The organism is Phycisphaeraceae bacterium (genome assembly GCA_019636655.1).
Classification (GTDB): Bacteria; Planctomycetota; Phycisphaerae; order Phycisphaerales; family UBA1924; genus JAHBXB01.
In genome coordinates, this window is record JAHBXB010000002.1 from 461,374 (window position 1) to 518,207 (window position 56,834).

The window sequence follows — 56,834 nt, forward strand, 5'->3', positions numbered from 1 at the left end:
TAGCCGAGGAGCAAGGCCCCAAGGAAGGCCGGGACCTGAGCAATCACCTCGGCAATCGAGTTGGGGAAGAGTGTTCTGGCCACGATGGTCGCCAGCACCATCGTCCCGCCGACCAGGTACCAGCGTGTGTACCGCTCCAGTTGCACGTTGTGGTGCGAACAGCACGCGGTCCCGGCCGGGTCCGACGGCGTGCCGCCATGCTGGTGCGAGTGGTCGTGAGAGTGCGCCGGGGCGGTGGTCATGCGTTCAAACTCCACCCCCTTGCCGCGGCCGATCGGGCCCAACCCCGAGCCCCGACTCCGGCAGAACGCCGGCTGGAGCCCGCCGCGGTGGAAGGTATGCGTCCGGGAGTCCCGGAGGCGTCGGTATGGTAGCCCCGGGGACGTCTCCGCCGGGCACTGTCGGGTTCGGTACGCTCTGGGGCGGCGACGGGTTCGCCGGCGGAGGCTCCCAATGGCGAAGCAGGGTTCAACGGGTCGGCCGGGAGGAGGAGCGGGCACCGGCGAGGGCGCGGGGGCACGGCCGCGGGTCGCCATTCTCGGGCTGGGACAGATGGGCCTGGTCTGCGCCGGGATCCTGGGGGGGCGATCGGGGGGCGCCGGTCCTGGGCCGGAAGTCGTCATGTGGGGGCACAGCGTCGACGAAGCCGGCGAGCTAACGCAGACCCGCCGCAGCGACAGGCTCCCGGGGTTCAGCCTTCCCGAATCGATCCGCGTGACCGACTCTGAGCGCGCCGCGCTCCGGGGGGCAGATCTGATCGTCGTCGCGATCCCGGTGCAGTTCATCCGGAGCGTCTTCGAACGGATCCGAAAGCACGTTCCCGCGGGCGTGGCGCTGCTGTCAGTGGCCAAGGGGATTGAGAACGAGACCCTGCTGACGCCGACCAGGATCATGCTTGACGCCTTGGGAGAGGCCCCGGGCTCCAGGCCGGTGGGCGTGCTGAGCGGGCCGACCATCGCGGGCGAACTGGCCCGATGCCTGCCGGCAACGATGATCGCCGCGAGCGACGACGCCGCACTCGCGGAACGGGTGCAGGGCCTGTTCTCCACCAGTTACCTGCGCGTCTACACCAGCGAGGACGTGCTAGGGGTGGAGCTGGCGGGCGCGGTGAAGAACGTGATCGCGATCGCCGCGGGCGGGCTGGACGGGCTCCAGGCGGGGTACAACGCCAAGAGCGCGCTCCTCGCGCGGGGGCTGGCGGAGATCACGCGGCTGGGGGTCGCGATGGGGGCCAGCCGCGAGACGTTCTTCGGCCTTGCCGGCGCGGGCGACCTCGCGACGACCTGCTTCTCACCCGAGGGGCGCAACCGCTCCTGCGGAGAGGCCCTCGGGCGCGGCGAGAAGCTCGACGACTACCTCAAGCGGGTAAAGTGGGTTGTCGAGGGCGTCGCCACGGCCAAGAGTGTCATGGGGCTGGCCAGGAAGTTCGACGTGGAGATGCCGATCGCCTCGGCGGTGTACGCCGTGCTCTACAAGGGAATGGACCCCATCGATGGGATCGGGCGGCTGATGAGCCGGGAGCTGAAGGCCGAACGGGTCGGGTGAGGAGGCGAGCCTGTCAACGCCGACGACGCAGCGTCGCAATCCCGGCAAGTCCGAGCAATGCAACCGGAGCCGGGGAAGGAACGGTCGTCCACATCTGGATGTCGTCGACCGCGTCCGGCGAGATTGGATCCGGATCGAAGATGTTGATGCGGCCGATGGGCACGGTCGACCACACGCCGAAGAAGACCTTCGCCGGGTTGGTCGACACCGGGCCGGCGAACGTGTACTGCCCGATGAGGACGTCGCTGACATCGAAGATGCCGACAGTCCATCCCGCATCGCCGAACCCGGCGAAGCGGGAGAGTTCGAAGCCGATTCCGGTCTTGTCGCCCGATCCGAAGATCAGGTCGATGCTGCAGTGCACGCCGGAGAGTATTCCCAGGTCCTCGCCGACCTTGATGCTGTTGGAGCCAAACGCGCCTGGGCCGAGGGCAAAGAGGGCCTGGGGGTTGTTCGATGGAACATCGACCGGGGCCAGGGGGCCCGGGAGCCGGTTGGTCTGGATCGTGAGGTTCGCCGACATCAGACCCTCCGGGAATACCGGCCCGTTGGGCTGTCCGCCGGTCAGGTAGTCGGGGAAGGGCATCTTGCCCTGCTGCTGGACAATGCCGTACTCAAAGTCCTCGATCCCCTTGAGGATCTTGCTGCTGGCCAGCATCTGGTCGTGGAACGGACCCGCCTCCGTGAAGTAGGCGATATCGGCGGAACTTGCCGACGTGGCTGCGAGCGGAGCGCACAGCGCATGCACGAGCATGAATCGGGGAGGCGTTCTCATCTCTCTACTCCTTGCCCGGTCTCCCGGGGCGATGCCGCCGACCGATCGGTCGGCTTGAAGCGGGCAGTGTACTTGCACCGCCCGTCGGCACAAGCAGCCGACCGAACTGTGTCCGCGGCACGCCTGCGGCCCTCACGAGTTCGCCGCCGCGCCGAGCGCCTAGCCTGCAACCCGTGCGGCTTGTCTTCCTCGGGACCGGAACTTCGTCTGGCGTACCCGCCATCGCGTGCTCGTGCGCGGTGTGCACGAGCACAGACCCGCGCGACAACCGCCTGCGCGCGGGAGCCGCGATCTGCTTCACGGATGCCACCGGGCAGGACCGCACGATCCTGATCGACGCGACGCCGGATCTGCGGCTTCAGGCCCTGCGGGCCGGGCTGCAACGGTGCGACGCGGTGGTGTTCACGCACAATCACGTCGACCACACGTTCGGGGTCGACGAGCTGCGCCGGTTCAATGTCGTTCAAAAGAGCGCCATCGACATCTACGCCGAACCCCACACCCTGGAGCATCTGCGGCGCGTCTACCGGCACATCTTCGAGCCCAGGGAGAACATCCAGGACACATTCGTCGCGACGCTGACGCCAAGGACACTCGAGGTCGGCCGGGCCCTGTCGCTCTTCGGCGTGCGATTCGAGCCGCTGCGGCTGATGCACGGCCAGTTGCCGATCGTGGGTTTCCGGATCGAACAGGAGGGAGCCCCGGACAGCGGCGCATTCCCGCTGGCGTATTGCACGGATGTCTCGGCGATCCCCGATGAGACCTGGCCGCGGCTGACGGGGCTTCGCACCCTCGTGCTCAACGCGCTCCGCCACCGGCGTCACTCGACGCACTTCTCGGTGCAGGAGGCGGTGGCCGCCGCGCAGCGCATCGGCGCGGGGCGGACCTACTTCACGCACATCTCCCACGACCTGGCCCACGCGGCGACCAACGCCGAGTTGCCCGCCGGCCTCGCGCTGGCGTACGACGGCCAGATCATCGAATGACCAAGTGAAAACCCCCGCCGGCAAGGCGGGGGCGTAAGGGTCCGGGTTCCGGCCGCAATCGCGCCGCGATCACGCGGCCTTGATCACTCGGCCTTGCCGTGCACCGGCTCGGGGGTGGAAGCGGCTTCCGAATCCGCCGCGGCAGAGGAAGGCGAGAGCGAGATCATGAGCTGCGCCTCGGGCTTGTAGTACTTGCTGAAGACCTGGTGCACCTGGTCCGCGGTCATGGCCTGGAACGCCTCGGGAGCGCTGACAACGTCGTTCAGGTTCGCCGAGCGGTAGTCCATCGCGGCGGTCTCGCCGAGCCAGAACTGTGGCTGCTTCATGCTCTCATCGAAGGTGTTGGCGAACTGCTTCTTGGCCACCACCATCTCCTCCTCGGTCGGCCCGGTCTTGGCGAACTCGTCGAAGACCTCCTTGAGCGCCGCCTCGAGCGCCGGAACCTTCTCCGGCTTGGTCGGGGCAAACGCGAAGAACAGGCCCAGACCGGGAACAACCCGCGCCGGCTGCGACTGGGCACCGATGCTGTAGACCAGCGCCTGCTCCTCGCGGATTTGCTTGATCATCCGCGTCGACAGGATCTTCGCGGCCATGTCCATCGCCCTTGCATCCGGGATGTTGTCGGCGTCGGGGCCGAAGAAGCCCCCGAGCACGACGGCGGCTGGCGTCTTCGTGTCGACCGTACTCGCCTTGACGACAGGGCCCGCCGGGCGGGAGACCTTGCGGAGTTCATCGAGCGTCGAACCGGAGATCCGGGCACGCGCCGGGAGCGCCGCGACGTAGGCCCTAAGAAGCTCCATCGCCTGGTCCTGGGGCATGTCTCCGACGATGGACACCTCGATCGGCGCGGTCGCGATCGTCTTCTTCAGCCACGCCTGCGCAGCCTCTCGCGTCATCGCATTGACCTGCGCCTCGGTCTGGGGCAGGAACCTCGTCTCGCTCGCCGGATAGATGGATTCGATCATCAGCGTCCGGAACGCCCCCTGCGGGTCCTTCTTCCGGGCCTCGATCGCCTGCAACTCTGCGGTCCGCCACTGGTCAAACGCCGCGGCCTCGATCACTGGGTCGGTCAGCAGCAGGTAGGCGAGTTGCATGCCCGTCTCGAGATCCGACGGCGAGCCCGAGACCGACAGCGTCATCGTGTCGGGGCTGCCGCCGCCCCCGCCGCGGACACGCACCTTCTTGCCCGTCATCAGGTCGCGGATGTCGGTCGAGGAGAGCGTGCCTGTTGCCGGCCGCGACCACGCGAGCCCCGCCGCCTCGGCGATGCCGCGATCCTTAGCCGTCTCCTGGATCGCGCCCGCCGCGAGGGTGAAGGTGACCGTGACCTCGTCCTTCTTGAAGTCCATCGACTTCTGGTGCGCCCGCACCCCGTTGGAGAGCCAGCCGGACCACACGCCGGACGCCTCGTGCACGCCCTGCTCGGTGATCTGGCCGGGTGTGGGCTTGGTCGTCATGAGCGCGGCGGCCCGCTCGGACTCGGCCTCCTTCTCGGGGGTGGCGCTGATCGCCGCCTTGCCAAGAGCGACGAGCGCCTCCTTCGTGGGCGTCTCCGCGGAGGAAGGCAGGTTGAGCATGAACATCGCCGAGGTCATGTCGAAGTCCGCCGCGAACTTCTTCGAGACCTCCTCAGCGGTGATCGTGGGGAGCAACTGGTTGACCAGGTCGAGGGTCTGCTGGGCGGACATCACGGGCTCGCCGTCGGCGATCGAGCGGTTGAGCATGTTCAGGATCACCCTCGCATCAAGCGTCGGCTCCCGCTTCACGAACTGCTCGGTGGACGACCTGATCTGGACCTTGACATCGTCGATCTCGCGCGCTGTGAACCCGTGGAGGCGGGCCCGCTGCAGCTCGGCGCCCAGCTCCTCGAGCATCGCTTTCCAGTTCTCCGGCTTGCCGTCCGCGCTGGCGTTCACGTACGTCGCCGTGCGGAAGAGCGAATCCAGCCCGACGGAGGCGTCCAGGAACGCCATGCCGCCCTTGCTGATCTTCGCATCGATGCGGCGGTTGAACGCCGTCACCCCCAGCCGCTCGACCATCTCCCGGCGCGCCAGCTCAACCGTCGTGGTCGGCGGAAGAACCGGCTCCAGGCGCATGATCGACACACTCGCGTCGGTCAGGTCCGGGTCCGTGGCGATGATCGCGTGGAAACCGCTCGTCGGCGAGACCTTCGGGTCCTGGTCCGCGGGCCGCGGGGCCTTGGGACCATCGGCGAACGCCGATTTGATCTGCGCGACGACCACCGCCGGATCCGCGTCCGCGACCACCATCACCGTCATGTTCGACGGCGTGTAGAACTTCGTGTAGTAGTCGACAAAGTCCTGCCGCTGCACCCCGAGGATGGTCTTCTCGGTGCCGATCGGGAGCCGGTCCCCGACGATCGAGCCCGGGGCGATGTTGCTGAGCATGTACTCCTGGATGCGCTGGCCGGCGCTGGAGCGTGCCCGCTTCTCCTCCAGGATCACCTGACGCTCCTTCTCGATCTCCTCCGGCACGAGGTCCAGCCGCATCGCGACATCGGACATGAACAGCAGCGCCTTGGCGATGTGCTCGGGCTGCGCATCGGGGAGCGCGAGCTGATAGGTCGTCTGGTCAAACGAGGTGAACGCGTTCTGGTGGCGGCCGAACGTCAAGCCAAGGCTCTCGAAGAACGGCACGACGCTCCCCGGCGGAAAGTTCTTCGAGCCGTTGAAGGCCATGTGCTCCAGGTAGTGGGCGATACCGCGCTGGATATCCGTCTCGTTCAGCGACCCCGAATCCACGTGCAGCCAGACCGACGCCCGGCCCGGCGGGTTGTCGTGCTTGATCACGATGTAGCTCAGGCCGTTGTCCAGCGTTCCCGTCACCAGACGCGGATCGGTTGGCAGGGGTTGCCCCGCGGCGGTCGCCGCCAAGGCCAGACTCACAAGACACGCCAAGATCGTGGCCGATGCGGCCTGCAAACGCGTCATACAGGGCTCCGTACGGGTCCCCCCCCCACCTCGCCTTTGGAATCCCCCCGAAATCCCGGACACTGGTATACCGGGCCGGGTTCGCGCAGTTTAGGCCGTCGGAGCGTGCTCCCACGGATGCCGCGGACGGCTCAATCCCGACCGTCAACGGCTTTGCCGCCCCGCCCGACCCCTCCCTACACTCCCGCCCCATGGGCAAGACACGCGAGATCAAGAAGCGCATCAAGGCGGTCGGCAACATCCGTCGCATCACCAAGACGATGCAGATGATCGCCACGAGCAAGTTCGCCAGGGCCCAGCAGCGGGCCGTGGCGACCAAGCCCTACACCGAGGGCGTCTTCGATCTGGTCCGCGAACTTGCCGCGACCGCCGGCAACATCTCCCACCCGCTCCTGACCGGCCTGGGTTCGCAGAGCGAGGGGAAGCCTGAGCTGACGCTGATCATTACCTCCGATCGCGGGCTGTGCGGGCCGTACAACGGCTCCATCCTGCGCACCGCGATGGCCCATCTCCGCGAGACCCCCAAGGCCAAGTCGGGTGTCATCGAGCTCGTCGGCAAGAAGGGCGTCAACTTCCTGCGGTTCAACAGCATCCCGGTCGCCACGACACACACCATCGGCGACAAGCCCACCTTCGAGGTCGTCGAGCGACTCGCCCAGGCGTTCATGGACCGCTTCCTCGCGGGAGAAGTCTCCGCCGTCCGCGTGGTCTACATGCGGTACATCAGCGCCGGACGCCAGCGCCCCGAGGTCATCCAGCTCCTGCCGCTGCGACCGCCGGCGCACAAGGGAGATGCCCCCAAGAGCGTCGGTCTCGACTACGAGTTCAGCCCCCCCGCCGATGAACTCCTGAGCGACCTGATTCCCGCCGCGGTCAAGGCCACGCTCTTCCAGGCGTTCAACGATGCCATCGTGAGCGAGCACGTCGCCCGCATGGTCGCGATGAAGGCGGCCACCGACAACGCCGGCAAGATGGGCAAGCGGCTCACGCGCGCCTACAACCGCGCCCGCCAGGCTCAGATCACCACCGAGCTCACCGAGATCATCTCGGGCGCCGCGGCTCTCGAATAGCCCGCGGTCACCTCGCCTTGGACGGCGCCGGCTCCGCGGCGAACACCGCCCGGATGCGGTTCGCGTCCACCGAGACGTACCGGCGCACCACCTCGTGGATATCCCGGGGCGTAAACCCCGCGATCATCGACTCGGCCTGCGCCAGGTCATCCGGCTCGTAGCCCGCATAGGTCGACGACGCCAGCACCTGTGCCCAGTACGACGGCGACGAAACCGTCGCGCCCACGCGCGGCAGGATCAGGGCCCGCGCCGCGTCGAGTTCCTCTTGGGTCGGGGCCTCCGCCGCGAGGGCCGCGATCGCGTCGTCGATCACCCTGATGACTCCCGGCGCCCGGCCCGGCTCGCAACGCGTGCTGATCACCATCATCCCGATCCCAGGGGCACGGAGGCCACCGGGGATGTTCCAGGTCAGGATCCCGTCCTGAGCCCCCACCGCCTCGAGCTTGCCTTCGAGCCGCGACCGAAGGATGGCCGACGCCACCACAAATGCCCGCTGCTCCCGCAGGTTCGGCCGGTCCGGCCCCAGGAACCCGCCAACAACGCGGCAGGCCCCCCCGGTCCCATCATCAGGATCTGTCGCCGTCAGCGCCGCCGCTGGCCGCGGGATCAGCCGCAGCGAGGCGTACGTCTCGGCGCCGATCCTCGGCCGATCGGCCAGCGAACCGACGGTCCCCGCGGCGACCCGCAGGACATCCTCCAGCTCCACATCGCCGACGATGGCCATCTCCACCGGAGCCGCTTCGTCCGCTCGAGGCTTGAGGATCGAATCGAGGAACATCTGGGCCTGATTAAGCGTGTACGAGGAACACGGACTGTTCTCGGCAGGGAGCCGGAACCGCCCATCACCCGGCGGCATGAACAACCCGGTCAGCCGGTCCGAGACCGCGGAGTACGGCTCGGCCCGGAGCGTGCGGACCAGGTCGGTGGATCGCGCCTTCTGCTGACTGAGCGACTCGGGCTCGATGCGCGGCCGGTCAATCAGCGCCGCCGCGAGCCGCAGCGCGGCCTCCAACTGGCCCCGCCGAAGCGCCGGGGTGTCCCGCTCGGTCTCGGGCACGAGGGCTTCGATCGTGAGCATCAGGCAGTCGGTCATCGCCATCGACTCCACCACCAGGCCGTTGGTCTCGATGATGCCTCCCAGTTTCGACGAGTCCAGGTCGCGCGTCGCCGGAGTTGCCCACGCGGCGATCGCGCACAGCGAGAGGTCCCGCGTCGCGGGGGTCTCGAGGATGTCCCCGCCCGGCACCAGCACGCTCACGCACACCCATCCTGGACCGTCGCGATACCCCGTGTGCACCCGCGAGGGCGCTCCCGCTCCTCCCCACCGGGCCTCTTTCGCTGTCCCCGGAGCTGGTGGGGGCGTCAGTTTTCGGTGATGGACCCGGACTCCGTTGCTGAGCCACACTGAGAGCACACCGCTCCGGCGATGGGCGAACATCTCTACCACGCGGCCGGGTGGTCCCGGCATCTCAATCGATGCTCCGGGCTCGGCTGTTGACGTGGTCACCCCGGCGCGCTCGGGCGGCGCCGCACCCGCGCTGAGCGCGAGACACAGGATGGCACACGACAGGAACAGCAATCGGAGTTGCGTCATTCGCAGCGGAGCGTAGCGGCGTGGGACCGCGGAACGTTCGCCGAACTCCTGAAATCGAGCCCTGCGACGCCCACTCTCGTGGAACCGCCGACAGCCCATCAAGTTGCAGCCCCGACGCTATCGGCCCGCCTCATCCGTCGACAGCGGGAATACACGGCACACGCCGTCGCAACTGCGCCTGGGTTCAAAGCGGCCCGCGAGCATGCCGTCGATCGCCCTGTCGACCGACTCCCGCACCGCGTCGAGGTCCAGGTCCGCGATCGCGATCGAGCCCCGTTCGCCCGTCTGCAGAAGCCAGTACTCCGCGCGACCGGCGCCTCCAAAGTCCGGGAAGAGCACCGGCAGGGCCATCGCGTACAGCCCCAACTGAAGGTCATCGGCCTCCGGCTCGCGCCTGGCCCTCGCCGCCGCCCCGGTCTTGTAATCGATGAGAACCAGCCCGCCATCCGCCTCCTGATCGATCCGGTCGATCCGCATCCCGATCGAGTGCAAGTGACCGGCTCGCTCGTACATCACCACGACACGCCTCTCGATCTCCAGAATGTGCACCCCGGGCGTGTGCAGCCGCTCATGCGTCAACCGGAGTTGCGCCAGCACCTGATCCTCCTGCGACGGATCGATGGTGCGCGAGGCCGGCCAGTGGTTCCGGAACGCCATCCGCCCCAGTTCGAGGAGATGATCGACGGTCGGCGCCGGTTCACCCGCGGCGTCCGCCTCGCGGAACCGGCGGTAAAAGCCCTCCAGCGCCTCGTGCGCGGCCTGCCCGATCACCGATTGCGGACCGCCCTCGTCATCCAGTTGCAGCACGTGCTTCAGGTAGAAGCACCGCGGGCACCGGTCGTAGTCGCTGATCTTCGCAAACGACAGCGCGAGCGGCGGCCGCATCGACATGGGTGCCGTTTCGGGCGTCCCCCCGCCGAGTTGCTGGGCCAGCGCCCGCGCAAACTCCCCCGCGCCCAACTGGTCAGCAAGCGCCGTGGCGGGAACCTCGCCGTGCCGTGCCAGACGCGACGAGACCGCCAGGCGGGCCAGGGCCGAGCGCACCTCTCCCTCGATGCGGCCAAGCGATTCGGCGTCGACCCCGTCCATCTCCGCCTCGCTGATCAGCCCCGCGAGCCGGGCTCGGATCGCACGCACGTGCCGGGCGCCCAGGCGCACAGCGGTCGGCAGCCGCGATGCGGCGAGGTCGAACATGTCGGGAGTCGTCCCCGCCCCGGCGAGGATCTCTTTGGAGTCCGTGAAGTTCACAAGCGCCGACCCGTCCTCCTGGCGGGCCGCGGTCTCGCCGAGTTCGATGAAGTAATCCGCCGTGCTCCCCGGTGACTTCTTGAACTTGGCAAGCAGCACGAGCTGTCGATGAGCCCGGGTGCACGCGACAAAGAACAGCCTCCGCTCCTCGTCTGCGTGGGCCGATGGGTCGCCGGACTCGCCTCGCCCGATCACTCTCTCCCACGGCGCCACCAGATCGAGCGGGATCAGCGGCGGCTCGGCGGCCCTGTTCTTCGCCGGATACCCGCCCGGTCGCACCCTGGGCAGGAACACGACCTCAAACTCCAGCCCTTTGGCCTTGTGCGCCGTGAGCAGGCTGACAGCGTCCGACGCCGACTCGTCGTCGTCGCTGTCGCGGTCGATCAGGTCCGCCGCGTTCGGAGCCAACTCCCGCCGATCCCCGTCCGACAGGTCATTCCAGTACTCGTAGAACTCGGCGATGCCCCGGGGCTCCTCCAGCCGCTCTTCCCGGCTCCGCACGAACACGAGCATCGCAACCAGGAACTTCACGCGCCGGAAGTGCTCCCGCTTCGCCCGGTCCGAGCGGTCCTCCGGCGGACGGGCAAGCGCCGCGCGGTTGATGATCTCCAGCACCATCCGTCCGGCGGATTCGGTCGCGGCGAGTTTCGCGAGTTCGGCGTGAACCGCTCGGAGGCGGCCCACCGCCTCGTTCTGCGGCGCCACCTCGGCGAGATAATCGAGCATCGTCGCGTCAAAGCCCGCGAATGCAGCGCTGTTCTTGAAGGCGCTCGCCCACCGCCCGACCATATCCGCCGGCACCGAGAAGGGCGGGCGCATCAGCAGCCGCTGCACCTGGTGGCGGCTGGTGGGCACGGCCAACAACTCGATCCACGCGAGCAGGTCGCTCACCGCCGGGTCGTTGCCGGGATCCCCCTCCGACACCACGCGGAACGGAATCCCGGCCACCTGCATCTCCGACGCGATCACGTCCAGATGGACCTTGTTCCGAGCGATCACCGCGAAGTCCCGCCACGCCCGCGCGGGATCGGCCTCCATCTCCCCGCGGATCATCGAGGCCACCACGGCGCCGTTCTCCTCGTCATCCGCAACGACAATCCCCCTGACCGAACCGGGCACATCCCGCATCGCGCTGTCCCGCGCCGGCACGACCCTCTTGTCGGGATCGAAGCGGGACTCGGCGCGCGACATCACGTCGTTCGCCACGTCAAGGATCGCCCGTCCCGAGCGGTAGTTCCCCGTCAGCGGGAGCCTCGCGTGATCCGGGTACAGCGCCGCGAAGTCCGCGAACGCCCGGTCCGATGCCCCCCGAAACCCGTAGATCGCCTGGTCGTCGTCCCCGACAACGCACACGTCCCTCGCCGGGCCGCCCGCCCCGGTCGGCGGGCTCAGCAGCCGGAGCAACTCGATCTGCGCCGGGTTCATGTCCTGGAACTCGTCCACCACGATGTGCCGGAACTCCTGCCTGATCACCGCGGCGATGCCCGCGTGATCCCTGAGCAGACGGATCGGCAGCGCGATCAGGTGCTCGAACGTCAGGAAGCGGCGCCGCAGGCACTCCTGCTCAACCAACTCGAACAACCTCGCATGCTGCCCGAAGTGCGCCGCCCGAGTGCGCTCGGCCAGAGCCGCCTCGCCGGATCCCCCCGACCGCTCCGCCGCGTCGATCCACCGCGTGGCGTACGCAAGGCAGTCCTTCGGCGTCAACGCGCGGTTGTGCGCCGCCGTAATGAACGCCTCCGCCTGCCCCACCAGCGCCCGCCGCCCCTCCGACGCCCGGTCGCGGAACAGATCGTGCTCCAGCATGAGCGCGACGTACATGCGCGTCCGCTGCGCCGAATCGATCAGGCTTGTCCGCGACATGTCCAGGCCCAGCACGTCGCCGAACCGGTGCAGCAACGTGTTCCCCAATGCGTGGAACGTATGGCTTCGAACCCGCGACGCCATGGCCCCCCCCACCAGCCCCGCCAGCCGGTCCCGCATCTGCGTCGCCGCCCCGACCGTGAACGTCACCGCGAGGATCGACTCCGGTTCGACCGGACCCGAGTACGACCCCGCCTCGACCAGCCGGGCGATCCGGTACATGATCACCCGCGTCTTGCCCGTCCCGGGGCCGGCCAGGACGATCAGCGGCCGCTCCGGCTCGCGCAACCCGAACTCGACTGCGGCCCGCTGTTCATCGCTCAGCGCCCCGGCGAGCTGCCAGGCGCCGGCCGCGGACGACGAGCCGGATGTATCGAACAGCGACATCGGCCCACAATGTACACGTGATCCGCCGCGGCGGCGTGCCGCTCACGCCTCGCGACGGCGCATGTACAGGTGCAGGGCGGTATGGCGGTAGATGTGCGTCTCGGGCCCGACCGCGCCCGGGATCTTCAGATCGACCATGTGCTTGGGCGGTCCGTGCACCGGGGGCGCCCCCTTGTCGGGCTCGCCGGCAGCGCCATCCTCTCCATCCCAGTCATCCTCCAGCACCGGATCCTCGATCTCGGAATCCATTGACAGGTGCTCGGTGTGCCCCGGTCCATGCCGGCGCCCGCCGCGTGCCCGACGCCGGGCCTCTTCCGCGACCTGGATGTGCTGATCCTCATCGGCCAGGTTGTCGAAGTGGCGGAACGGCCATGGTGTGCGGAGCACGCCGAACCCGGTTTCGGCCAGCAGCTCGACGAATCGGCCGAACTGGTCCTTCACCCGGTCCCACCCCCCACCGGGCCGCCCCTGCTCCACCAGGTCGTACGGAGGATCGAAGAAGACCAGGTCCACCGGGCGCGGGCACCTCGACAGCGCCGAGAGCCCGAGCACATCCGCCACCGCGACCTCGCATCGGTCCTCGCACCCAAGCAACTCGACATTGCTCTGCAGCACCTGCGCCACCCGCCGGTCGCGCTCGATCATCACCACGCGTGCGGCCCCGCGGCTGGCCGCCTCCAACCCCACCGAGCCCGTCCCCGCGAAGGCATCGAGCACGGACGCACCCTCAAGGTGCCCCCGCAGCAGCGAGAAGAGCGATTCCCGCACCCGATCCGGCATCGGACGCGTAGTCGAACCCTCGGGAGGAGACTGCAGTTTGCGCGAACGGAACTCGCCGGCGATGATTCGCATAGATGCGAAGGCTAGCCCCGCTCAGGACCGGCTCGCCGGATCACCCACGATGTGCGGGATATGGAACGCCGCGACCCGCGGGCGTCGAACCCCGGTGATCACCTGCCACAGCGGCCGCCCTTGCCCCTCGCGGAGCCAGCCCCGGAACTGTCCCCGTGGATCTTCGGCGTACATGTCCAGCGCGGCCGATCCCACGAAGACGGCGCGGTGAATAACCAGGAGGTCGTCCCCGGTGTACTCCGCCTCCGCCGCGACGCCGGTGATCGCGTCCACAATCGTCCCGAACAGCGCTGCATCGGCCCGCAGGAGTTCGTCGGCGTGATGCCAGAGGTAGAACCGACGTCGGACCGCGGGGAAGGCGCACTCGCTCCACCGGGTCCGCAGAAACGCCACGAGCCCATCCGGCCCGTCAATCGATGGCCGGAGGTCGCCGGCCGGATCCACCCCGCTCATTCCCGACCGCAGCCGCGAGCAGAACACACCCAGATCCGCAACGCCCCGGCCGTCGATCTCGCAGACATCGGTGTCGGGGAACGACCGCAGGTAGTCGCCAAACGACGCGGCAAACAGGGCCTGATCATCGCGCGAGCGCGACCACGCCGCGATGTGCCGCTCCTCCAGCCGACGCGCCAACTCAGCCGGCCACGACAGCGCTGTCAGGTGCAGTTCGGGATGACGTGTCAGGACTTTCACGGCGGATGCTCGGTAGGCGCGAACACCCCCCGCCTGCGGGCCGGGGGCCAGCGATGAGTTAACATTGCCTCAGATCCAGCAGTGTGCCAGCCGAATCGGCTCTCCACGCGCCGAGTTACCGCTGGGACAGCGGCGTTTCACGCGTTCCTTTGAAGGCGTCAAAGGTGACGCCTACAGCGCTGCGGCGCAGCAGCGTGGCGTCAGGGGTCCGTATGCGAACCGGCTCCACAGCCAGGCCAGTCTGGTCGACCTTGATCGGCCGTACCTCGGCCCGACCACGGATCAGCTCAATCGACAGCTCGCTCACGTCGTCCCGCCGCCGCCTCTCGATCCGCAGGCGGGTGAGGCGGTCAATCTGAACGGCGAACAGGCCGTCGATCTCCAGGGTCACTGAACCGTCAAGGCCGGTGCGCACCTCGATCCGCTCCTCCGCTCTCGCTCCGGTGCCCGCGGGCCGCCACGACGCCTCATCACCACCGATGGGTCGCCACTGCACCTGCGGCCGGATCGAGTCCGCACCCTTCGCCGCGAGCACAATGACCCCGATCGGCTCGCCGTTGGCCGCCGGAGGGATCGACTGCTCCTCCAGGCTCGGTTCGGCCCCACGGGCCTGATCAAGTTGGGACGGGGCAGGAGAACTCGAGCCCGCCTGTGGGACGACCAGAGTGGAATCGGAAGGCGAAGCCGGCCTCTCACTGGGTGGCTGGGCCGGGGTGGACCGGCTGGGCCAAGTCGTCACCTCACCCCCCGTCGTCCCCGCCGCGGCGAGCGCCGCCGTTGGCGCCGCGCCCTCTTTGACCACCTCGACCGGCGGGAAGACATCCTCCGGGACGACCTGTCCAGGCCGGTTCTCGAGCGCCATCTTCTCAAGGTCGATCACCGCACGGCGCACCGGCCGCTTGTTCTTGATCGGCGGCAACTGAGCCTCAGCGTTCGACACCGGGACCGCCATGGCGAGGGCGAACGCCGAGAGCAGCGTCGCCTGAGTCAGTCGCCGCGCTGAGCCACGATCGGGAACACTCATCACAAGGCTCCATCACCTGCTTGGGTATCCCCCATCTTCGCACGAGATCCGAGGCCACGACAGCACCGAACGGCGACTACTTCGGGGAATCCGTAGCCTTCGCGTCAGCGGCGACCGCCCTGCGCTTCAGCGGCTTCCCGCCCATCCACTCCCCCACCTGGGGGGTTCCAACGCGAACAGCCGTTGCCGCCGGGGCGGCTGGCTGAGGATGGGGCTGTGGTACGGACACTGCCGCGACGACCGGCGAAACCGCCGCAGCGGTCGACTTCCCCGGCCTGCTCTCGGACGGGAGGATGGGAAGCGGCTCGGTCATCGCCCGCGGAGCCCTGGAATCGATCACGATCGGGGCCGAACGGGAGGGAGCGGGAGCCGCGGCAGCCACGGTCGCGGCAGTCGGGGCGGGCTGGGTAGCCGCGGGCGTACTGATGAAATCGTCGAACTGCTCCCGTTCGGCCGCGGCGGGAGCACGCGCGGTGGAGGCGACCGTTGGCCCCGGCTGACCGGCGGGGTGGGCGAGACGGTCGCCATACTCATCCTGGACGGCGCCGAGGAGGGCAAGAAGCTGAGCCCCGGTCAGGCCGTGGTACATGGAGGCCGTCTCCGGGATTACCCCAGCCTGCTTCAGCTCCGCGACCGCCGCCGCCGGTGAGTCCGCGGATTTCAGGCGGAGCGATCGGGCCACCATGACCGACACCTCGCCAACCGTCACCGCCTCCTGTGGCGGCCGGTCGTAGGAGGCATCGAGCAGGCCACGGGCCTTGGCGACGGTCAGTCGATTCGGGTACGTCGACGCGCTGACGCCGTTGTCCATCAGCAGCACGGCGTGGATGGCATCGTCCTGGCTGGTGATGGGGCGCCGCTCCATTTCGTCGTAGAACTCAAGTTGCTGGGTCGCCCCGCCATCGGGTCCCCACGAGAAAAGGTCCGCGGCGGTCACATCAACGGTGGGCCGATCAGAGATCGCAGCGCTGCCGGATGAAGCGGGTTTCGACGCATTTCCCTGGCACCCTGCCAGTGCGGCCAAGGCAACGAGCGACGGAGCAAGAAACCGGAGCGTGCGGATCATCGTCGAGCCTCCGTGCACAAGTCGTTACGAACGGTCCTCGTCCGAGGGATGCCTCAACCAGGCCAAAATCCCCTGTTTCGGTGGGCAATCTGGCCACGGGCGCAACGGCGCGTGCGTCCCAATTCGTCGGCCGTCAGGCAGGGGTCGATAAGCCGGACACCGAGATTCGATCTCATGTCACGCCGCCCCAGTCACGATCGGGACTGGGTCACTCCCAGTTCCTCTTCCGAGATATCGGCTTCGTCGACATCGCCCGCGGGCGCTCCGGGCGTCGCGGTCCGGCGCTTCTCGCCAGATCCAGCCTGGGCCGATCGTTCGTGCACGGCGGCTCCGCGCCCATCCTTCGTGATGCCGTAGACCATCCCGATGGTGGTCTCCTTCTCGCCATTGATCAGCCTGTTGACGACCTCAACCCCCTGCATCAGGGTGTGGTCGGTATTCGAGACCTCGTACTTCCACATGCCGAAGCGACCCCGCGAGTAGATCGAGTTCGACTCCAGCCAGGGAATGACCCGGGAGAGGATCTCGTCGCGGTCCACGCTCGGGGTGGGGTAGGAGTACTTCGCGTGGTAGCACCAGCGGGAGACGATGTCGGCGGTCTCCTCCCGGGTGAGCAGCCCGGCGTTGATGAGGCCCTCGATCGTTTCGTCGACAATGGTGTCCGGATTCACCGGCTTGTATTCGCTGTAGGAAGTCTCGCACAGCAGCGAGTAGTGGGTCGCGTTGTCGGGCGTCATGTGCGGCGAGTAGTTGCTCAGGTAGGTGACGCGGTAGAAGGGGCAGTTGTCCTCGGGGAAGTACATCCACGACTTCGTGCTCGGGCAGGGGCGCTTGATGCCGATCCCGACCATGTAGCCCCCCGAATGGCGGAGCCGTGAGGCCGCGGCACGGATCTCGTCCGGCACCGAGCCCTGCAGCACGTCGCGGCAGAGCAGGTCCAGGGGCATGGCCGAGATGAGGTGGTCGTAGGTGTCCGTCGAGCCATCTGCAAACCGGACGATCCGCCGGTCAACATCTATCGAGACGACCCGCTTGCCGAGCTCGACATGGCCGTCGAGGATCGGGCCGAACCGGCGGTAGAACTCGCCGGTCCCGCCTCGGAGCGGGAACTTGAAGCGGTTGTTGGGCCCCCAGCCAAAGTCGTCCTGGCCGAGAACAACATTGCGGATCGCTCGATCGGTATCGATCACCGCTACCCGCTCACCAATCCACTGCTTGTTCATCATCTCGGGCTCGTGGGCCCAGACCTTGAAGTTGTACGGCCGCATGAAGTACTTGGCGATCCCCTCGCCGAAGACGGCGTCGATGAACTCGCCGAAGTTGGCCGCGTCGGCCGGGGACTTCACGCCAGCCCGGCCCGCCTGGGCCTTGACCAGCCCCGCGAGGCACTCATAGGTGGCCTGCTTGGGGAGGTAACGCACGTTGTTCTGGAACGGGTACGGCACCCACGTGTCCATCATCCGGACCCAGCTCTCCCGGTTGTTGAGCGTGTAGTCGTCACCCATCAGGTGATCGAAGACGCGGTCGTAGTAGGAGTAGTGGCTGAACATCACGTGCCCGCCGATGTCCCACGTAAAACCGGCGTCGTCTACGAAGGAGTGGGCGAGCCCGCCGATGTACGGGTTGGCGTCGTAGATGGCGAAGTTGGAGTGCCCGAGCTCCTTGAGCCGGTACCCCGCGCCAAGGCCGGTCGGGCCGGCCCCGATGACGACGATCCGCTTCTGGGGCTCCGGGGCGTGCGCCGCGACGGGCAGTTCACGTGAATCGGGCATCGTTTCTCCGCGTTGGGCGCCGTCGGGTTCGGCCATTCTCTCCCGAGCGGGCTCTCCGGGCTGGGGGGAAGGATACCCGTTGGCACCGGGCCGGACCGGCCACCCCCCCTCAGATCGGGGCTCGATGTTGAAGGAAAGGCCGTGCAGAGTCCGAAAGATACCGCGGAGCCAAAGTCCGCGGGATTGCGTGACCGGGTATCGGGGGCAGGCGTGGGCTCGATCGATCGGGAAGGCGGGAAGAGTGCAGGAGACTGAAATGGTCCAGCAAGATAGCGCAACTCCTCGTTGTGTGCGTGCCGGTGTCAGGGCCGCCGAGGCGATCGCGGGCCTGCCCGCGGTGCCGACGCAGGATTGGTCCGACCGCGCCGCCCGGGTGCTGCTGTCGGCCGACCGGGCCTCGGTCGTTCTCCTGATGCTCGGGCGCCTGAACGAGGACGGCTCGCTGGCTCGGATCGAATCCGTCGGCGTGGCCGGTTCGCTCATCGCTGAGGTCGCCACGAACGTCGGTCGCCTGCAGAGCAGCAGCGGGCCGGTCGCGATGGACTCCACCCTCCCAGGGCTCGTCGCACTCCGCACGACCGCGTACACCATGCCCTCGCTCGGCTGGTCGCCGCTCTCGCTCCTCGACGGCCCGAGCCACTCCGCCATGGCCAGCCGGCTGGCCCCGGAAGGTTCGCCCGCGAGCGTCATGCTGACCACCCGCTGGAGCGGGGCCGCGGGCATCGGCGCGGTCGACCTGGTCCTCGGAGCGGTCCGCCTCGGTTCGCCCGCCCACCGCCGCGTGGCGATGGTCGAGATGGCGCTCGCCGCCCAGTCCACGCACACCGCCGCCCACGAGGCGGCGATCGTGATCGATGGGGTTCTCCCCTCGCTGGCCCGCCGCGCCGAGATGGCGTTCGACCCTTCCGGCTCGCTGACCGAGCAGCACCTCACGACCCGCGAAGAGGTCGTGCTCGAACGGCTCCTTCACGGCAAGTCCGTCCGGCAGATCGCCGAGGAGCTCGAGCGCAGCCCGCACACCGTTCACGACCACGTCAAGAGCCTGCACCGCAAGCTCCACGCGGCGACTCGCGGGGCCCTGGTCGCCCGGGCCTTGGGTCACATCGGACCCGATGACATGAACGGAAATGGCAACGGGAACGGCAAGAAGGCCCACGCCGAGAACTCGATGCAGACCAACGGCCGGTAGAGCACGCGGCTCTCCAGCACGCCTCCGGTCACGCGGGCGGCTGGTCGGTCGGTTCCCCTGACAACGCTCGCTCTGGCTCCGGCTCCGGGAGCGGCTCGGACTGGTCTGTGCCGGGCTTCTTCATGTCCTCGTTGATCAGGTACGCCAACCGCTTGGCCAGGTCGCGGTCTTCGCCGATCGGAACCGTGTACGACGGCAGGAGCCCGCGCCGGGCCAGGTCCGGGTCGACGCTGCGCACGTTCAGCTTGGCGCCGTTGAGATCGGGCCGCCAGCCGGGACGCTCAACCCGGAGCAGCACCACGCGGATGCGCATCACCGTCGGGCCGGTGCGGGCAAGGTCCTGGATGTCGCGATCAACGGGGTCGGCATCGGTCGGGGCCGCCCCAGGAGCCGGCTCGAAGGTCACCCGGACGATGCGCCGGTGCCGGTTGAGCAGGTCGTCCACCTCGGCGTCGAAGGTCTGCTGCTCCTCGTCCCATGGCGTCGCGAGCCCTGCGGTGGGCTTGGGCGCGGTAGTGATCACGCCCGCACGGGCATCGACACGGTCCACGTCGAACTGGGTATCGCGGAGCACACGCCGGGTCGAGACGAACGCTGTGTCGTACTGCCCCGGCGCGAGGTCCAGGTCGGCGGTCTTCGCCGTGGGTGTGCAGGCGCCCAGCAGGATCGCCGCGAGGATGATGGCCACCGCCCGGTACAGCATGTGGCGGTAGGTTAGCCGAAACAGGCGCACCCGGCCCGCGCCCACACGACCTAGACCCTCTTCGCCACCTCGCCGAGCAGGTCCCACGCCGCACGGACGTGCGCCTCCCGGGTCTGCACGCCGCCGATGCACATCCGCAGCACGTACCCGACGCCGGGCAGCACCGTGTGCGTGAGGTAGGCCCGGCCCGTCGAGTTGACGGCCTCGAGCAGCGCGCGGTTCCGGGCATCGGCCTGCTCCCCCTCGCCCTTGAGACGGAAACACACGAGGTTGATGGTCCGCGGCGCGGCCACCTCGAACCGCTCATCGGCCCGCACCCACCGCTCGAACTCCGCGGCGAGGCGGACGTGCTCGCGGATGAACGCCCGCAGCCCCTCGACCCCGTAGGAGCGGATGACGAACCAGAGCTTCAGGGCGCGGAATCGGCGGCCGAGCGGCACCTGCCAGTCGCGGAAATCAATCGCGGCGCTCGCTCCGGACTCGGTCGCCTTGTTCCTCAGGTACTCGGGGGTGATGCTGAGGGCCGCGGTGAGGCTGGCGCGGTCGCTGGTCCAGAGCAGGTCGCAATCGAAGTTGGTGAGCATCCACTTGTGCGGGTTGAAGCAGAGCGAGTCCGCCGCGTCGATTCCGGCGAGCATCCAGCGGAACTCGGGGCAGATGCAGGCGGCGCCGGAGTGTGCGGCATCCACGTGGAGCCACAGGCCGTGACGCCGGGAGAGTGCGCCGATCGCCTCGACGCTGTCGATGGCGGTTGACGACGTCGTCCCCACCGTGGCGCACACGTAGAACGGCGTGGCTCCCGCAGCCCGATCGGTCTCGATGGCCGCTTCGAGCCGCCGGGGATCCATGGCGAACGCCCGATCGACCTCGATCAGCCGGACCTGCCGGCGGTCGTCGGGGTGGCCGGCCAGCCCGGCGATCATCGCCGCCTTGACAATCGACGAGTGCGCCTGGGTCGACGTGTACGCGACAAGCGGACCACCGACCGATCCCGAGTTCATCGCACGCCGCCTCGCGGCGAGCATCGACACCAGCGTCCCCTCGCTGGCGGTGCCCTGGATCACGCCGCCGCCAGCCCCGCCGCTGCGGGAGTGGTGGAACGCGGGCGGCAGGTCGAGCATCTGCGCGACCCAGTCGAGCATGCGGATTTCGAGCTCGGTCGCCGCGGGGCTGGTGGCCCAGAGCATCCCGTTCACGCCCAAGCCGGCCGAGAGCAGTTCGCCCAGCACGGCCGGCGGCGAGGCGTTGGCCGGGAAGAACGCGAAGAAACTCGGCGACTGCCAGTGGGTGATTCCCGGCATGACGACCGGGTCGACGTCGGCCACGATCCGTCCCCACGCCTCGGGCGAGTCCGGCGGGCCCTCGGGCAGTTTTGCCAGCACGTCGCCGGGCGCGACCTGCGCCAGAACCGGCCTGTCGGAGAGGCCCTCCCAGTACGACGCGATGAAGTCGATCATCGCGTGACCGGCGCTGCGGAACTCATCCGGGGTCATGTGGAATCCGGGGCTGCTCATGGGCGCAAGCGTAGGGATCCGTCCCGGATCGACCTTGTTGCGCGGGGCTCACCGACAGGCGCAGAAAAAAGCCCCGGGCGATCCGGGGCTTTGGGGCGTGCACGACTGCGATTGTCTACGGCCGCATCAGCCGCTTGAGCAGCTCTTCCTGCTCCTCGAACCACTCCTTGGTCAGGTTCTGGAGGAGCTCAAAGTTCGGGTTGACCTTGATCGCCTGGCGGATCTCGTTGAGGTGCGCGCGGGCGCGGCTCACCTCGGCGCCACGGCGCTGGCGGTCCTGCTGCTGCGCCGCCTGCTCCACGGCCAAGCGATACTTGATCAGCATCTCCTGCATCTTCTTGTTCGTCTCATCGCACTTGCGGAGCGATTCGTCGATCAGGTCGCTCGCCGCCTTGCCGGTGAGCTCCCACTCCGAGATGCCCATCTCCGTCATCAGCTCGGGGAGCGTGGCCGCGACGCCGCGGGCGAACTTGCAGTTGACCGCATCGACCGCATTGAGCGTGAGGATGTGCTTGCCGTCGTTGAGAACGTGGTCGCCGGAGGTGTCCTGGAACCACTTCACCTCGCCCGTCTCCTTGTCGATGCTGTACGACAGCGGGGCATCGGTGATCTGCATCGACCGCATGATCCCCGGGTTCCGCCCCGCGTTCCGCGACGCCTTTTCCATCTGGTAGAGCATCTGCTCCAGCGGCAGGTCCTTCACCGCCGTGAGCTGCCCGAACCAGCCGGTGCACGCGCCGAGGTTGCCCTCGGGGAGGAAGTACATCTCCTCCAGCACGTACGGGCTCATCGCCGCGGCGGAGATGGCGGACTCGATCCACGCCACCGTGCGGAACTTCTTCTTGTAGACGTCCTGGAACAGGTCGTTGAACTTGCCGACCTCCAGGCCCAGCCCGCCGCCCGAGTTCACGCGGACGACCACGACCGACACCCCGTCCTTCTCCAGGAGCGGGACCGCGTCCTTCCACGCCTTGACGGTGATCTCGATGCCGACGGTGTCGTCGACCTTGCCCTGCCATGAGTTGGGCGGGCCGAAGTTGAGCACCGCGACCTTGGTCGCCTTCCCGGCGGCCCCGGCCTCGTTCCCCTTGCGGGGCTTCTCGGCGGTATCTGTCGTCTTGGCGTCGGACGCGACCGGGGCGTCACGCTCGATGCGGTCGACCTGGCTCTTGGTGAAAAACTCTTCGTGCTCGATCTTGCCGACGACCACCATGAAGTAGACGTGGCCGTCGATCTCGCGGACAACCCGGCCATCGAGGACCCGCCCATCCTTAAGATGCAGTTTGTCGGCCATCGCATCCCGCGGCGAGACCGCCAGCACCGCGAGCATCGCGATCGCCAACAGGAACGACTTGAGGGTACCGGTGAGGCGTTTCATCGACTGTGTTCTCCGCTTCGGACTGGGCTGGCACATCTTCTGGTACATCGGGGCCGCGGCGGCGCCGCACTATCGGCGGTCGGACCGCTGCGCGGCCTCCAGCTGGTTGATCGTGAGGTTGATGACACGGATGATCTGCTCCGGCGCCCCTCGCAGGCGGCGCGGGTTCAGAGCCTCCTGGTACCGCTCGATGATGCTGCGGCACTCCTTGAGCAGCCGGATGCGCGTGCCGCGGTACTGGGTCCGCTGGTCGTAGCCGCCGGGCGCCTGGACCTGCAACTCCTGCTGATCGCGGTACTTCCGGAGGAACGTCCGCTCTGCCTCGCTGACCGATCGTCCCCAATCGGTGATGATGCTCTCCGAGCGGCCGTCGATCACCTCGTAGTTCCGTCCGATGCCGAGCTTGAACGCCAGGGCGTCCATCGTGTCCACGGTGCCCTTGGAGACCTGAAGCTTGTACGCCAGGTCCGCCGTGAGGTTGAGGTTGTCGTTGCCCTTGAGCCGGGCGACGTCCTGGATCGTGTCCCGCCGGCCCTCGGCCTCGCTGCCGTCGTCGGTGAGCAGTTCCTCGTCCGGGCCCTCGGGCATCGCCTCGATGAACACCGGCTTGCCGCCCTCGAACTTCACGGAGAGAACAACCTCCGACATGGCCATCGCCCGCAGGATGATCGGGTTGTACCCGCCCTTGTTGGCCAGGCCCTCGGCGCGCCCGAGCCGCAGCGACCGCTGCTTCTGCCGGACGACCTCGTCGCCGACGCCGTCGAACAGGTGGTCGAGCGAGCCGATGCCGCCGTGGTGTGCATCAGGCGCGAAGTAGATCTCGGGGAAGACAAACGGCAGGAACGCCGCGCCGCCGAGCGCCTTGTGCACCCAGCACACCAGTCGCGGCTTGGTCTTCCATTCCGGGTCGTCCCGCACCTCGTCGGTAAAAATGGTCTGCAACTGGCGGGCGGTCTCGAGCTGCTGGTCGAACGCGCCCTCGGCGCCACCCTCGGTGAAGTCCTCGACCTCCTCGCCGTGGAGCCGGAAATCCGTGTCCATCTTGACGAGCAGGACATCGGGCTGGTACTTGCGGGCGTCGTACATCACCTGCCGCAGCGGGGTGGCGGAGACGTCACGCCCGAACTCGCCCTTGAGCTCGATGAGGTAGACCTTCGCCGCGCCGGGCTTGCCCTCGCTCACCGGCTTGCCCGTTACCGCGGGCGCGTCGGTCTTGGCGTCGGCGGGGGCGTCGACCTTCACCACGCCCTTCTCGATCAGGAGGATCTCGGAGCGGTTGTAGGTCGTCTCGACGGTGAGGCCGCCGGGCCCGACGACGCGGATCTTGACCTCGCCATTCTTCTCTTCGAGGATCTTCCCCTCGGCGGTCCGGCCCGACTTGAAGATCAGCCGGTCCAGCGAGCCGTCGTCCTTGGCCTTCTCATCCGCGGCCTTGTTGGCCGCGGGCGGCTCGGCCACCGCCACCGGCACCGGCCACAGCGAGGCCGCCGCGCCGAGCACACCGGCGGTCGCAATCGTCTTGAAGAACTGGCTCGTATTCATTCGTAATCGCTCCGCTTTGACGCGGCCCCGCACGCGCTTGCCCGCGACGGCCGCACACGACACTTCTCAACCCGCTCCGCCCCGGCCTGCCGAACCCCGGCCCCACAAACTATACCTACGCGGCCAACCACGCCGGGGCTCGTCCGGCCCAAACAGAATGCGCAGCCGGAAAGCGAACGCTCACACACCCGCGACTGCGGGCGCCTGGACCCTGTTTAGACGCCCAGCTGTCGTGCCAGTTCCAAGGCCCCCGCCTTGTCGACGATGCTCCGCTCCAACTGGGCGTCGTAGACCGCGTCGAGGATCGCCTTGAATCGCGGGCCTGGCCGCTGACCCATGGCAACCAGATCGTCCCCGGTGACCCACGGCGGCGGGGCAAGCCCACCCGGCTCCCGGGCCAGTTCCTCGACTCGAATCCTGATTCTGTTCGCGTAGTCGGGGTCGGCCGCGGCTACGAGCGATCTGGCATGCTCGAACGCGGCCCGGGATGCGGACCGCTTCTGGGCCGGCGTGGAACGGTCGAGCCAGCCCGGGGCTCCACGGACAAGGTCCGTGGCAACCCCGAGAATGTCCGATAACTGGTCAGTCTCGTCATTGCTGAGGTTCAGCGCGCGCCGCCATGCCGAGGCGATCTGCCGCCCCGCCAAGGCGAAGCCGTGTCGATCGATCGCCCACGCTGCGAGACAGGCTCCCAGGGGGGGCGTGGGGGAGCCCTCCTCCCTCCCCTCCCCGACGCCGCCGAGCAGATCGAGGGTCGAAACGGGAGTCTGCATTGATTCGGACTCGAGGACCGGCGCATCGAGTCCAAGGCGCTGAAGCAACTCCACGGCGGCGCCCCGTGACGGGTGGGCCATCATGCGGCGCAGTTCATCCCCAATCCGCTCGCGGCTGACCCCTCGCAACTCGGCCGCGTGCCGCCGGACGGCGTCCGCGGTCCGTGCGTCGAGGGAGAACCCCAGGCGAGCGGTGAACCGAACCGCGCGCAGGGCCCGCAGGTGATCCTCGGCGAGCCGCTTGTCCGGGTCGCCGACCGCGCGGATGACGCGGGCCTTGAGATCGGCGAGGCCGCCGACGAAGTCAACTACGTGCCCCCCTACCTCACCCGCAACGTCAGAGCGTGCTTCTGGCTCGGCAAGGGGGTCGAGAAACAGGGCGTTGATCGTGAAGTCGCGCCGGAGCGCATCGCTCCTGGGGTCGCTGAAGTGGACGACATCCGGACGACGGGCATCGGAGTACGGCCCGTCCGACCGGAACGTCGCGACCTCGACCGACACCCCGTCGTCATGCACCAGGATCACGCCGAATGCGGCCCCGACCTCGGCGGTGCGAGGGAACAGCTCTCGGACGCGCCCGGGGGCGGCATCGGTGGCGACGTCGTAGTCCGTCGGCTGCAGGCCCAGCAGTTCATCCCGCACGCACCCGCCGGCGAAGTACGCAACAAAGCCCGCATCGCGCAAGCGCCGGACGACGCCCGCCGCGATCCGCCGGGCCTTCACCGGGTCAGACGCCCTCGCCATGCGCTGAGTCTACCACCGAAGGATCGGCGGGCGTCACGCAGAGCCGGTCGCGTCGATCGCGGCGCGGGCCTCGGCGAGAAACTCGACGGCCCGGCGCAGGTGGGGAATCACAATCGAGCCGCCGACGATCAGCGCCACATCGAACGACTCCCACATCTCCTCGTCCGAGCACCCAACCCGGATGCACTGGTCGATGTGGTACGAGACGCAGTCGTCGCACCGCAGCACCATCGAGGCGACCAGGCCCAGCAGTTCCTTGGTCTTTCTGGGCAGGGCCCCGTCCCGGTAGGCCTGATCGTCGAGGGAGAAGAACCGCTTGGTGACCAGCGTACCGCCGCCCTGCTCGGGCTCGGCCAGGATCCGCTGGTTCAGTCGCGCGCGGAACTCTTGAAACTGCTCGTAGCGTCCCATGCCAGGAGCGTACGCGACGCCGCTCCGGGGCCGTCAACTCAGACGAGGCTCTTCCCCGAACTTCGCCGCCAGGGCCCGCAGGTGGCGTTTGAGGTACATCCCGGGGTCCACAATGTACTTCATCATGAACCGCGGGATTGCCTGCGCGATTCGCCCGTGCTCCGTAAGTCGCACCGTGCACCCATCACCCGCCGGCTCGATCAGGAACTCCCACGAACCGCTGAAGAACTTGGCATCGTCGGCGATGGTCGTCTCGAGCAACCGAGGCGGCTCGTTCCGGGTGGTCTCGAGCACGAACGAGTTGCGGCCCATCCACTGGCGCCACCGTTCCTTCCCGTTCTGGTCCGGGAGCCGTTCAACTTTGTTGATGCCGCTCCAGGTGGGCAGCGCCTCCGTGTTGCTAAGGACGTCCCAGACATCCTGGGGCTTCTGGTTGAGCCGGAGGGTCGCCACGGTGGTGTGATCGGTCGGCAGCCGCCGCCCGATCGCCCACATCGCGAGCACCAGGAGAACCAGAACAGCCACCACATTCACGACGATCAGGGCCCAAGTCATGGGAAGTCTCCGAAGCGGTCACCCCCGGCGGCGCGGTCCCAGGCTGAACGCAACGAACCCCCGCGCCCGTCCCCTTAGATCGGTTCTTGCCGCTTTGAATACTCCATAGTCACGGTCATGTATTCCGGGGCCAAGGTGGACCTGTACGGCCTGGCCGGCCCCCCACGGCTCACGCCCTTCGCGGCGTTCGGTCCCAGCCGAAGCGATCGACCGCCGCCTCCACCGCCCGCTGCCAGGTCCTGATTACGGGGGCGTTCCCATCACCCCACGCGGCGAACCAGATCCAGATGCGGTTGTAGCCCGAGCCGCACTCGGTCTCGATACGCCACAGGCCGTTCCCAACCCCGTCCAGCGTCCCGGCAAAGCACTTCGGCGAGCGGGGCACCAGCACCTTCCCGGTGAGTGGCGTCCCATCGGCGGCCTGCAGCCGGTACGACTCCCCCTCGCTGAGCCCGTCGGTCGTACCCCGGGCGCCGAGCCACTCGGTACCCAGCGCCCGCGTCACGGCATCCGCGGGCGAAACCCCGGTAGGGAGCGCCGCGGAGACGAACGCCACCTGGCGCGACGCGCCAAGGTGATGCTCAAGGTAGTGCCGCATCGAGCGAAGCTCGAACGTCCAGCCGCCGCTGTAGGAGTCGTACGTGTCGTCCCATCCGGTCCCGCGCCCGAAACCGGACTGCACCATCCGAAGCACGGTGGTACCGCCGGATTTGGCTTCGATGTGCCAGTCCGTGCAGATCAGCTTCGGTTCCGCACCGGGGGAGCTGGTCCACTCTGACGTGCGCAGGAACCGCGGCGGGTCCCACGCCTCGATCCGCGAATCGAACCCGCCCCCCTCGCCCCAGGCGACCCGGATCGTGCCGCCGGTTCCCGGCTTCACGTTCGCTGAGAGACCGAACCAGCGGGTGAGTTCGGCGGCGTCGGTCAGCGCCGCCCAGACCGCCTCCGGCTGCGCTTGGATCTCCAGTGTGCGCTCGATCGTCCTCGTCCCGGCGGCCGGTACAGCATTCATGCCTGGTTCTCCTCATCTGGCGTTCTTCCCATTGTCGATGGCTCCGGCTCCGCAGCGGCCGGTTCCACGCGGGTGATCGCCGGGTACCCCCCTACGACAAAGTTGTACAGCCGGCCCTGCGGCGCCGACTCGTCGTGGTACTCCGCGGCGAGTCTCGCCACCTCGTTCGCAAGGTCCTCGGCGAACGCGTTGCGGTCCTCGGCATTGGCGAACCGCACGCCGATCTGGATCGTGAGCGTGGCGAGCCCCTTGCCGGCCCGCTCTGAACGGGCCCGGAGTTCCGCAACGTCCGTGATGGTCTTGGCCGCGACAGCGACGAGATACGCCGACGAGAACCGGTCGGTCAGACGGCTCGGGTCAGTCCCGAGCGGCCCGATGACCTCCGGGCTGATGAGGTACGACGCGGCGGTCGCCTGCACGATCCGTTCAACGCAGTTGCCCTTTCGACGCTCATCGACCTGCTTGACGAGCCCGGCCTTCTCGAGCTCGCGCAGGTGGTAGTTCAGCCGCTGGCGGGGAAGCCCGAGCCGGCGGGCGAGTCCGCTGGCGGAGTCGGGAGTCGCCAACTCGCTGAGGAGCCGCTGGCGGGTGGAGTCCAGTACCGCCGCGGCACGGTCCTGGGCCCGAAGAACCTCCATGGTCGGCAGTGCTGACATAGAGTCAGCGTACTCCGACAATATATACTGTCAAGACCACGTTTGTATTCTAGACAAAATTACCTATCGGATTCGCCTTGCGACCAGGACTCCCTCACGAATCGGAACCGCAACCCCCTCAAAATCGGGATCGGCCGCGACGGCCCGGTTGAGGCGGTCAGCCCCATCCCGCTCTTCGTTCGTCCCGGGACGCTCATCGATCCACCAGTTCCCCGAGCCCAGGGCGTTGTCGGCGATGAGCAGACCGCCGGGCCGGATCATCGGCCTGGCGCGTTCGAAGTAGACCGCGTACTCCCGCTTCAACGCGTCCAGGAACACGACATCCGCACCGCCCGGCCCCAGTTCGCGAGCCAGGCTGGGGAGGACGTCGAGGCCGGTGCCGACCCGGATGTCGACGGTCACCGGCAGCGAGGCTCTAGCGAACTCGCACCGGGCGAAGTCGGCGTGCCGGGGCTCGGACTCGATGGTGATCAGCCGCCCCCCGGGCTGCATGCCGCGGGCGAGCCAGATGCCGGAGTACCCCGCGAGCGTACCGACCTCGATGACCGTCTTGGCTCCGGCGAGCGAGGTCAGGATCATGAGCAGGCGCCCGACGTCGGCCGAGACCGCGATATCCGGGAGGCCCGCCGCGACGGCCCGGGGCATCAGCGTCGCCAGTTGTTCATCCTGAGCCCCGAAGACTTCGCGGAGGTAACTGCTTGTGGCGGCCCAACGATTCGGCGTCATGTCCATGACGCCAGCGTACCCAGCCGCCGCAATCGGCGATCCGCGATCAGGGCCCGGTGACCTTCCGCCACAGGAAGATGAAGATCCCCTTGCCGACCCAGCAGAGCAGGACGAAGAACGCGATGGAGATCGCCGCGGCGAGCCACTGCTTGCGGCGCAGTTCACGGCCGGCCTCGAAGGCCGTCACCACAATGAGGAGCAGGATGAGGTAGTCGATGGGTCCCACGGGCCCTCCTGGAGATCTGGTGCACCACGGTACCGCGGATGCCCCGGTGATGCCGGGACTCGACACGTGTACAGGCGTCGGCAGCGGCGGCTGCGATCGATCAGGGAGCGTCAGACCGTGGCGCCGGCCCGTCGGCGGCGGTAGTCCAGGTTGCCCAACTGCCCGCACGCGGCCATCGTGTCCCGACCCTTGGTCCGCCGGCGCTTGGCGTACAGCCGCTGCTCCAGCAGCCAGCCGATGAACTCGTCGACGTCCGTCTCCTTCGGAGCGGGCCAGGGGGAGTTCTCGCGCGGGTTGTAGGGGATCACGTTCACCATCCCCGCCAGTTCGGCCCCGGGATAGCGTGGGATGGGCATGCCGCCCACCGGGTCGGTGTCGGGCCCGTTGTATGCCTCGCCCTGCACGAAAGCGGCGAGCATCCGGGCATGCTCCGGGCGGTCGTTGACGCCGGGGATGAGCACGTACTCGAAGCAGAACTTGAAGCCGCCGTAGATCGGCCAGTGCAGCAGCGCCGCCCGGAGGTCGGCCAGGGGCATCGCCCGGTTGATCGGCATGATCCGCGAGCGGATCTCGTCGGTCGGGGCGTTGAGCGAGATCGCGAGGTTCAGGCGGTGCCAGCCGGGCTCGCGGATCTGCTCGGCCAATCGCCGGATGCCGTCGATCCGGCCGACACTGGAGACCGAGATCTTGTTCATCGGCACGGCGGGTCCGCGGTGGTCGGTGAGGACTCGGATGGCGTGCAGCACGTTCTCGTAGTTGTCCAGGGGCTCGCCCATGCCCATGAAGACCATGTTGCGGACATCGGTCTTGAAGTGGTGCGTCGCCGCGAACCACTGCGCGACGATCTCGGCGGGCGTGAGCGAGCGGACGAGGCCCATCTGCGCCGTCTGGCAGAACGTGCACCCCATCGCGCAGCCGACCTGCGATGAGACGCACAGCGTGTAGGTCAGGTTGCCCTTCCGGCCAACCATCGGGATCAGGACCGACTCGGTCTCGAGCGTCGATGCACGGGCGGGGAACACGCCCAGCCCGGGGGGCGGCGTGCCCGCGGCGCCGGCGACCCGCTGCGTGAACTTGATCGTGACGCCCTCGCCGCACTGAGAAGTCGACGAGCGTACCACCTCGGGCGGTGTCGCCGAGGCGAGCGGGTGCGACGTGATGCCGTCGCGCATCAGGGTGGTGTACCGCTCGTAGGCCCCGACCCGTCCGCCGCGGGCCTGCTGGGCCTCGCATCGGTCGGCGTACTGATCCGCGGTCAGCCCCAGGAGGGCGAACTCCAGATCTGGCACGGGGTGGGGCGAGGGGTGCGACACGGCACGGGATCCTAGGAACCCCGCGATTGACGCCAAGGCGGTTCAGTCCCCGATCGCGAGGTCGAGACGCCCACCGTGACGATCGAGGACCGCCTCGGACTGGTCGCGGGTGAGCCCGAGCCGGTGCATGACAATGGCCGGCTTCACGCACCCGCCCGCCCGGTCCAGCAGCGCGAACGAGTCGTCGCGGCCAAGGCCCGTGAGCGACGAGATGATCCTCGCCGCGCGATCCCGGAGTTTGTGGTTCGTCGCCCGCAGGTCGACCATCAGGTTGCGGTAGACACGCCCGGTGCGCACCATCAGCGTAGTTGAAATCGTGTTGAGCACGAGTTTCGTGGCGGTGCCGGCCTTCATCCGCGTCGAACCCGTGAGCACCTCGGCGCCTGTGGCGACGACGATCAGGTGGTCCACGTGCAGCGGCCGCTCCATCGGCGAGCAGACCAGCAGACCCGTGAGCGGCCGCGACGGCATGCTCGCGGCCAGGTGCAGGCCGCCGAGCACGTACGGCGTTGTTCCACCGGCGGCGATTCCAAGGACCGCGTCATCGGCGCCAAGCCGGAGCGATTCGAACTCGGACGAGATCCCGTGCGGCTCGTCCTCGCGGCCCTCAGAGGACTTGCGCAGCGAGCCATCACCACCCGCGATCAGGCCGATGACGCGCTCGGGCGGCGTCTGGAACGTCGGCGGGCACTCCGAGGCATCGAGCACGCCCAGGCGGCCGGAGGTCCCGGCTCCGAAGTAGACGAGCCGGCCGCCGCGGGAGAACCGCGGGATCACATCCTCGATGAACGCGGCGATCGCATCCCCCGCCGCGGCGACCGCATCGGGAACGGAACGGTCCTCGGCGTTGATCAGGCGGACGACGTCCCTCGTCGAGAGCCGATGGAGGGCCGCGGAGCGCGGGTTGTGCTGCTCGGTGAGCACGTGCGAACGGTCGGGGGGATGTGGTGTGGGGGTGGCCATGTGCAGGGCCCGGGGAGAGGTCGACCGCTCAGGGTACCACCCAGACGCCGGAGATCGGCGCCGGGTCCGGCACGCCCGTCACACCCGGGAGGGTGATCGGAACCCGGTCCTGGCACAGCGCGCCGAGCACCGCGAAGCAGATCGCCTCGCGGTACGAAGCGGCAATACCGAAGTGGTCGGACTCGACGACGGGCGAGGAGCACGCCGCGCGGATCGCGCCGACCAGGGCGACGTTGCGGACCCCGCCGCCGGCGAGAACCACCTGGTCATACCCCGCCACCTGCGTGGCAATGGTCGACCCGATGGCTTCGCACGCGGTGCGGAGCAGGTCGGGTCCGGCGAGGCCGGCGTGCCGGTCGCCCCAGAGGATCGCCTCATCGCCGGTGCCCAGCGAGCGGCCGGCCGCGGACTGGAGGGAAAGAAGGTCCGCGAGTTTCCGTTGCGCTGCAGGGTCGGCGCGGCCGCTCATCGCGGCCTCCCCCCCGGCATCGAACTCGCAGCCGAGTCTGGCGCGAGCGAGGGAATCGAGCACCTGATTACAGGCGCAGACGTCACCGGCCCGGACCTGCGCCGGGCCATCCTCGGCCTTGCCCGACCAAGCGGAGAAGTTCGCGAAACCGCCCAGGTTGACGATCGCGGGCGAGGCGCAGCGATCGCGGAGCAGGATCCAATCTGCGATGGGGGTGATCGGCGCCCCCTGTCCACCCGCCGCGAGGTCGGCGGCGCGCAGGTCGTACACCACCGGCGTGCGAGCCTCGTGAGCCAGAACCGGACCATTGAAGACCTGCCACGAGACCGGCGGGGAATGAAACACGGTCTGGCCGTGAACGCAGATCAGGTCCGCCGACTCGCCGGCGAGCAGATCTCGCACCGCCTCCGCATGCCGGAGGGCGAGGTTCCGCGACAACGCGGCGATCACGCCGGCCGTCATCGGCGCCTGTGATGCGAGGGCCCGCAGATCGGAGCCGATCGGGTCGAGGGACACGGAATGGGCGCGGAGGACACGCGCGGTCATCCCCAGCCCGGAGCCGTCGACCTCGACGAGCGCCGCATCGAGCCCGTCGAGGCTCGTGCCGGTCATGCACCCGACGATGCGTCGCGTGGTCATGCGCGGCCCCCGGGGGTCACTCTCGCCGAATCGCCCGCCGCCGCGAGCCGGGCGATGACCCGCTCGTAGTGCGCACAGGACGCCGCGAGCTCCCCCTCTCGGTTTCGCCCCAGCCAGAGTCGGCGGTGCTCGCGAAGGAGCCGGTGCACCTCCGAAGCGATCTCCGCGGCGTCGGCCGCGATCGGTCCGCCGGGGGCACGGACCGCAACCGCGTGTCGTACCGCAAGGCGGGCGACCTCGAGGGTGTGGCCGAGTTCGTCCGCGACTCGCCGGCCGACGTCCTCCGCGCGTGGGCGACGAGCAGCCAGCGCCTCGATCCGATCGCCGACCTCCCGCCACCGGTCCGCCGTCGCGTCAATGGCCCTGACTCCGCTGGCGCGGATCAGGTCGCAGAACATCGCGGAGGCGTTCCGCAGCGATTGAGCCCGCCGGAGCGGAAGGTCCACATCCCCCAGTTCATCCAGCCACGGCCCGATCGATGATTGCCCCGACTCCCACGCCCGATCGCCGAAGACGTGCAGCGACACCGCCCTCGCATCGAATGCCGCCAGAGCGTCGGGGTTCCACGCGGCTTGCGCGGCGCGGGCGATGCCCGCCAGCGCGATCGGCCACTGCTGATGATGCCCGATATCGCCCCAGTCGGTGACAAGGTAGCCCGTCGCTCCGCCCGCCAGCCCCTGCAGCGCCGCGGCGGCGAGGTTGGCGTTTCGCTCAGTCGTGCGGCCGGTGATCGATCGCCAGGAACTGGTGCCGGGGCACACCCACGCCTCGATGCCTCGCTCCCTCAGTCGTTCGCACCACGTCGCGAAGGGCGCATCGGGCTCGTAGCCCCACGCCAGCCCGATCGCACCGGGCGGGAATATCCCCAGCGACTCGGGATGCTCCAGCGCGATGTCCGCCCAGAGCATCGGCCGACGACCCAGCGACCGGACGATCGCGGCGACCTTGCCGACGAACTCGAAGTACACGGCCGGCCGGCCCCGGGCGCTGACCTCGGCGGCTGATCGTCCGAACCCGACATCGAACGTCTCGTCGCACCCGATGTTCACGAGCCCTGATTGAAAGCAGGGGACAAGCTGGTTCAGCAGGTCGCCGACGAACGCCTCGCTGGCGGGATCGACGGGGCAGAGCGAGAACGGACCGTGGCGATCCCACTCCAGGAACTTCCAGGCGCCGTGCGTCTCGGCGAGGTGGGCGTACGCCGGCAATCGCAGCCACGAGGAGAGGTGCCCGAAACAGTTCTGGTTCGGCGCGAGATCGATGCCGCGGTCCCGGCAATAGGCATCCAGCTCGCGGGCCTCGGCCGGGGTGATCGGGTCGCACCCGGCCCAGGCCTCGTCGTGCCCGGCGTAGGCGAAGGTGTGCTCGGTGTACAACTGGAGGTGGTTGAACCGCAGCATCGCGAGGGCGTCGACCGTCTCTTTCAGGGATGGCAGCGTCGGGATCTTGTTGCGCGATACATCGAGCATCACGCCTCGCGTGGCGAATGCCGGCCAATCAACGATCACCACTGCGGGCACGCGCGCGGGGAATCGGCACAGCACCTGCGACAGGACAACCAGGGCGTGCCGCACTCCCGCGGAATCCGGGGCCGCGACGGAGACCGACCCCGAGCCCGGGCCGATGACAAGGCGAAATCCCCCCGGTCTTCCGCCCGCCGCGCCGGGATCGATGCTGATGCCGATATGCGGGTTCGGGGTCGCGAGCGACCCGTCTGCCGCGATCGGTCCGAGGCACGCCCGCCGAACCGCATCAGCAAGGCCCACCGGCGGGCTCCACGTCCCTTCGCCGCGACGAACCTCGCGGGGAGAGGGAACCAGGATCAGTCCGGCCTCGTCCATGTCGCTGAATGTAGCGGGTTACAGCCCGACGCTCTCGGCATCCACCTCGTGCGCCAGCAGGTCGTCGTACGTCTCGCGACGCCGGACCAGCCTCGCGTGCGCCCCGTCCACGAGCACCTCGGCGGGCAGCGGATGGGAGTTGTAGCGGGAGGCCATCGACATCCCGTATGCCCCCGCGGAAAAGACCGCGAGCAGGTCGCCGCGGGCGACCGGGGGAAGCGGGCGGTCCTTAGCCAGGAAGTCCCCGGTCTCGCACAGCGGACCGACCACGTCGGCCGATTCGAGGCCGGGCAGCCCCGGGTCCGCCGCGCGGGATTCCGGAACGTGCTGGGGCGCTACATCCGCGGGCCAGATGAAGTGGAACGACCCGTACAGGGCGGGCCGCATCAGCGTGTTCATGCCCGCATCGCAGACGATGAACTTCTTCGCGCCGGACTCCTTGACATACAGCACCCGCGTCAGCAGCACACCGGCGTTCGCCGCGATCGTCCGGCCCGGCTCCATGATGATCCGCAGGCCCTGCTCCACCCGGTCCCGCAGCAGCGGCACGATCGCACCCGCGTAGTCCGCCGCGGCGGGCGAGGCGCCGGTGGTGTAGTCCGCGCCGAAGCCGCCGCCCAGGTCGAGCGTATCGACGGTGTACCCCTCGCCCGCGAGTTCGTCGATCAAGCCGAGCACCTTGCTCAGCGCCTCGACGAACGGCTGGACCTCCATCACCGGCGAGCCGATGTGGACGTGCAGCCCGGTGAGCCGCAGGTGCTGGTCCCGCCCGAAGCGGCGGAAGAACGCGCGGGCCCGCTCCAGGTCCACGCCGAACTTCGTCTCCTTCTTCCCCGTCGTGGTGTAGGCGTGCGTCTTGGGATCGACATCCGGATTCACCCGCAGCGCGGCGACGGGCGCCGAGCCGCCGCTGAGCCCCATCGACTTGCTGATCGCCGCGATGGTCTGGAACTCGGGCTCGGACTCGATGTTGAACACTCCGATCGACCGCCGCTCGTGCGGGTGGGCGTTCAGCGAGCCGGTTCCGCCCAGCGCCTCGCGGATCTCGGCGTCGGTCTTGCCGACCCCCGCGTACACGATCCGTTCCGGCGGCACGCCGGCCATCCTCGCCCGCCGCAGCTCGCCCCCCGAGACCACATCCATCCCCGCGCCCAGTTCGCCCAGCAGCCCGAGCACCGCGAGATTGGGGCACGACTTGACGGAGAAGCAGATCATCGGCCGCAGCGCCGCGAACGCCTCGGCGAGCCGGCGGTAGTGCAGCGACAGTGTCGCGCTGGAGTAGACGTACGTCGGCGTGCCCGTCGTCGCGGCGAGCGTGCCCAGGTCGATGTCCTCGCAGGCCAGGCGTCCGTCTCGGTAGTGAAAGTGGTCCATGGATCGGCAGCGTAGGAGGCGCCTGGGGTCAAACGTCGCCCCCCAGAGCCGGTGCTCGGCGCGTCCGCGTACCATCCGCACCGCCAGCGCCGCGGCGTGTGCAGGCGGGGAGGGTGGACCGGAGAGTGCCATGGGCTGGATGAAAGTTGTCGAGGCGCTCAAGGCGCCGGTTGGAGAGACGGTGACGGTCAAGGGGTGGCTGCGCACCCGGCGCGATTCCAAGGCCGAGGGCGGCCTCTCATTCCTCAATATCCACGACGGAACGTGCTTCGATGCGATCCAGGTCGTCGCCAAGGGGGGCGAGGGCGGGTTGCCGAACTACGCCTCCCAGGTCGCCAAGCTCACGACCCACTGCGCCGTCGAGTGCGACGGCACCATCGTGAAGACCCCGAAGGGGGGCAACGAGATCCAGGCGACGGCGGTCCGCATCATCGGGCTGGTGGACGACCCGGACCAGTACCCCATCCAGCCCAAGCCGCACTCGTTCGAGTACCTGCGCGAGGTGGCGCACCTGCGGGTCAGGACCAACACGTTCGGGGCGGTGGCGCGGGTGCGGCACTGCCTCGCGATGGCGGTGCACCAGTTCTTCCACGAGCGGGGCTTCTACTGGGTGCACACGCCGATCATCACCGGGAGCGACTGCGAGGGGGCCGGGCAGATGTTCCGCGTCAGCACGCTGGACCTGGCGAGCCCGCCGCGCATGGCGGCCGGGGGCGCCGCCTCGCCCGCATCGCCGATCGACTTCTCGCAGGACTTCTTCGGGAAGGAGAGCCACCTCACCGTCTCGGGGCAGCTCAACGTCGAGACCTACTGCTCCGCCCTCTCGCGGGTGTACACCTTCGGGCCGACGTTCCGCGCCGAGAACAGCAACACCAGCCGGCACCTGGCCGAGTTCTGGATGATCGAGCCCGAGATCGCCTTCGCGTCGCTGAAGGAGGACGCGGACCTGGCCGAGGAGTTCATCAAGTACCTCATCAACGCCGCGCTGACCCAGCGAGCCGACGACATGAAGTTCTTCGATGAGCGGATCGAGAAGGGCCTGCTCGCGCGGCTGAAGCACGTGCAGGAGACGCCCTTCCGACGCCTGCCGTACACCGAGGCGATCGCGATCCTGACCAAGGCGATCGCGGACGGCAAGAAGTTCGAGTTCCCCGTCAAGTGGGGCTCGGACCTGCAGAGCGAGCACGAGCGATTCCTCACCGAGGAGCACTTCAAGCAGCCGGTCATCCTGATGAACTACCCCAAGCAGATCAAGGCGTTCTACATGCGCCTGAACGACCCGGGCACCGACGGGGCGCCCGGCGACACCGTCGCGGCGATGGACGTGCTGGTCCCCGGGATCGGCGAGATCATCGGCGGCAGCCAGCGCGAGGAACGGCTGGACTACCTCGATCGGCGGATCGAGGAGATGAAACTCCTCGCCAAGGAGTACTGGTGGTACCGCGACCTGCGCCGCTACGGCACGGTCCCGCACGCCGGGTTCGGCCTGGGGTTTGAGCGGCTGATCCTGTTCATCACGGGCATGCAGAACATTCGCGATGTGATCCCCTTCCCGCGGGCGCCAAAGCAGGCGGAGTTCTGAGCGGCGCATCGGCGGGGGGTACCCTCCCCCCATGCCATCCCCATCCCTTGCGTCTCTCCTGCTCCCCCTCGTCCTCGCCATGATCGCAGGCGTTGCCACGGCCTACCAGCCCGGCCTCAACGCTCGGTTCGCCGCGAGCGCCGGCGCCAGCGTCTGGGGGGGCGTAGCCAACTTCGTCGTCGGCCTGGGCGCGATGGTCGTCGTGGTCGCGATCATGCGACCCAGACTCCCGGCGTCCGACCGCCTCGCCGAGGGCCCGTGGTGGATGTGGCTCGGCGGCCTCTGCGGCGCGTTCTTCGTGACGCTCGCCGTCATCCTCGTCCCCCGCATCGGCGCCGCGGCGTACCTCTCCGCCATGATCGCTGGACAGCTCATCGCCTCCGTCGTCATCGATCATTTCGGCCACATGGGCCTGACCCCGCGGGACCTCACGCCCGGGCGGATCGTGGGCGTCCTGCTGGTCCTTGGCGGAATGGCGGCGATCAGGGCCTTCTAGCCGGTACCTGACTCAAACCCGCGCCCCACACTCCGGACACCGCGGCTCCCGCAGCCCGCTCAACTCGTACCCGCACCCGCCGCAGCGCGTCACCCCGCCCGTGCCGAACAGCCGCGTCCGCCCCAGCGGGAGCGCGCACACCCAATACCCCACCAGCGCTCCCGCACACCCCGCAGCGGCCGCCGCCCACCACGGCGCATTCCGGTACAGCACGTTCCACGCCGCCGCCCCCCCGCCATCACCGTGGAACGGCCCGCCCTCCGTCAGCATCAGTTGCCCGCTGATCCGATACACACCGCACCCCGCGGCGTCCCCAAGATCCACAACCCACGACTGGATCGTCCACGTCGCGGTCCGCCACACCAGAGCGTGCGCCGCGCCGAAGCACAGCGACGCCACGATGACTCTCGCGGCAATCGCCGTGCGCATCACCGCCCACCCCCAGCCCCGCTTGCGGCCGCGCGATCACCCCCGAACGATGCCCCGCACCACGGGCACGCCGGCGTACTCAGTCCGCGCAACACCCGGTTGCACGCGCCGCACCGCGTTGCACGCCACCCACCGCCAACGCGCCGCATGACCACCACCCCGAGCAGCACCGCAGGCGCGAAGACCACGGCCGCCGACACCACCGCTGCCGCGCCGTGCACCCACGCGGGCTCCCGCTGGAAGTTGAAGCCCATGACCTGCCCGCCGAGCGGGCCGGCGCGATCCATGATCCCCACAGCCTCAGCCGCGATGCAGCATGTTCGAACTCCATACAGGTACGCCCATCGCAGCGGGTACTCCGCCGCGAAGACCACCGCGACGAACGCGATCACACCGAGGATGAGCCGGGTCGTTCGCATCGCCGATCAGCCCCGCACCGGGCGCCCCGAACAGTCCGCTCTTATTAGCAAGTGTACCCTCACCCATCCGACATTCGGCTCGGCAGGAATCTCGCCACATGACACCGCATACCCGCTGGGCCCTCCGCCACCTCACACCGATCCCAATCGTTGCGGCCGCGCTCCTGGCGCTGCCCCCCACTCTGCCCGCGGCGACCCATGACCCCGAATCCTCCCACGCCGCTTCGCCCCGCCGCGCCGAGATCGAAGCAGTCCTCTCATCGATGAAGGCCGCCGTCCTTGCCGCCGACACCGCGGCGTACCTCGCGCTGGTCATCCCCGGCGAGGGGCCCGCGGCCAACCCGGTCTTCCGTATGGAACAGGTGAACTGGGCGAAGGACCTCGCCGACCACGCCCCCGCCTCGTTCGAACTGGCCATCTCGGAGTCGCCGGAGCACGAGCCGACCTTCACCGACGACCGCGCCGAGGTCGAACTCGTCATGACCTGGCGGCCCGGCGAGGATGCGAACCGCCCGGGACGCCAGCGCCAGCGGACCGTCCGCTTCCCCGCCCTCTTCCTCCGCGTGCCCGCGGCCGATGGTCCGGCCACGTGGAAGTATGCCGGCGAGCGCTGGGTCACGGTCGAGGGCCCTCCCGAAGCGGGCGTCGTCGCCCGCTGCTACGACGGATTCGAGAAGATGGCCCGCGACGCGGTGGACGTCTTCCCGGATGTGCGGCGTCACGTCGAGGACGAGTTCGAACAGCCCATCCCACATCGCCAGGAGATCAAGATCTACCCGTCGATGGCCCACCTGCAGGCCTCGATCTACCTCTCCTATGTGGACCCGCTCTCGGGCTGGAACGAGCCGGGGGAGTCGATCAAGCTGCTCGGATCCCGCTCCGGCCGCTCAAGCAAGCGGGACCTCCGCCCCCTGCTCGCGCACGAATTCGGACACGTCGCCACGTTCGAGTATGGCCCTCGCGCCACCGACATGCCGTGGTGGATCCTCGAAGGCGTCGCCGAGTTCGCCGCGCAGCCGTACGCGCCGGGCACCGAGAAACTCTCCACGAGCATGGCCCGCCGGTGGGCCAGGGGCGAGGGCCCCGGCCTTGCACCCTGGGAGGCCATCACCGACTTCCGCTCCACCGCCCCGACCTGGCAGGGCCACGTCTACCGCCAGGGCCAGCAGATGATCGGCTACATCACCACGCGGTTCGGCCGCACGATGCGCAACGCATGGCTCCGCGCCATGGCCGGCGGATCATCGCTGGACGACGCGACCCGGCAGACCCTGGGCATGTCCTTTGCCGACCTCGACAAGGCGTGGCGGGAATCGCTCACCGATGAGCCGGCCGCCCCTTCACCACCGCCCGCCCCCGATGAACTCGGCCCCTCCTCCCCCTGACCTGGACTCAGTCCATCTTCACATTGACGAAGTTCTTTCCGATCGCGAAGATCTGCACCGAGCGTGCGAGTTCCCGGTTCCCCTCCGCCGACAGATCGCGGCAGATACCGCTGAACAGCGCCGTGTTGTACGCCACCTCATCGAAACCCAGGATCGCTGACGTCGCCGACTGCACCGCCGCCGCGTGCGACTTCTCGAGCAGTTCATCCAGTTTCGGGCCGTTCTTCTTGTAGGCGTCCGCCACCTTGATCAGGGCCTTCGCGTTCTCGTGGGCCTTCGCGGCCTTGTCCGCCGCGCGCTGGTTCATGAAGAACAGCCCGGCCCCGGCCGCCGCAAGCACGACCACGATGACAATCACAACAGCCACGACCTTCTTCATCTGAGCCTCCCGGATGACTCAACCATCATACTCGCCTCTGAAATCCGGTATCCTGCCGGCTTCGGGCAGAGCCCAGCGGGTGTACGGCCGGCGGAATCGCAGGCTCGCACCCCGTGTGAACCCTCCGGCCTCTCCGGCCGGACCAGCAACAGGAGTTCTCGTATGGGACTGATCAAGGAGTTCCGTGACTTCGCGATGAAGGGGAACGTCATCGACCTCGCCGTAGCCGTGATCATCGGCGGGGCCTTCGGCAAGATCGTTACCTCGATGGTCAACGACATCCTGATGCCCCCACTTGGGAAGGTGCTGAACAACGTCAACTTCAGCGACCTGTTCATCAATCTCACGCCCGACAAGGGCACGTTCGCCTCCATAGAGGCTGCGAAGGCCGCCGGCGCCGCGACGATCAACTACGGCTCGTTCATCAACGAGGTCATCAACTTCCTCATCGTGGCCGTCTGCATCTTCGCCGTGATCAAGGCCATGAGCGTCGCGAAGTCTCGCTTTGAGAAGAAGGAGGCCGCCGCGCCCCCACCTCCTCCCGCGCCGGACATTGTCCTCCTCACCGAGATCCGCGACCTCCTGAAGAAGCAGGCCTGATCCCGGCCGATAACCGCCACGAGGTCCGTCCGGGACGCCCGCGCAACCGTGGCGCCGAGTGTCCGCGCTCGCGCGGCTGGGCACACCGGCCCGCACGACCGATCACACTCCCGTTCCCCGCTGGAGCCCGCGATCCCATGCGCCCCTGTCGCCGCAAAAACCGAACCCGGCCCGCCTTCTCGATGGTCGAGTTGATCATCGTCATGGTGATCGTCGGGCTGGTCAGCGCGATGGCGATCCCGCGGCTCTCTTCCGCCGCCGATCGCAGCCGCGTCGCCGCCACCACCGCCAACCTGCGGCTCATCGCCCGCGCCATCGAGTACTACGCCGCCGAACACGCCGACCGCGGCCCACTCGACGAGCCCGATGGTTCCACCACCTCTGACGGCGACCTCGTCGCCTCCCGTCTGACGGCCCGCACGACCGCCTCGGGACAGGTCTCCAGCACAGGCCCCTTCGGCCCCTACCTCCGAACGATGCCCCCGAACCCCTACAACCGGCTCGCCACCATCCGCATCGGCGGCGCCGCGGCCGGAGCCAACACCCACGGCTGGCGCCTCGACCCGGCCACCCGCCTGCTCGCAGGCGATCACCCGGGCGTGGTTGCTCCCTCCGGCGGCGGCGACGGGGCGCTGGCGGTCGACGGCGGAGCAGCGGTCGCTGACGGCGAACTCGAGATCGCTCCCTAAAGGCCTCTCCAAACACCACGGTCCGCACAAACTCCCACCATCGGTCGCATGAGTGGGTCGCCGGTTTCCCCCCCTTCGACCCCATCTGGAGGTACAATGGCCACCCCGAGGCGGGAGGGTCCTTCTCCCTCCCTGCACCCTCGCGGCAGGAGCCTTGCATGCCCCCGGAATCCTCGAATCAGACCACCATCATCGGCCCGGACACCCACATCAAGGGGGATATGACCTTCGATTCGACCGCCCGCATCCTGGGCACGTTCGAGGGCAACATCACGGCCAAGGGCGAACTCCAGATCGCCGAGGGCGCCACCTGCAAGGCCTCGGTTGAGGCCGGCAAGGTTGTGGTCGACGGCCTGGTCGAAGGCAACCTCACCGCCCGCGAGCGGGTCGAACTCAACGCCAAGGCCCGGATCAAGGGCGATGTCGTGGCCGCCCGGCTCGTCGTGGCTGATGGAGCCTCGGTCTCCGGGCGCGTCACCATCGGACCCGACGCGACCAAGTCCTCCGGCCGCCCGGCCGAGGACGGCAAGCCCAACGTCGTCGTGACGGCCCACCAGCAGCAGGGACAGGGACAGGGACAGCCGGTCCGCAAGCCATAAGAGCCGGCCGCGAGTCCGCCGGACACGTGCTGACCTTGACCGCGCCGCGCCCGTCAGCCGCGGCGAGTTGATTCCATGGCCAAAGCACCCGCGACACGAGTTGTGACCTGCTACCACTGCCGGGCTGTCGTCGAACTCTCGGCGCAGGCTCGCAGCGCGACGTGCCCCAAGTGCCACAAGGGGCTCGTGCTCGACGACGTGGTCGTCGAGGGGTACCGCGCGGTCCGCAAGATCCAGACCTGCGGGCGCGTCGTCGTCGAGAAGAAGGGCCGCTTCGTCGGCCAGAGTGTCGAGGCGATCGGCGGCGTGGAGATCCAGGGGACCGTCGAGGCCAACATCATCTGCGGCGGGCGCGTCCACATGGGCCCCAAGTCCCACCTCAAGGGCGACCTCACCGCCGGCTCGCTCGCCGTAGAACTCGGCGCGACCATCGCCGGCGCGGTCGTGAAGGTGCCCGAGGAACGGGAGAAGGCGGCCGCGTCATGAACGAGCAGGTGCTCTCGCTCCTGAGATCCCGCCGGTCCTCGGCGCTGCGCACGCTGTCGGCGCCGGGGCCCTCCGATGCCGAGATCGACTCGCTGCTGGCCCTCTCGGCGCGGGTGCCGGATCACGGCAAGCTCGTCCCGTGGCGGTTCATCGTCATCGCCGGCGAGGGCCGGCGGCGCCTCGAGGGCGTCATCGCCGACGCCTTCGCGGCGGGACAATCGGCGGGGGGCGACAAGGGGCCGCCACGCGAGGGCAACTGGCTCGGCCCTGCCCCGTTGACCATCGCGGTCATCTCCTCGCCGCGGGAGCACCCGAAGATCCCAGAGTGGGAGCAGACCCTCTCGGCCGGCGCGGTGTGCATGTCCATGCTCGTCGCCGCCAAGGCGATGGGGTACGGGGCCGTGTGGCTGACCGAGTGGTACGCGTACGACCGGCGCGTGCTGGCGGCACTCGGCCTCGCGCCGCACGAGCGTCTCGCCGGGTTCATGCACCTGGGGACCGAGCCCTCGCCGCGAGAGGACCGCCCGCGCCCGGTGATGGCCGACATCGTGACCCACTTCACCGGCTGATCCGCGGCAAGGCCTTCAATCCCCGAACGACACACCCAGCGCCCGCGCGGCCTCCACCAGCGGGCTGTCGAGCGGCACCTTGCGCTGCTTCCCCGCGGCCTCGCGGATGTCGACGTCCACCAGTTCGAGCCCCTTGAGCCCGACGAGACGGTTCCGCGCACCCGCCCGCAACAGACGGATCGCGTGGAAGCCGAACTGCGTCGCCAGCACCCGGTCGGCCGGGATCGGCGAACCGCCCCGCTGGACGTGCCCGAGGACGACGTGCCGCGACTCCACCCCTGTGCGCCGCTCCAGTTCGTCGGAGACGACCTTGGCGATCCCGCCCAGGCGGATCGGATCGGGCGACGACGGGTCCACGCGGTGCACGACCTGCTCCCCGCCCTTGGGCCGGGCTCCTTCGGAGATCGCGATCACAGTGTGACGCGTGCCCGTGCGGGCCCGCTCCTGCACCAGCGCGGCGACCTTATCCATCGAGACCTCGATCTCCGGGATCAGGATCGCGTGCGAACTGCTCGCGATCCCGGCATGCAGCGCCAGGAAGCCGGCGTGCCGGCCCATGACCTCGACGACCAGGACACGGTGGTGGCTCGCCGCGGTGGTCTGGACGCGGTCGATCGCCTCCGCCGCGGTGGCGACCGCCGTGAGGAAGCCGAAGGTCACGTCGGTGCCGACCAGGTCGTTGTCGATGGTCTTGGGGATGCCGATGCAGTTGACCCCCGCCTCCACGAACGACTGGGCGACAGTCATCGACCCGTCGCCGCCGATCACCAGCAGGGCGTCGATCCTCTCCCTGCCGAGCAGGTCGAGGCACCGGTCCAGGACGTTCTCAAAGACCGGCTTGCCGTCCGCATCGCGCCGCACGGCGAACCGGCGCGGGTCGGACTTGTTGCACGCGCCCAAGATCGTGCCGCCGGCATTGAGGATGTCCCGCACGTCGGAAGCGACCAGGGGCGAGGTCCGCCCCTCGATCAGGCCCAGGTAGCCGTCGTGCACCCCCAGGACTTCGACGCCCGCGTGAAGCGCCCCCATCGTGACGACGCGGATGACGGCGTTGAGGCCGGGGCAATCACCACCGGCGGTGAGGACAGCGATACGTCGGATGGCCTTCATGGCGGAACTCCCGGGTGCTCGACCGAGTCGGCGCGCCGGCAGCCCCGGGGCGGTACCATGGGCGACCCAGGGGACAAACGACGCGAACGGAACAACGGAGAAGGCTATGAGAGGTACTCGCACCGTGAAGAGGGCCCGTGCGGCCGAGGCGGGCAACGCGATCATCGGACAGTCCGGCGGCCCGACGGCGGTGATCAACCAGTCGCTCGCCGGGCTCGTCGAATCGCTGCGCAAGCACAAGCACATCCGCAAGGTCTACGGGATGCGCCACGGCGTCAACGGCCTGGTCAAGGACGACGTGATCGACCTGACCAAGCTCCCGCTCACGCACCTGAACAAGATCGCCGTCACCCCCTCCGCCGCGCTCGGCTCGTCGCGCGACAAGCCCGACCGGGACTACTGCAACGCGATCCTCAACGCCTGCACCAAGTTCCGCATCCGCTACTTCTTCTACATCGGCGGCAACGACTCGTCGGACACCTGCCGCATCGTCAACGAGCTGGCCCGCGAGGCCGGCTACGAGATGACCTGCTACCACGTCCCCAAGACCGTCGACAACGACCTGATGATGAACGACCACACGCCCGGCTTCCCCTCCGCCGCGAGGTTCCAGGCGCTGGCGTTCATGGCCGACAGCCTCGACAACGCGAGCCTGCCGGGCGTCAAGATCAACATCGTCATGGGCCGGCACGCCGGATTCCTCACCGCCGCCGCCGCGCTGGCCCGCGGCGAGGGGAAGGGCGCGGACCGCAACGGCCCGCACCTGGTCTACCTCCCCGAGGTGCCCCTTAACCGCGACTCGTTCCTCACCGACGTCGAGCGCGTCTACGCCCGTCTGGGCCGCTGCCAGGTCGCCGTCTCCGAGGGGATCACCGACGCCCGCGGCCAGCCGATGATCTCCCAGCTGATGGAGAACCTCGACCGCGACTCGCACGGGAATATCCAGCTCTCGGGCGTCGGCGCCCTCGGCGATGCCCTGGCCGACCTCGTGCGCCGGAACGTCAAGCTCCCCAGCGGGAAGGCCCTGCGCGTGCGTGCCGACACCTTCGGCTACCTCCAGCGCTGCTGGCCCGACCCCTCGCCGATCGACTCCCGGGAGGCGCGCGACGCCGCCAAGTTCGCCGTCTCGTGCGCGATGCGGGGCGAGCCAAGCGGGTCGATCGCCATCGTCCGGCTGAAGAACAAGCCGTACAAGGCGGGGTACAAACGCGTCGAGCTCACCGATGTCGCGGCCAAGACCCGCCACATGCCCAAGGAGTTCATCGAGGGCTCCAACAACGTGACCAGGGCGTTCCTGAACTACGCCAAGCCGCTCGTAGGGCCGCTGCCGGTGATGACCCGGCTGTAGCCAGCCGCGACGCGACCGCAAAAACAAGCCGGGGCACGGCCCGCACCTGCTGGCCGTGCCCCGTTGTGATTCTGGCGCCATGGGGGCCGGGGAGGGGGTGATCCCCCTCCCTCCCCCTGGTCATCTCAGGGTCAGTGCTTGGGCAGGTTGTTCTCGATCGATTTGCGGACGCCGCCGGTGGATGCGGGGGTCGCGCCCTTGTCTCCGGCGGAGCGGGTGTAGGTGATCTCCATCGCCTTGGACTCGGGCATCCCAGGGCCGCCGTGGTACATCGTCATCACGTGCTTGTCGGGAGAGACCACCTGAAGCGTCTCTCGCTGGGTGAAGGTCACGATCGTGCCGTCGGGCCCGGGGCCGCTGAACTCACCGGTCAACGTGTACGTCTTGGTCGCGTCGTTGTACGTGCCCGTGCTGTACATGATGCCGGTGCTCATGCTGTCGAACCACGTTCCCTCGTACTTCTTGGTGGCGTTGTTGAAGCCGAAGTTACCGGCGCCCGTGAAGGGCTGGCCCATGAACTCGCCGCTGTACTCGTGGTGCAGGTAGCGGTCGCCCTGGACGAGGGTGTTCACCATCGTGCCGCGCGAGACGGCGGGCTGGGTGCTGCCGGGCTCGAACATCTTGACCTCGGCGTCCCACGAGCCGGCAAGCTGGGCAATGCGCTTGTGCTCCGGGCCAGGCTGGGAGAGCTTCATCCACGCATCCATCATCTGCTGGTGCGCATCGGCCCCCTCTTTGGCCGGCTGACCGGCGTGGGTCGGCGAGGCCGGGTTGGCCGTCTTCTTGTCCGGCTGCTGCGCGAGCAGGCTCGCCGAAGCTCCGGCGATCACGGTTAGAGCAAGGCACGACGTGCTGATTCGGGAAAGGACTCGGTTCATCTGATCACTCCTTGAAGGTCGCACCGCCGCGTCGTGGCTCACCGTACAACGGTGTCGCCGCGAGCTCGGTCAGTTCCTGGGTTTGCCTGCTGCGTCGGACTCGATCGGCTTCTTGCCGCCCGTCGGGCTCCCCGCAGAGCCCGCCTTGCCGGCGTGCCCCTCAGCCGCCGGCTGGTCGTCTTTCACGCGGGTGAAACTGATGCTCATCGTCTTGGTCTCCTGCTCCTCGCCGCGCGCGGAGTAGAAGCCCATCGTGTACGCATCATCGCTGATAGATGTGACAATCCACTTGTGCCTGGTCTTCTGGCGGGTGGCGGGGTCGATCGCCTCGCCCGTGAGCGTGAACGTGCGACCGTCTTCCGAAACCGTTCCGCTCAGCCACAGGATGCCGGTGCTCTCCGAGTCGATCCACACCGACTCGTACTTCTTCTCCAGGTTGTTGTACGCCCAGATCCCCGAACCCTCGAACACCTGACTGCCCGTCTTCCCGCGGTAGGTCGTGCGGAGGTAGCGGCCGTCCATCTCCATGACATTTGTCATGCGGCCGCTCGATTCGACCGGCGCATTGGTTCCGGGGATGTTGAACTTCACCGAGGCGTCCCACTCCCCAGCCAGCACCTCGAACTTCTTCTGCATCTCCCCCGGCAGGCCGGCCTCGCGGACCGCCGCGGCCCTCACCTCCCGCTCCGCGCTCGCGGCGTCGGGCGAAGCCTTCTCCCCCTTGCCCGGCGGTTCGCCCGCCGGCTTCTCCTGGGCCAAGCAGATCGCCGATGCGAGCCACACCGCGGACATCAGCACCGGCACGCTGCGCCATCTGGCCATCGGACAACTCCAAGACATCACCCGCGGAGCGAACCCCCGTCTCCCACGATGACCTATCATAGTCCAAACATCAAGTCGGGTCAAGCAGGGCTTCGGTGCACAATCAACACACCAACACCCCTGGTCATTCCCCTCCGCGCTCGCGTGTCACCCAATCGGCACGCGTTCCACGATCCGCAGCCCGAACGCATCCAGCCCCGGCCAATCCGTCGCGTGGTTGGTGAGCAGCCGCAGATTCCGCAGGCCGAGGTTCCGCAGGATCTGGCTCCCCACACCGATCTCGCGGACCATCGGCGGCACCGCGTTCGACGCGGCGGCGGTCAGGTGGGGATCGTTCGCGCCCGGCCCTGGGTCGTCGGTCCGGCGGAGGGAGTTGAGCCGCTGCAGCAGCCCGTCGCCCACGGTCTCGGGCCGCAGGTAAACCACGGCGCCGCGGCCCTCAGCCTGGATCGCCCGCATCGACGCATGCAGCGTGTCCCCGGTCGGCCCCTCGGGTGAGGAATCCAGGTCGCCGAAGACATCCCCCAGCGTGTGCCGGCGGTGGACCCGAACCAGCGTCGGCCGGTCATCATCCGGCGAGGCGAGGCCCGAGGTGTCCAGCAGCGCCCCCACGCCCCCCGCCGCGAGCACCACGTGCGGGAGCGGATCGACCAGCGACTCGAAGGCCATGAGCGTGAACTCGCCCCCCCACTTGGACCGCAGCGGAACGCCCCCGGCCGGCGCCAGCCGCTTGACCAGCGACTCCCGGGCGAGGCGGTGCTCGATCACCTGCGCGACGGAGCAGAGTTTCAGGTCGTGCTTGGCGCACAGCGCTTCCAGGTCGGGGAGCCGCGCCATCTCGCCGTCGTCGCGCATGATCTCGATGATCGCCGCGGCGGGCGTCAGGCCTGCCATGCGGCAGAGGTCGATCGAGCCCTCGGTCTGGCCCGTGCGGACGAGCACGCCGCCGTCGCGCGAGCGCAGCGGGTTGATGTGGCCGGGCCGCACGAAGTCGTCGGGGCGGGAATCGGGATCGATCGCCATGCGGATGCAGCGGGCCCGCTCCTTGGCGGAGACGCCGGTGGTGAACCCGTGGCGCGGGTGGCCGTCGATGGAGACGGTGAACGCCGTGCCGCGCACCGTGGTGTTGACCGCGGCCTGGGGGTGCAGGTCGAGGCGGTCGCAGTCGGCCTCGGTGAGCGAGAGGCAGAGGTAGCCCCGGGCGACGGTGAGGAGGAAGGTGATCGCCTCGGGGGTGATGAACTGCGCGGGGAGGACCAGGTCACCCTCGTTCTCGCGGCGCTCATCGTCGGTCAGGACGATCATCTTGCCGGCGCGGAGGTCGGCGAGGATGTCGGGGATCGGGGAGAACGGCATGGCGGGATGGTAGAGGCAACCCGCCAGCGGACCTTGCCCGGCGCTGCATCAGATCGGGATGTCCAGGTCACCCCCGTCGTCGAAATCGCCGTGACCGGCGTGGGATCGATCCGGCCCGCCGCCGTCGCGGTGGTCGGCGATGGGGCCGGTCTTGGGGCCCGGCGCGAAGGACTTGACCTGCACCTTATAACTCGGGGCTCCGCTGCCGCCGCCCCGCGGGCCCATGCCGAAGTCGTCGCCGCCGTACCCGGAATCGGCGTAGCCGCCGCCGCCGCGGATCCCGCTGTGGTTCTTGAAGCGTGTGGTGGTGTTGTCCCAGGTCATCTTGACGGTGTCGGTGGGGCCGTTGCGCTGCTTGGCGATGATGAGTTCGGCCAGGCCCTCCTTGTCCGGGTTGTCGGCGAGCCAGTTGGGGTCGCCGATGTGGTAGTACTCCTCGCGGTGCAGGAGCATGACGACGTCGGCGTCCTGCTCGATCGAGCCGGACTCGCGCAGGTCGCTCATGCGGGGCCGGTTGGCCTCGCGGCTCTCGGGCCCGCGGTTGAGCTGGCTGAGGCACACCACCGGGATGTTCAACTCGCGGGCCAGCGCCTTGATGCCGCGGCTGATCGCCGAGACCTCGACCTGCCGGCTCTCTCGCGCCGCCTGGGGCGAACTCATCAACTGGAGGTAGTCGACGAAGAGGCACTTCACGCCGTACAGCGCGACCATGCGCCGGGCCCGGGCGCGGAGCATCAGGATGGAGAGGCCCGGGGTGTCGTCGATGTACAGCGGGGCCTCGGAGAGCGTGCCGCAGGCGCGGAGCACGCTCTGCCACTCGTCCGGGTTCATGGTGCCCGCCCGCATCTTCTGGGCGCTGACGCGCGACTCGGCGCTCAGGAGCCTCTGCGAGATCGAGCTCTTGGACATTTCCAGCGAGAAGAACCCCACCGGCGTCTTGGCCGCCGAGCCCGCGCCACCCGCGGTCTCGGGCGTGCCGCCCAGGGCGACCTGGTGCGCCAGGTTGAGCGCCAGCGCAGTCTTGCCCATCGAGGGCCGCGCGGCGATGATGATCAGTTCCCCCTGCTGCAGCCCGCTGGTCAGTTCGTCCAGGTCGTGGAAGTGGGTGCGGATGCCGCTGACGCCCTTGCCGTGCAGCGCCTCGAGCCGCTCGTACTCGACCTGCACCAGGTCGGCCAGCGCCTGCGGGTCGGCCGTCTGCTCCTCCTGCGCGATCTCGAACACCCGCTGCTCGGCGGTGTCGATGATCTCCCTCGCCCCGTCCACGCCGATCTCCCCGCTGTGGTACGCGTCGAAGGCGATCTGCCCCGCCGCGGCGATCAGGCGGCGGAGCTTGTGCTTGTCCGCGACGATGCGGGCAAAGTGCGGGGCGCTGGCGACCGCCGGGGTCTCGTGGGCCAGGCGGACGAGGTAGTCTGCCCCGCCCACGTCCTTGAGCAGGTCCTTGTCTCGCAGCAGCTCGTTGAGCTGCACCAGATCGCCGGACTGGTGTCGGTCGTACAGCGTGACCAAGGCGGCGAAGATCTCGCCGTTGGCCTCCGAATAGAAGGCCTCCTTGGACTTGACGATGGAGATCACGTCGCCGACGACCCTGGGGTCAAGGATCATCGCCCCCAGCAGCGCCTGCTCGGCCTCCGGGGAGTGCGGCGGGAGTTTGTCGAAGACGCGCCCGAGCTGGACGACCGTTTCGCGCCCCCGCCCGCCGCGGCCGCCGCTCCATCGGGAATCGCTCGCCCGGTCGTCCATGCCCGTGCCCAAGGTCGTCATGAACCCAGCCTATGCCATGCGCCGGGGGGCGCGGCCCAACCGTGCCCTCCCGACAGCACTTAACAGGTTGTCCCAGTGCTGTCCCGGGCCCCCACTAGACTATCCGAAAGATGTCCCGAAACGCCGACCAGTCCGACGCCCCGGCCCTAGGTCAGTCGCTCCCCGAGCCGCTGCCCCCGGATCCCTTTCCGCTCTTTCACGCCTGGCTCCGCGAGGCTGAGCAGCAGCGCCTCCAGCCCAACCCCAACGCCATGGCCCTCGCCAGCGTGGATGAGCGGGGGCGGCCCTCCTGCCGCATCGTCCTGTGCAAGGGCGTCGACCCTGCCGCCGGTTCGATCACGTTCTTCACCAACTACGCCGGGCGCAAGGGGAGAGAACTGGACGCGACTCGCCGCGCCGCCGCGTGCTTTCACTGGGACGCGGCCGATCGCCAGGTGCGGATCGAGGGCGTCGTCGCCCGTGCGCCCGATGCGGCGAGCGACGCCTACTTCAGCTCGCGCCCGTGGATGAGCCGCCTGGGCGCATGGGCCAGCGACCAGAGCGAGCCGATCGCCTCCAGGGCGGCCCTCGCGGCGAAGGTCGAGGCGACGATGCGACGGTTCGGCATCGACCCGCTCGCACCGCCGGCCGCCGATACCGAAGTCGCGATCCCCCGCCCGCCGCACTGGGGCGGGTACACACTCCTCGCCGAGCAGGTGGAGTTGTGGGTCGGATCGTCCGCGCGCCTTCACGACCGGGCACGCTGGGTGCGGCCGCTGATCGCCCGGCCCGGATCGGGCAGCGGATTCATCGCCGACGGCCCCTGGGTAGGGACCCGCCTGCAACCCTGAGGAAGGGGGAGCCCCCCTCCCCCTCCCTTTCCCCCGCCCGGGCCGGTGGTCCGGGAATCATGCCCACCTGAACGGGTGTCCACAACTTCGTGGTTCAAGAGAAAGCAAAACGGGCCGATGAAGGACTGTGGACCCGGGGATCCCCCCGGGAAATACCCCCGCTGCTCCGGCCCCGGAAGCCCGGCGCGATATGTGTATCGAGGACCCGCGCCATGACAGCACACACTTCCGACACCCCGGCCGGCGACCTCGAGGAGTTTCAGCTCCGGCTGGAGCGGGCCCTGGACACCGTGGCCGTCGAAACCCAGCCGCGGATCGCGGCCCGGATTCTCGACCTGGTACAGGACCCGGACTCGCAACTGCGCGAGTTCGGCGATGTGATCCGCAACGACGCCGCTCTGACCGGGCGGCTGCTGAAACTGGCCAACTCCGCGTACTTCGCCCAGCGATCGCCGGTCAGCAAGCCCGAGCGGGCGCTGGTGCTGCTGGGGCTTGAGCGGGTGAAGTCAATCTCGCTGGGGTTCTACCTGTGCCGCTCGGCGACGTCCGCGGGCAGCCGCGAGTTGTCGCGCGAGGTGTGGGGGCAGTCGGTCTTCCGCGCCTGCCTGTGCGGCGCGATGGCGCGCGTGGTGTGCCCCGAGGTGGCGTCGGAGGCGTTCGTCATCGGGCTGATGCTCGACTGCGGGATTCCCCTGATGGCCTCGTTGACGGGCCCGGCGTACGAACCGCTGTTCCGCTCGACGGATTCGCCGCAGTCGCTCTTCGAGTCCGAGCGGGCGAACCTGGAGTTCACCCACGTCGACATCGTGACCGCCCTGGTGCGCCGCTGGAAACTGCCTCCGATGCTCGCCAAGCCGATCGTGTGGCACCACGCGCAGCCGGCCCCAATAGTCTCCGACGGCGGCCCGCCCCCGCCACCGCTCCCCGATCCGCTCACGGTCCTGCAGCGCATCGCGTTCTACTGCGGGCAGGTCCGGCTCGACGCCGGGTGCGTGCCCGCCGAGGCGATTCCGCTGCCCGAGGTCGGTTGCCGCGTGCTCGGCCTGCCGGCGCCGGACCTCTCGGCGGCCGTGGGCTCGGCGGTGCGGGAGTTCGGCGCGATCTCCCAGATGTTCTCCGACGTCGCCGGCCCGCTGGCCAACGTCGACGCCATCGCCGAGGCGGCGCACCGGCAGCTCATCGACGCCATCGACACGCGCCTGGTCCGCGAGTTCGCGGCGCACACCCGCGACCGCCCCGCGAGCATCGACGTCGCCGGGCTGGAGATCCGCTACGAGCCCGCGGCGCAGGGGCAGGTGCGCGTGCTGATCAACTCCGACCGCGGCGAGCCGCTGGTGGTCTGCGAGGTCGACCCCCGCGTAACCACCCCCGGATCGCTCCGCCGATCGCTGGGCCTCGATGAGGCCTCGGACCTGGAACTGCGCCGGCTCGCGGCTGAGATCAAGTCGCTCGCGGCCTAGGCCCGCCCTCCTGCCGCATACGATCAGCCATGCTGTGGCAGCCGTCGCTTGCTGACGAGTACGTGTCCGCTTCCGAAGACGAACTCGCCCGCCGCATCACCGCCCGACGGAGGGAACTCGGCTCCTGCGTCGTGATCCTCGGGCACCACTACCAGACCGACGAGGTCATCCGGCACGCCGACTTCACCGGCGATTCGCTCAAGCTCTCTCAGCTCGCGGCAAGGAAGGTGACCGAGCAGGGCGCCGGGTACGTCGTCTTCTGCGGCGTTCACTTCATGGCCGAGACCGCCGACATGCTCACGCCCGACGGCGTGCGCGTGATCCTGCCGGACCTCTCCGCCGGCTGCTCCATGGCCGACATGGCCGACTACGACGACGCCGTGGAGGCGTGGGACGCGATCCACGCCGCGCTCAAGGACGAGGGCTGGAACGGACGGGTCATCCCCGTGACGTACATCAACTCCACCGCCGCGATCAAGGCGTTCGTGGGCCGCAACGGCGGCGCGGTGTGCACCTCCTCCAACGCGCGACTGGTCTTCGACTGGGCGATGACCGGCGGCACGGTCCCGAAGAAGAAGGGCGAGCAGATCAAGGTGCTGTTCCTCCCCGACCAGCACCTGGGCCGCAACACCGCCGCGGCCGCGGGGCTGGACGTCGAGAAGAAGACGTGCCTCTATGACCCGCGCGCCACCCGGCAGGGGAAGGCCCTCGGCGGCGCGACCGCGAAGCAACTCGAGCGGTCGGCCGTCATCCTCTGGGCCGGTCACTGCTCGGTCCACAAGCTCTTCCGCCCGGAGCACTGCGACGAGATCGCGGCGCTCAACGCCGGCCGCGCCGCCGGCGAACGCACCCGCATCCTTGTGCACCCCGAGTGCAGCAAGGAGGTGGTCGACAAGGCGGACCTCGCCGGGTCGACCGAGTTCATCATCAGGACGATCTCCGAGGCCCAGCCCGGCTCGCGCTGGGCCGTCGGCACCGAGGTGCACCTGGTCAACCGCCTGGCCCGCGACGCGGCGAAGCGGGGCGTGCACGTCCGCATCCTCTCCGATTGCCAGTGCCTGTGCACCACCATGTACCGCATCGACCAGGCCCACCTCTGCTGGGTCCTCGACAACCTGGCCCGGGGCAAGGTCGTCAACACCGTCTCCGTCCACGCCGAGGCCCGAAAGCACGCGCTGGAGGCCGTCGACCGGATGCTTCGCCTCGCACCCGCGGGCGCTGCGCCGGCGGCCAAAGCGCCCGCGCTGGTGGACTAGCCGCAGCAGGTGCAGCGGTCAGTCGTGGGCAGGCCGGAGGTAGGGGGGAGCCCCCTCCCCCTCCCCCACCGCTCCACACCTGGCTCACGCGGACAGCCCCCGCGCCGAGAGCACGCTCACCGCTTCCGGCCTCACCTCGATCGTCATCGGCACGCCCAGCCCGCTCGCCTCGCCGTCGATCTGGCACGGCACGCCCCCGCCGGCGGCGACCTCGATGCGCTTCGCGCACGAGACCACCGCTCCCCGCTCGGCCGGGTCGCGGCCCAGGGCCAGCGACATAGCCCAGCGGATCATGTCGAGGCGCCCCCGGGCCGGGAGGAACACCACATCCAGCAGCCCGTCGGCCATGTCCGCCCGGCGCGCCGGGTCCAGCCTCGCGCCGTACTGCCGGCTGTTCGCGACGATGAGCACGCCCGTGGCGCCCTGGGCCACCGCGGCTCCGTCGGCCTCGACCGTCAGCGGCACCAGCGTCGGCGCGGCGAGTTCCGCGGCGATCGGCCCGAGGTACGAGTGGCGCCCGATCGCGCCGCGCCGGGCCCGGGCGACGCGGTGGGCTACCGCCGCGTCGAACCCGAAACTGCACATGAGCGAGAAGAGGGACGCGCCGGCGCCGCTGGGTGCGCCCAGGGGGCGGGCCTCGCCCAGGTCGATCCGCTCGATGGTCCACCGCGCGATCGCCCGCCGGAGCGTCTGCACGCTGCGGTCGGCGCCGAACTCCCTCGCGAGGAGGTTCTCGGTGCCCAGCGGGCAGTGGTAGAGCGGGGTGCGGCTCCGCACCAGGCCGGGGAGCGCGTGGTGCACCGAGCCATCGCCGCCGAGGATGACGACAAGGTCCACGCTCTCGAACCCGGGAGCGCCCGGGTCGCCCGTTCCGGCCTCGGCCACGGTATGGCCGTCCGCCTCCAGCGCCACGCGCATGGGCTGCGCGGTCTCCCTGGCACGGCCGCGACCGGAGGATCGGTTGCAGACAATGAGGATGCGCACGCGGGAATGAGGGTACCGGGCCGGCCGCGCTAGCGCCGGGCCCGGCCGTTGGACCCGGCGTGGGCGCCGGGCTCGTCATCGTGCTCGCCCGCGGCGATCGCGGCAAGGGCGGCAACCAGCGTGTCGGGGTGGTCCAGCCCCTGCTTCATCAGGCGGCCGACCTTGAACTTCACCGTGGTCTTCGCGGGGACCTCGACCCGTTCCAGGGTCTTGGGGTTCTGCGCGGTGCGCGGGGCCCGGCGTTTGATCTCGAAGACCCCGAAGTCGCGGAACTCGAGCCGGTTGCCCTTGCCCAACTCGATCATGACCTGCTCGAGGAACTTCTGGACCGTCTCCTTCACAATCGCCCGCTTCTGGCCGGTGGCCGCGGAGATCCGGTCGATCAGGTCTTTTTTGGTGATGGTCGCCATGGTCAACGTTTCCACGGATCCTCCTCGTAGGGAGGGATCCCTTTGCGAATACGGGTGAAGGCCGCCGCCTCGATCGGTTTGAGTTGCCGAGCGGGGAAACGCCTCCTTCGCGCTGCGCCCGCCCACGAGCAGGCACCGAAACTGATCCGCGACGCTCTCGATTCCGGAGAACTCCGGCCACGAGGACCCGGCTGGTGAGCAACCGGGATCGTGGCAGTATCCCGACTCTCCAACGTTCGGTCAATGCCCAACTTGCGATCGTTGGGCGCCCACGGAATTGACCGCCCGTGTGGGGGAGAGTGGTGAATAGGCTGTGGGTATCCCCCCGATTCAGGCGGGGCCTGTCAAGATAGGCAACCTAGGGTAGCCCGACCGCTCCTAGAAGCGGATCACCACGCTGCCGAACAGACCCGCCAGGCTCCCGTTGTACTGGAACTCCGACGGTTCATCGCCGTCGCTGACCCAGAAGAGCAACTGCCGCCAGCCGAACTGCAGGCCGACGTTCTCCGCCGGGTACCAGTTAAACATCAGGGCCAGGTCGAACGAGGCGCTGGTCGTGTCGCCCCAGGCCATGCCGCCGCCGGAAAGTTGAATGTTGATGCCAAAGTCCCGCGCAAAGAGCGCCTCGGCGCGGAGCGCGGCGATGGGCTGGACGAACGTCTGCCCATCGCTCGATGAGCCCCCGCCCGCCTCGTTCGACACCACCGACACGCTGGTGTCCATCACCTCCACCCCGCCGAGAAGGAAGAGCGACACCACCGAGTCCATCGCCCCTTCGGGCGGCTTGGAGTGCCGCTTGAAGTCGTACGCGCAGATGCGGCCGCCGGCGAGCAACTGGTAGTCGGCGAAGTCCAGGGAGGTCCCCAGCGAATCCCCCGCGTTGAACACCAGGTCGCCGATCTGGAACCCGCTGGTCGCCGTGGCGTTGGGCTGGTTGATCGAGTACGCCGCCCCGCCGAAGCCGAACCGCCAGTGGTCCAGCGCGACCTCGATGGTCCCCGCGGGGGAGAGGCGGGGGTCATCGAGCCCCAGGTCCGAGACGCTGACCTCGGCGGACCCGCCGGGGAGCTTGATATCCCCCGCCGCGCCCACCCACCAGGCGATCGGCGTGACCTTGACCGCCCAC

General features: G+C 68.9%; 53 protein-coding genes (2 of these 53 only partly in view). 16 read left to right on the forward strand and 37 right to left on the reverse strand.

Translation table 11 applies throughout. The features are described from left to right. Window positions 1–242: the 5' portion of a cation-translocating P-type ATPase gene (locus tag KF745_07390; protein ID MBX3358235.1), read on the reverse strand. The gene continues 1,789 nt to the left of window position 1, outside the view; only the first 242 of its 2,031 coding nucleotides appear in the window; its start codon is at window positions 240–242; the stop codon falls past the left edge of the window. Window positions 243–453: 211 nt separating this feature from the next. Between KF745_07390 and KF745_07395 the strand changes: the two genes are divergently transcribed. Continuing rightward, window positions 454–1,545: an NAD(P)-dependent glycerol-3-phosphate dehydrogenase gene (locus tag KF745_07395; protein ID MBX3358236.1), complete on the forward strand. Its 1,092-nt coding sequence runs from the start codon at window positions 454–456 to the stop codon at window positions 1,543–1,545. A 13-nt stretch (window positions 1,546–1,558) separates the two neighbouring features. On the opposite strand, the gene KF745_07400 is transcribed toward KF745_07395, so the two are convergent. Next, window positions 1,559–2,320: a hypothetical protein gene (locus KF745_07400; protein ID MBX3358237.1), complete on the reverse strand. Its 762-nt coding sequence runs from the start codon at window positions 2,318–2,320 to the stop codon at window positions 1,559–1,561. Window positions 2,321–2,493: 173 nt separating this feature from the next. On the opposite strand from KF745_07400, the gene KF745_07405 reads away from it, so the two are divergent. Then, the gene (locus tag KF745_07405; GenBank protein ID MBX3358238.1) at window positions 2,494–3,306 is read left to right on the forward strand and encodes an MBL fold metallo-hydrolase; all 813 of its coding nucleotides are present in this window, start codon (window positions 2,494–2,496) and stop codon (window positions 3,304–3,306) included. Window positions 3,307–3,389: 83 nt separating this feature from the next. Here KF745_07405 and KF745_07410 read toward each other — a convergent pair whose 3' ends face one another. Next, on the reverse strand, window positions 3,390–6,257 hold the full coding sequence (locus KF745_07410) for an insulinase family protein (GenBank protein MBX3358239.1): 2,868 nt from the start codon (window positions 6,255–6,257) through the stop codon (window positions 3,390–3,392). 191 nt (window positions 6,258–6,448) lie between these two features. Here KF745_07410 and atpG point away from each other — a divergent pair, with 191 nt between their 5' ends. Beyond that, complete coding sequence (atpG, locus tag KF745_07415; GenBank protein ID MBX3358240.1) at window positions 6,449–7,327, forward strand: ATP synthase F1 subunit gamma; 879 nt, start codon at window positions 6,449–6,451, stop codon at window positions 7,325–7,327. 7 nt (window positions 7,328–7,334) lie between these two features. On the opposite strand, the gene KF745_07420 is transcribed toward atpG, so the two are convergent. The 7 genes from KF745_07420 to KF745_07450 all read right to left on the reverse strand — a co-directional run bounded on the left by KF745_07420 (window position 7,335) and on the right by KF745_07450 (window position 17,826). After that, window positions 7,335–8,585 (reverse strand): insulinase family protein, encoded by a 1,251-nt coding sequence (locus KF745_07420; GenBank protein ID MBX3358241.1) that lies wholly within the window; start codon window positions 8,583–8,585, stop codon window positions 7,335–7,337. A gap of 453 nt (window positions 8,586–9,038) precedes the next feature. Next, window positions 9,039–12,419, reverse strand: coding sequence for an ATP-dependent helicase (locus tag KF745_07425; GenBank protein MBX3358242.1), 3,381 nt, complete (start codon window positions 12,417–12,419; stop codon window positions 9,039–9,041). 42 nt (window positions 12,420–12,461) lie between these two features. Continuing rightward, window positions 12,462–13,271: a 16S rRNA (guanine(966)-N(2))-methyltransferase RsmD gene (gene rsmD / locus KF745_07430; protein MBX3358243.1), complete on the reverse strand. Its 810-nt coding sequence runs from the start codon at window positions 13,269–13,271 to the stop codon at window positions 12,462–12,464. 21 nt (window positions 13,272–13,292) lie between these two features. Next, the gene (locus tag KF745_07435) at window positions 13,293–13,964 is read right to left on the reverse strand and encodes a hypothetical protein (GenBank protein ID MBX3358244.1); all 672 of its coding nucleotides are present in this window, start codon (window positions 13,962–13,964) and stop codon (window positions 13,293–13,295) included. A 115-nt stretch (window positions 13,965–14,079) separates the two neighbouring features. Beyond that, the gene (locus KF745_07440; protein MBX3358245.1) at window positions 14,080–14,988 is read right to left on the reverse strand and encodes a hypothetical protein; all 909 of its coding nucleotides are present in this window, start codon (window positions 14,986–14,988) and stop codon (window positions 14,080–14,082) included. A 76-nt stretch (window positions 14,989–15,064) separates the two neighbouring features. Further along, window positions 15,065–16,054: a hypothetical protein gene (locus KF745_07445; GenBank protein ID MBX3358246.1), complete on the reverse strand. Its 990-nt coding sequence runs from the start codon at window positions 16,052–16,054 to the stop codon at window positions 15,065–15,067. A gap of 191 nt (window positions 16,055–16,245) precedes the next feature. Then, window positions 16,246–17,826 (reverse strand): FAD-dependent oxidoreductase, encoded by a 1,581-nt coding sequence (locus KF745_07450; GenBank protein ID MBX3358247.1) that lies wholly within the window; start codon window positions 17,824–17,826, stop codon window positions 16,246–16,248. A gap of 256 nt (window positions 17,827–18,082) precedes the next feature. Between KF745_07450 and KF745_07455 the strand changes: the two genes are divergently transcribed. After that, on the forward strand, window positions 18,083–19,015 hold the full coding sequence (locus KF745_07455) for a response regulator transcription factor (GenBank protein MBX3358248.1): 933 nt from the start codon (window positions 18,083–18,085) through the stop codon (window positions 19,013–19,015). Between the two features lie 28 nt (window positions 19,016–19,043). Here the strand turns inward: KF745_07455 and KF745_07460 are convergent, their stop codons facing one another. The 16 genes from KF745_07460 to lysA all read right to left on the reverse strand — a co-directional run bounded on the left by KF745_07460 (window position 19,044) and on the right by lysA (window position 35,854). Then, the gene (locus KF745_07460) at window positions 19,044–19,718 is read right to left on the reverse strand and encodes a hypothetical protein (GenBank protein ID MBX3358249.1); all 675 of its coding nucleotides are present in this window, start codon (window positions 19,716–19,718) and stop codon (window positions 19,044–19,046) included. A gap of 50 nt (window positions 19,719–19,768) precedes the next feature. Continuing rightward, window positions 19,769–21,232: a DegT/DnrJ/EryC1/StrS family aminotransferase gene (locus KF745_07465; protein MBX3358250.1), complete on the reverse strand. Its 1,464-nt coding sequence runs from the start codon at window positions 21,230–21,232 to the stop codon at window positions 19,769–19,771. 115 nt (window positions 21,233–21,347) lie between these two features. Further along, window positions 21,348–22,610 carry a hypothetical protein gene (locus tag KF745_07470; GenBank protein MBX3358251.1) on the reverse strand — a complete coding sequence of 421 codons (1,263 nt, stop codon included), beginning with the start codon at window positions 22,608–22,610 and terminating at the stop codon, window positions 21,348–21,350. Between the two features lie 69 nt (window positions 22,611–22,679). Next, window positions 22,680–24,152, reverse strand: coding sequence for a hypothetical protein (locus KF745_07475; GenBank protein ID MBX3358252.1), 1,473 nt, complete (start codon window positions 24,150–24,152; stop codon window positions 22,680–22,682). 215 nt (window positions 24,153–24,367) lie between these two features. Next, entirely contained in the window at window positions 24,368–25,669 is a 1,302-nt protein-coding gene (locus tag KF745_07480) for a CCA tRNA nucleotidyltransferase (GenBank protein ID MBX3358253.1), read from the reverse strand. Between the two features lie 33 nt (window positions 25,670–25,702). Then, the gene (locus KF745_07485; protein ID MBX3358254.1) at window positions 25,703–26,080 is read right to left on the reverse strand and encodes a carboxymuconolactone decarboxylase family protein; all 378 of its coding nucleotides are present in this window, start codon (window positions 26,078–26,080) and stop codon (window positions 25,703–25,705) included. A 33-nt stretch (window positions 26,081–26,113) separates the two neighbouring features. Continuing rightward, the gene (locus tag KF745_07490) at window positions 26,114–26,635 is read right to left on the reverse strand and encodes an SRPBCC family protein (GenBank protein MBX3358255.1); all 522 of its coding nucleotides are present in this window, start codon (window positions 26,633–26,635) and stop codon (window positions 26,114–26,116) included. A gap of 169 nt (window positions 26,636–26,804) precedes the next feature. Beyond that, window positions 26,805–27,647, reverse strand: coding sequence for an SRPBCC domain-containing protein (locus tag KF745_07495; GenBank protein MBX3358256.1), 843 nt, complete (start codon window positions 27,645–27,647; stop codon window positions 26,805–26,807). Then, entirely contained in the window at window positions 27,644–28,303 is a 660-nt protein-coding gene (locus tag KF745_07500) for a helix-turn-helix transcriptional regulator (GenBank protein MBX3358257.1), read from the reverse strand. The genes KF745_07495 and KF745_07500 overlap by 4 nt, the downstream gene beginning before the upstream one ends. Before the next feature lie 63 nt (window positions 28,304–28,366). After that, window positions 28,367–29,035, reverse strand: a complete 669-nt coding sequence (locus KF745_07505) for an O-methyltransferase (protein MBX3358258.1) — start codon at window positions 29,033–29,035, stop codon at window positions 28,367–28,369. A 40-nt stretch (window positions 29,036–29,075) separates the two neighbouring features. Continuing rightward, window positions 29,076–29,255: a hypothetical protein gene (locus KF745_07510; GenBank protein ID MBX3358259.1), complete on the reverse strand. Its 180-nt coding sequence runs from the start codon at window positions 29,253–29,255 to the stop codon at window positions 29,076–29,078. Window positions 29,256–29,365: 110 nt separating this feature from the next. Next, window positions 29,366–30,568 (reverse strand): 23S rRNA (adenine(2503)-C(2))-methyltransferase RlmN, encoded by a 1,203-nt coding sequence (locus KF745_07515; GenBank protein MBX3358260.1) that lies wholly within the window; start codon window positions 30,566–30,568, stop codon window positions 29,366–29,368. Window positions 30,569–30,610: 42 nt separating this feature from the next. Next, window positions 30,611–31,531: an N-acetylmuramic acid 6-phosphate etherase gene (gene murQ / locus KF745_07520; GenBank protein ID MBX3358261.1), complete on the reverse strand. Its 921-nt coding sequence runs from the start codon at window positions 31,529–31,531 to the stop codon at window positions 30,611–30,613. A 28-nt stretch (window positions 31,532–31,559) separates the two neighbouring features. Next, window positions 31,560–32,639, reverse strand: coding sequence for an anhydro-N-acetylmuramic acid kinase (locus tag KF745_07525; GenBank protein ID MBX3358262.1), 1,080 nt, complete (start codon window positions 32,637–32,639; stop codon window positions 31,560–31,562). After that, on the reverse strand, window positions 32,636–34,480 hold the full coding sequence (locus tag KF745_07530) for a family 20 glycosylhydrolase (GenBank protein MBX3358263.1): 1,845 nt from the start codon (window positions 34,478–34,480) through the stop codon (window positions 32,636–32,638). The genes KF745_07525 and KF745_07530 overlap by 4 nt, the downstream gene beginning before the upstream one ends. 18 nt (window positions 34,481–34,498) lie before the next feature. Continuing rightward, window positions 34,499–35,854, reverse strand: a complete 1,356-nt coding sequence (gene lysA / locus KF745_07535) for a diaminopimelate decarboxylase (protein ID MBX3358264.1) — start codon at window positions 35,852–35,854, stop codon at window positions 34,499–34,501. Between the two features lie 139 nt (window positions 35,855–35,993). On the opposite strand from lysA, the gene asnS reads away from it, so the two are divergent. Next, window positions 35,994–37,436, forward strand: a complete 1,443-nt coding sequence (gene asnS / locus KF745_07540) for an asparagine--tRNA ligase (protein ID MBX3358265.1) — start codon at window positions 35,994–35,996, stop codon at window positions 37,434–37,436. 31 nt (window positions 37,437–37,467) lie between these two features. Then, complete coding sequence (locus KF745_07545; GenBank protein MBX3358266.1) at window positions 37,468–37,932, forward strand: DMT family transporter; 465 nt, start codon at window positions 37,468–37,470, stop codon at window positions 37,930–37,932. A gap of 12 nt (window positions 37,933–37,944) precedes the next feature. On the opposite strand, the gene KF745_07550 is transcribed toward KF745_07545, so the two are convergent. Beyond that, on the reverse strand, window positions 37,945–38,361 hold the full coding sequence (locus KF745_07550; GenBank protein MBX3358267.1) for a hypothetical protein: 417 nt from the start codon (window positions 38,359–38,361) through the stop codon (window positions 37,945–37,947). Continuing rightward, on the reverse strand, window positions 38,361–38,780 hold the full coding sequence (locus KF745_07555) for a hypothetical protein (protein ID MBX3358268.1): 420 nt from the start codon (window positions 38,778–38,780) through the stop codon (window positions 38,361–38,363). The genes KF745_07550 and KF745_07555 overlap by 1 nt, the downstream gene beginning before the upstream one ends. Window positions 38,781–38,878: 98 nt before the next feature. Here KF745_07555 and KF745_07560 point away from each other — a divergent pair, with 98 nt between their 5' ends. After that, window positions 38,879–40,165 carry a hypothetical protein gene (locus tag KF745_07560; protein ID MBX3358269.1) on the forward strand — a complete coding sequence of 429 codons (1,287 nt, stop codon included), beginning with the start codon at window positions 38,879–38,881 and terminating at the stop codon, window positions 40,163–40,165. A 7-nt stretch (window positions 40,166–40,172) separates the two neighbouring features. Here KF745_07560 and KF745_07565 read toward each other — a convergent pair whose 3' ends face one another. Then, entirely contained in the window at window positions 40,173–40,544 is a 372-nt protein-coding gene (locus tag KF745_07565; GenBank protein MBX3358270.1) for a hypothetical protein, read from the reverse strand. Window positions 40,545–40,706: 162 nt separating this feature from the next. Here KF745_07565 and mscL point away from each other — a divergent pair, with 162 nt between their 5' ends. The 5 genes from mscL to KF745_07590 all read left to right on the forward strand — a co-directional run bounded on the left by mscL (window position 40,707) and on the right by KF745_07590 (window position 43,487). Next, a complete protein-coding gene (mscL, locus tag KF745_07570; protein MBX3358271.1) occupies window positions 40,707–41,144 on the forward strand; it encodes a large conductance mechanosensitive channel protein MscL in 438 nt (145 codons plus the stop codon). Window positions 41,145–41,281: 137 nt separating this feature from the next. After that, the gene (locus KF745_07575; GenBank protein ID MBX3358272.1) at window positions 41,282–41,833 is read left to right on the forward strand and encodes a type II secretion system protein; all 552 of its coding nucleotides are present in this window, start codon (window positions 41,282–41,284) and stop codon (window positions 41,831–41,833) included. Between the two features lie 158 nt (window positions 41,834–41,991). Further along, window positions 41,992–42,432 carry a polymer-forming cytoskeletal protein gene (locus KF745_07580; protein MBX3358273.1) on the forward strand — a complete coding sequence of 147 codons (441 nt, stop codon included), beginning with the start codon at window positions 41,992–41,994 and terminating at the stop codon, window positions 42,430–42,432. Between the two features lie 75 nt (window positions 42,433–42,507). Next, window positions 42,508–42,918, forward strand: coding sequence for a polymer-forming cytoskeletal protein (locus KF745_07585; protein MBX3358274.1), 411 nt, complete (start codon window positions 42,508–42,510; stop codon window positions 42,916–42,918). Beyond that, complete coding sequence (locus KF745_07590) at window positions 42,915–43,487, forward strand: nitroreductase (GenBank protein ID MBX3358275.1); 573 nt, start codon at window positions 42,915–42,917, stop codon at window positions 43,485–43,487. The genes KF745_07585 and KF745_07590 overlap by 4 nt, the downstream gene beginning before the upstream one ends. A gap of 15 nt (window positions 43,488–43,502) precedes the next feature. On the opposite strand, the gene KF745_07595 is transcribed toward KF745_07590, so the two are convergent. Further along, on the reverse strand, window positions 43,503–44,597 hold the full coding sequence (locus KF745_07595; GenBank protein MBX3358276.1) for a 6-phosphofructokinase: 1,095 nt from the start codon (window positions 44,595–44,597) through the stop codon (window positions 43,503–43,505). Between the two features lie 106 nt (window positions 44,598–44,703). Between KF745_07595 and KF745_07600 the strand changes: the two genes are divergently transcribed. Then, window positions 44,704–45,945 (forward strand): 6-phosphofructokinase, encoded by a 1,242-nt coding sequence (locus KF745_07600; GenBank protein ID MBX3358277.1) that lies wholly within the window; start codon window positions 44,704–44,706, stop codon window positions 45,943–45,945. A gap of 131 nt (window positions 45,946–46,076) precedes the next feature. Here KF745_07600 and KF745_07605 read toward each other — a convergent pair whose 3' ends face one another. The 4 genes from KF745_07605 to dnaB form a co-directional block, all read right to left on the reverse strand. Next, window positions 46,077–46,823, reverse strand: coding sequence for a DUF1579 domain-containing protein (locus KF745_07605; protein ID MBX3358278.1), 747 nt, complete (start codon window positions 46,821–46,823; stop codon window positions 46,077–46,079). 69 nt (window positions 46,824–46,892) lie between these two features. After that, window positions 46,893–47,645, reverse strand: a complete 753-nt coding sequence (locus tag KF745_07610) for a DUF1579 family protein (protein ID MBX3358279.1) — start codon at window positions 47,643–47,645, stop codon at window positions 46,893–46,895. Window positions 47,646–47,792: 147 nt separating this feature from the next. Further along, a complete protein-coding gene (gene ribB, locus KF745_07615; GenBank protein MBX3358280.1) occupies window positions 47,793–49,001 on the reverse strand; it encodes a 3,4-dihydroxy-2-butanone-4-phosphate synthase in 1,209 nt (402 codons plus the stop codon). A 48-nt stretch (window positions 49,002–49,049) separates the two neighbouring features. Then, a complete protein-coding gene (gene dnaB / locus KF745_07620) occupies window positions 49,050–50,768 on the reverse strand; it encodes a replicative DNA helicase (protein MBX3358281.1) in 1,719 nt (572 codons plus the stop codon). A gap of 110 nt (window positions 50,769–50,878) precedes the next feature. Between dnaB and pdxH the strand changes: the two genes are divergently transcribed. From pdxH to nadA, 3 genes are all read left to right on the forward strand, one after another. Next, on the forward strand, window positions 50,879–51,598 hold the full coding sequence (gene pdxH, locus KF745_07625) for a pyridoxamine 5'-phosphate oxidase (GenBank protein MBX3358282.1): 720 nt from the start codon (window positions 50,879–50,881) through the stop codon (window positions 51,596–51,598). 212 nt (window positions 51,599–51,810) lie between these two features. Beyond that, window positions 51,811–53,058 carry an HDOD domain-containing protein gene (locus KF745_07630; GenBank protein MBX3358283.1) on the forward strand — a complete coding sequence of 416 codons (1,248 nt, stop codon included), beginning with the start codon at window positions 51,811–51,813 and terminating at the stop codon, window positions 53,056–53,058. Between the two features lie 29 nt (window positions 53,059–53,087). Beyond that, the gene (nadA, locus tag KF745_07635; GenBank protein MBX3358284.1) at window positions 53,088–54,314 is read left to right on the forward strand and encodes a quinolinate synthase NadA; all 1,227 of its coding nucleotides are present in this window, start codon (window positions 53,088–53,090) and stop codon (window positions 54,312–54,314) included. A gap of 84 nt (window positions 54,315–54,398) precedes the next feature. Here nadA and KF745_07640 read toward each other — a convergent pair whose 3' ends face one another. The 3 genes from KF745_07640 to KF745_07650 all read right to left on the reverse strand — a co-directional run. After that, window positions 54,399–55,298, reverse strand: coding sequence for a hypothetical protein (locus tag KF745_07640; GenBank protein MBX3358285.1), 900 nt, complete (start codon window positions 55,296–55,298; stop codon window positions 54,399–54,401). A 29-nt stretch (window positions 55,299–55,327) separates the two neighbouring features. Continuing rightward, complete coding sequence (locus KF745_07645) at window positions 55,328–55,708, reverse strand: HU family DNA-binding protein (GenBank protein ID MBX3358286.1); 381 nt, start codon at window positions 55,706–55,708, stop codon at window positions 55,328–55,330. Between the two features lie 378 nt (window positions 55,709–56,086). Next, window positions 56,087–56,834 carry the 3' portion of a hypothetical protein gene (locus KF745_07650; GenBank protein ID MBX3358287.1) on the reverse strand. Its footprint extends 203 nt past the window's final position, so the window shows 748 of its 951 coding nt (coding positions 204–951); the start codon falls outside the window, past its right edge; it ends in the stop codon at window positions 56,087–56,089.

Coding starts and splice junctions, on each gene's coding strand:
- KF745_07395 (MBX3358236.1), top strand. CDS start 454: ATGGCGAAGCAGGGTTCAACGGGTCGGCCGGGAGGAGGAGCGGGCACC.
- KF745_07400 (MBX3358237.1), bottom strand. CDS start 2,320: ATGAGAACGCCTCCCCGATTCATGCTCGTGCATGCGCTGTGCGCTCCG.
- KF745_07410 (MBX3358239.1), bottom strand. CDS start 6,257: ATGACGCGTTTGCAGGCCGCATCGGCCACGATCTTGGCGTGTCTTGTG.
- atpG (MBX3358240.1), top strand. CDS start 6,449: ATGGGCAAGACACGCGAGATCAAGAAGCGCATCAAGGCGGTCGGCAAC.
- KF745_07425 (MBX3358242.1), bottom strand. CDS start 12,419: ATGTCGCTGTTCGATACATCCGGCTCGTCGTCCGCGGCCGGCGCCTGG.
- rsmD (MBX3358243.1), bottom strand. CDS start 13,271: ATGCGAATCATCGCCGGCGAGTTCCGTTCGCGCAAACTGCAGTCTCCT.
- KF745_07440 (MBX3358245.1), bottom strand. CDS start 14,988: ATGAGTGTTCCCGATCGTGGCTCAGCGCGGCGACTGACTCAGGCGACG.
- KF745_07445 (MBX3358246.1), bottom strand. CDS start 16,054: ATGATCCGCACGCTCCGGTTTCTTGCTCCGTCGCTCGTTGCCTTGGCC.
- KF745_07450 (MBX3358247.1), bottom strand. CDS start 17,826: ATGCCCGATTCACGTGAACTGCCCGTCGCGGCGCACGCCCCGGAGCCC.
- KF745_07455 (MBX3358248.1), top strand. CDS start 18,083: ATGGTCCAGCAAGATAGCGCAACTCCTCGTTGTGTGCGTGCCGGTGTC.
- KF745_07460 (MBX3358249.1), bottom strand. CDS start 19,718: ATGCTGTACCGGGCGGTGGCCATCATCCTCGCGGCGATCCTGCTGGGC.
- KF745_07465 (MBX3358250.1), bottom strand. CDS start 21,232: ATGAGCAGCCCCGGATTCCACATGACCCCGGATGAGTTCCGCAGCGCC.
- KF745_07470 (MBX3358251.1), bottom strand. CDS start 22,610: ATGAAACGCCTCACCGGTACCCTCAAGTCGTTCCTGTTGGCGATCGCG.
- KF745_07475 (MBX3358252.1), bottom strand. CDS start 24,152: ATGAATACGAGCCAGTTCTTCAAGACGATTGCGACCGCCGGTGTGCTC.
- KF745_07480 (MBX3358253.1), bottom strand. CDS start 25,669: ATGGCGAGGGCGTCTGACCCGGTGAAGGCCCGGCGGATCGCGGCGGGC.
- KF745_07485 (MBX3358254.1), bottom strand. CDS start 26,080: ATGGGACGCTACGAGCAGTTTCAAGAGTTCCGCGCGCGACTGAACCAG.
- KF745_07490 (MBX3358255.1), bottom strand. CDS start 26,635: ATGACTTGGGCCCTGATCGTCGTGAATGTGGTGGCTGTTCTGGTTCTC.
- KF745_07495 (MBX3358256.1), bottom strand. CDS start 27,647: ATGAATGCTGTACCGGCCGCCGGGACGAGGACGATCGAGCGCACACTG.
- KF745_07500 (MBX3358257.1), bottom strand. CDS start 28,303: ATGTCAGCACTGCCGACCATGGAGGTTCTTCGGGCCCAGGACCGTGCC.
- KF745_07505 (MBX3358258.1), bottom strand. CDS start 29,035: ATGGACATGACGCCGAATCGTTGGGCCGCCACAAGCAGTTACCTCCGC.
- murQ (MBX3358261.1), bottom strand. CDS start 31,531: ATGGCCACCCCCACACCACATCCCCCCGACCGTTCGCACGTGCTCACC.
- KF745_07525 (MBX3358262.1), bottom strand. CDS start 32,639: ATGACCACGCGACGCATCGTCGGGTGCATGACCGGCACGAGCCTCGAC.
- KF745_07530 (MBX3358263.1), bottom strand. CDS start 34,480: ATGGACGAGGCCGGACTGATCCTGGTTCCCTCTCCCCGCGAGGTTCGT.
- lysA (MBX3358264.1), bottom strand. CDS start 35,854: ATGGACCACTTTCACTACCGAGACGGACGCCTGGCCTGCGAGGACATC.
- asnS (MBX3358265.1), top strand. CDS start 35,994: ATGAAAGTTGTCGAGGCGCTCAAGGCGCCGGTTGGAGAGACGGTGACG.
- KF745_07545 (MBX3358266.1), top strand. CDS start 37,468: ATGCCATCCCCATCCCTTGCGTCTCTCCTGCTCCCCCTCGTCCTCGCC.
- KF745_07550 (MBX3358267.1), bottom strand. CDS start 38,361: ATGCGCACGGCGATTGCCGCGAGAGTCATCGTGGCGTCGCTGTGCTTC.
- KF745_07555 (MBX3358268.1), bottom strand. CDS start 38,780: ATGCGAACGACCCGGCTCATCCTCGGTGTGATCGCGTTCGTCGCGGTG.
- KF745_07560 (MBX3358269.1), top strand. CDS start 38,879: ATGACACCGCATACCCGCTGGGCCCTCCGCCACCTCACACCGATCCCA.
- KF745_07565 (MBX3358270.1), bottom strand. CDS start 40,544: ATGAAGAAGGTCGTGGCTGTTGTGATTGTCATCGTGGTCGTGCTTGCG.
- mscL (MBX3358271.1), top strand. CDS start 40,707: ATGGGACTGATCAAGGAGTTCCGTGACTTCGCGATGAAGGGGAACGTC.
- KF745_07575 (MBX3358272.1), top strand. CDS start 41,282: ATGCGCCCCTGTCGCCGCAAAAACCGAACCCGGCCCGCCTTCTCGATG.
- KF745_07580 (MBX3358273.1), top strand. CDS start 41,992: ATGCCCCCGGAATCCTCGAATCAGACCACCATCATCGGCCCGGACACC.
- KF745_07585 (MBX3358274.1), top strand. CDS start 42,508: ATGGCCAAAGCACCCGCGACACGAGTTGTGACCTGCTACCACTGCCGG.
- KF745_07590 (MBX3358275.1), top strand. CDS start 42,915: ATGAACGAGCAGGTGCTCTCGCTCCTGAGATCCCGCCGGTCCTCGGCG.
- KF745_07595 (MBX3358276.1), bottom strand. CDS start 44,597: ATGAAGGCCATCCGACGTATCGCTGTCCTCACCGCCGGTGGTGATTGC.
- KF745_07600 (MBX3358277.1), top strand. CDS start 44,704: ATGAGAGGTACTCGCACCGTGAAGAGGGCCCGTGCGGCCGAGGCGGGC.
- KF745_07605 (MBX3358278.1), bottom strand. CDS start 46,823: ATGAACCGAGTCCTTTCCCGAATCAGCACGTCGTGCCTTGCTCTAACC.
- KF745_07610 (MBX3358279.1), bottom strand. CDS start 47,645: ATGGCCAGATGGCGCAGCGTGCCGGTGCTGATGTCCGCGGTGTGGCTC.
- ribB (MBX3358280.1), bottom strand. CDS start 49,001: ATGCCGTTCTCCCCGATCCCCGACATCCTCGCCGACCTCCGCGCCGGC.
- dnaB (MBX3358281.1), bottom strand. CDS start 50,768: ATGACGACCTTGGGCACGGGCATGGACGACCGGGCGAGCGATTCCCGA.
- pdxH (MBX3358282.1), top strand. CDS start 50,879: ATGTCCCGAAACGCCGACCAGTCCGACGCCCCGGCCCTAGGTCAGTCG.
- KF745_07630 (MBX3358283.1), top strand. CDS start 51,811: ATGACAGCACACACTTCCGACACCCCGGCCGGCGACCTCGAGGAGTTT.
- nadA (MBX3358284.1), top strand. CDS start 53,088: ATGCTGTGGCAGCCGTCGCTTGCTGACGAGTACGTGTCCGCTTCCGAA.
- KF745_07645 (MBX3358286.1), bottom strand. CDS start 55,708: ATGGCGACCATCACCAAAAAAGACCTGATCGACCGGATCTCCGCGGCC.